Annotated in this window: 40 protein-coding genes and 1 rRNA gene (1 of these 41 only partly in view); 26 read left to right on the plus strand and 15 right to left on the minus strand. The window is 45.1% G+C overall.

The features are described 5' to 3' along the window. Together glnD and map are read right to left on the minus strand one after the other, a co-directional pair. Positions 1-1,073, minus strand: the beginning of a protein-coding gene (gene glnD, locus YWE_RS0110140; RefSeq protein WP_029094424.1) for a bifunctional uridylyltransferase/uridylyl-removing protein GlnD. It extends 1,609 nt beyond the left edge of the window; the window shows 1,073 of its 2,682 coding nt (coding positions 1-1,073); its start codon is at positions 1,071-1,073; its stop codon lies off the left edge, out of view. 161 nt (positions 1,074-1,234) lie between these two features. Continuing rightward, positions 1,235-2,029, minus strand: coding sequence for a type I methionyl aminopeptidase (gene map / locus YWE_RS0110145; RefSeq protein ID WP_029094425.1), 795 nt, complete (start codon positions 2,027-2,029; stop codon positions 1,235-1,237). A 417-nt stretch (positions 2,030-2,446) separates the two neighbouring features. Here map and YWE_RS0110150 point away from each other — a divergent pair, with 417 nt between their 5' ends. The 19 genes from YWE_RS0110150 (at position 2,447) to accA (ending at position 24,688) form a co-directional block, all read left to right on the plus strand. Continuing rightward, positions 2,447-3,370, plus strand: a complete 924-nt coding sequence (locus YWE_RS0110150; protein WP_036015673.1) for an aspartate carbamoyltransferase catalytic subunit — start codon at positions 2,447-2,449, stop codon at positions 3,368-3,370. Next, entirely contained in the window at positions 3,370-4,671 is a 1,302-nt protein-coding gene (locus YWE_RS0110155; RefSeq protein WP_029094427.1) for a dihydroorotase, read from the plus strand. The genes YWE_RS0110150 and YWE_RS0110155 overlap by 1 nt, the downstream gene beginning before the upstream one ends. Positions 4,672-5,006: 335 nt before the next feature. Further along, positions 5,007-5,732 carry a 30S ribosomal protein S2 gene (gene rpsB, locus YWE_RS0110160; RefSeq protein WP_029094428.1) on the plus strand — a complete coding sequence of 242 codons (726 nt, stop codon included), beginning with the start codon at positions 5,007-5,009 and terminating at the stop codon, positions 5,730-5,732. A gap of 117 nt (positions 5,733-5,849) precedes the next feature. Then, a complete protein-coding gene (gene tsf / locus YWE_RS0110165) occupies positions 5,850-6,704 on the plus strand; it encodes a translation elongation factor Ts (protein WP_029094429.1) in 855 nt (284 codons plus the stop codon). A 96-nt stretch (positions 6,705-6,800) separates the two neighbouring features. After that, positions 6,801-7,535, plus strand: a complete 735-nt coding sequence (gene pyrH, locus YWE_RS0110170; protein ID WP_029094430.1) for a UMP kinase — start codon at positions 6,801-6,803, stop codon at positions 7,533-7,535. Positions 7,536-7,666: 131 nt separating this feature from the next. Beyond that, positions 7,667-8,224 carry a ribosome recycling factor gene (frr, locus tag YWE_RS0110175; protein WP_029094431.1) on the plus strand — a complete coding sequence of 186 codons (558 nt, stop codon included), beginning with the start codon at positions 7,667-7,669 and terminating at the stop codon, positions 8,222-8,224. A 367-nt stretch (positions 8,225-8,591) separates the two neighbouring features. Next, on the plus strand, positions 8,592-9,788 hold the full coding sequence (gene ispC, locus YWE_RS0110180) for a 1-deoxy-D-xylulose-5-phosphate reductoisomerase (RefSeq protein WP_029094432.1): 1,197 nt from the start codon (positions 8,592-8,594) through the stop codon (positions 9,786-9,788). A 185-nt stretch (positions 9,789-9,973) separates the two neighbouring features. Continuing rightward, on the plus strand, positions 9,974-10,732 hold the full coding sequence (gene ispU, locus YWE_RS0110185; protein WP_029094433.1) for a (2E,6E)-farnesyl-diphosphate-specific ditrans,polycis-undecaprenyl-diphosphate synthase: 759 nt from the start codon (positions 9,974-9,976) through the stop codon (positions 10,730-10,732). Positions 10,733-10,741: 9 nt separating this feature from the next. Next, entirely contained in the window at positions 10,742-11,599 is an 858-nt protein-coding gene (gene cdsA, locus YWE_RS0110190) for a phosphatidate cytidylyltransferase (protein WP_029094434.1), read from the plus strand. A 19-nt stretch (positions 11,600-11,618) separates the two neighbouring features. After that, positions 11,619-12,977 (plus strand): sigma E protease regulator RseP, encoded by a 1,359-nt coding sequence (gene rseP, locus YWE_RS0110195; RefSeq protein ID WP_029094435.1) that lies wholly within the window; start codon positions 11,619-11,621, stop codon positions 12,975-12,977. A 30-nt stretch (positions 12,978-13,007) separates the two neighbouring features. Next, a complete protein-coding gene (bamA, locus tag YWE_RS0110200) occupies positions 13,008-15,383 on the plus strand; it encodes an outer membrane protein assembly factor BamA (RefSeq protein WP_029094436.1) in 2,376 nt (791 codons plus the stop codon). A gap of 67 nt (positions 15,384-15,450) precedes the next feature. Continuing rightward, on the plus strand, positions 15,451-15,936 hold the full coding sequence (locus YWE_RS0110205; protein ID WP_029094437.1) for an OmpH family outer membrane protein: 486 nt from the start codon (positions 15,451-15,453) through the stop codon (positions 15,934-15,936). A gap of 3 nt (positions 15,937-15,939) precedes the next feature. Beyond that, entirely contained in the window at positions 15,940-16,965 is a 1,026-nt protein-coding gene (gene lpxD, locus YWE_RS0110210; RefSeq protein ID WP_029094438.1) for a UDP-3-O-(3-hydroxymyristoyl)glucosamine N-acyltransferase, read from the plus strand. A 134-nt stretch (positions 16,966-17,099) separates the two neighbouring features. Beyond that, the gene (gene fabZ / locus YWE_RS0110215) at positions 17,100-17,564 is read left to right on the plus strand and encodes a 3-hydroxyacyl-ACP dehydratase FabZ (RefSeq protein WP_193759553.1); all 465 of its coding nucleotides are present in this window, start codon (positions 17,100-17,102) and stop codon (positions 17,562-17,564) included. A 4-nt stretch (positions 17,565-17,568) separates the two neighbouring features. Next, on the plus strand, positions 17,569-18,357 hold the full coding sequence (gene lpxA, locus YWE_RS0110220; RefSeq protein ID WP_029094440.1) for an acyl-ACP--UDP-N-acetylglucosamine O-acyltransferase: 789 nt from the start codon (positions 17,569-17,571) through the stop codon (positions 18,355-18,357). A gap of 3 nt (positions 18,358-18,360) precedes the next feature. Beyond that, on the plus strand, positions 18,361-19,527 hold the full coding sequence (lpxB, locus tag YWE_RS0110225; protein ID WP_029094441.1) for a lipid-A-disaccharide synthase: 1,167 nt from the start codon (positions 18,361-18,363) through the stop codon (positions 19,525-19,527). Beyond that, positions 19,524-20,159: a ribonuclease HII gene (rnhB, locus tag YWE_RS0110230; RefSeq protein ID WP_255324707.1), complete on the plus strand. Its 636-nt coding sequence runs from the start codon at positions 19,524-19,526 to the stop codon at positions 20,157-20,159. The genes lpxB and rnhB overlap by 4 nt, the downstream gene beginning before the upstream one ends. Positions 20,160-20,233: 74 nt before the next feature. Then, a complete protein-coding gene (gene dnaE, locus YWE_RS0110235) occupies positions 20,234-23,716 on the plus strand; it encodes a DNA polymerase III subunit alpha (RefSeq protein WP_029094443.1) in 3,483 nt (1,160 codons plus the stop codon). A 12-nt stretch (positions 23,717-23,728) separates the two neighbouring features. Beyond that, positions 23,729-24,688: an acetyl-CoA carboxylase carboxyl transferase subunit alpha gene (gene accA / locus YWE_RS0110240; protein ID WP_029094444.1), complete on the plus strand. Its 960-nt coding sequence runs from the start codon at positions 23,729-23,731 to the stop codon at positions 24,686-24,688. 108 nt (positions 24,689-24,796) lie between these two features. Here accA and YWE_RS0110245 read toward each other — a convergent pair whose 3' ends face one another. The 5 genes from YWE_RS0110245 to YWE_RS0110265 all read right to left on the minus strand — a co-directional run bounded on the left by YWE_RS0110245 (position 24,797) and on the right by YWE_RS0110265 (position 30,378). Continuing rightward, on the minus strand, positions 24,797-25,564 hold the full coding sequence (locus YWE_RS0110245) for a class I SAM-dependent methyltransferase (RefSeq protein WP_029094445.1): 768 nt from the start codon (positions 25,562-25,564) through the stop codon (positions 24,797-24,799). Between the two features lie 234 nt (positions 25,565-25,798). After that, positions 25,799-26,503 (minus strand): LutC/YkgG family protein, encoded by a 705-nt coding sequence (locus tag YWE_RS0110250; protein ID WP_051323280.1) that lies wholly within the window; start codon positions 26,501-26,503, stop codon positions 25,799-25,801. 1 nt (position 26,504) lies between these two features. After that, positions 26,505-27,926 (minus strand): LutB/LldF family L-lactate oxidation iron-sulfur protein, encoded by a 1,422-nt coding sequence (locus YWE_RS0110255; protein ID WP_029094447.1) that lies wholly within the window; start codon positions 27,924-27,926, stop codon positions 26,505-26,507. Between the two features lie 12 nt (positions 27,927-27,938). Next, a complete protein-coding gene (locus YWE_RS0110260; protein WP_029094448.1) occupies positions 27,939-28,658 on the minus strand; it encodes a (Fe-S)-binding protein in 720 nt (239 codons plus the stop codon). A 178-nt stretch (positions 28,659-28,836) separates the two neighbouring features. Further along, positions 28,837-30,378, minus strand: coding sequence for an L-lactate permease (locus YWE_RS0110265; RefSeq protein WP_029094449.1), 1,542 nt, complete (start codon positions 30,376-30,378; stop codon positions 28,837-28,839). 177 nt (positions 30,379-30,555) lie between these two features. Between YWE_RS0110265 and YWE_RS0110270 the strand changes: the two genes are divergently transcribed. Genes YWE_RS0110270 through YWE_RS0110280 form a run of 3 tightly spaced genes read left to right on the plus strand, consistent with a single transcriptional unit; the run spans position 30,556 to position 32,679 of the window. Further along, a complete protein-coding gene (locus YWE_RS0110270; protein ID WP_029094450.1) occupies positions 30,556-30,951 on the plus strand; it encodes a VOC family protein in 396 nt (131 codons plus the stop codon). Positions 30,952-30,975: 24 nt separating this feature from the next. Continuing rightward, positions 30,976-32,316, plus strand: a complete 1,341-nt coding sequence (tilS, locus tag YWE_RS0110275) for a tRNA lysidine(34) synthetase TilS (protein ID WP_029094451.1) — start codon at positions 30,976-30,978, stop codon at positions 32,314-32,316. Between the two features lie 42 nt (positions 32,317-32,358). Continuing rightward, positions 32,359-32,679: a c-type cytochrome gene (locus YWE_RS0110280; protein ID WP_029094452.1), complete on the plus strand. Its 321-nt coding sequence runs from the start codon at positions 32,359-32,361 to the stop codon at positions 32,677-32,679. Positions 32,680-32,755: 76 nt separating this feature from the next. On the opposite strand, the gene rof is transcribed toward YWE_RS0110280, so the two are convergent. Together rof and YWE_RS0110290 are read right to left on the minus strand one after the other, a co-directional pair. Continuing rightward, the gene (gene rof / locus YWE_RS0110285) at positions 32,756-33,022 is read right to left on the minus strand and encodes a Rho-binding antiterminator (RefSeq protein WP_029094453.1); all 267 of its coding nucleotides are present in this window, start codon (positions 33,020-33,022) and stop codon (positions 32,756-32,758) included. Then, complete coding sequence (locus tag YWE_RS0110290; protein ID WP_029094454.1) at positions 33,009-33,209, minus strand: YaeP family protein; 201 nt, start codon at positions 33,207-33,209, stop codon at positions 33,009-33,011. The genes rof and YWE_RS0110290 overlap by 14 nt, the downstream gene beginning before the upstream one ends. Positions 33,210-33,443: 234 nt before the next feature. On the opposite strand from YWE_RS0110290, the gene YWE_RS0110295 reads away from it, so the two are divergent. Both YWE_RS0110295 and arfB read left to right on the plus strand, forming a co-directional pair. Further along, on the plus strand, positions 33,444-33,992 hold the full coding sequence (locus tag YWE_RS0110295) for a YaeQ family protein (RefSeq protein WP_029094455.1): 549 nt from the start codon (positions 33,444-33,446) through the stop codon (positions 33,990-33,992). 6 nt (positions 33,993-33,998) lie between these two features. Then, on the plus strand, positions 33,999-34,412 hold the full coding sequence (gene arfB, locus YWE_RS0110300) for an alternative ribosome rescue aminoacyl-tRNA hydrolase ArfB (RefSeq protein ID WP_029094456.1): 414 nt from the start codon (positions 33,999-34,001) through the stop codon (positions 34,410-34,412). Positions 34,413-34,473: 61 nt separating this feature from the next. On the opposite strand, the gene proS is transcribed toward arfB, so the two are convergent. The 6 genes from proS to metN all read right to left on the minus strand — a co-directional run bounded on the left by proS (position 34,474) and on the right by metN (position 40,137). After that, complete coding sequence (gene proS / locus YWE_RS0110305) at positions 34,474-36,195, minus strand: proline--tRNA ligase (protein ID WP_029094457.1); 1,722 nt, start codon at positions 36,193-36,195, stop codon at positions 34,474-34,476. A 168-nt stretch (positions 36,196-36,363) separates the two neighbouring features. After that, positions 36,364-37,071 (minus strand): tRNA (N6-threonylcarbamoyladenosine(37)-N6)-methyltransferase TrmO, encoded by a 708-nt coding sequence (tsaA, locus tag YWE_RS0110310; RefSeq protein ID WP_029094458.1) that lies wholly within the window; start codon positions 37,069-37,071, stop codon positions 36,364-36,366. Further along, a complete protein-coding gene (gene rcsF / locus YWE_RS0110315) occupies positions 37,072-37,413 on the minus strand; it encodes an Rcs stress response system protein RcsF (RefSeq protein ID WP_029094459.1) in 342 nt (113 codons plus the stop codon). 170 nt (positions 37,414-37,583) lie between these two features. Next, entirely contained in the window at positions 37,584-38,399 is an 816-nt protein-coding gene (locus YWE_RS0110320; RefSeq protein ID WP_029094460.1) for a MetQ/NlpA family lipoprotein, read from the minus strand. A gap of 57 nt (positions 38,400-38,456) precedes the next feature. Next, positions 38,457-39,113, minus strand: a complete 657-nt coding sequence (locus YWE_RS0110325) for a methionine ABC transporter permease MetI (protein WP_029094461.1) — start codon at positions 39,111-39,113, stop codon at positions 38,457-38,459. Next, positions 39,106-40,137, minus strand: a complete 1,032-nt coding sequence (gene metN / locus YWE_RS0110330; RefSeq protein ID WP_029094462.1) for a methionine ABC transporter ATP-binding protein MetN — start codon at positions 40,135-40,137, stop codon at positions 39,106-39,108. The genes YWE_RS0110325 and metN overlap by 8 nt, the downstream gene beginning before the upstream one ends. Positions 40,138-40,350: 213 nt before the next feature. On the opposite strand from metN, the gene gmhB reads away from it, so the two are divergent. After that, complete coding sequence (gene gmhB / locus YWE_RS0110335; RefSeq protein ID WP_029094463.1) at positions 40,351-40,920, plus strand: D-glycero-beta-D-manno-heptose 1,7-bisphosphate 7-phosphatase; 570 nt, start codon at positions 40,351-40,353, stop codon at positions 40,918-40,920. 381 nt (positions 40,921-41,301) lie between these two features. Continuing rightward, positions 41,302-41,543, plus strand: a 16S ribosomal RNA gene (locus YWE_RS0110340); the annotation flags it as partial.

Below are 41,543 nucleotides of genomic sequence, written 5' to 3' on the forward strand. Positions count from 1 at the left end.
AGCTGGCCGCGAAGTTGAAAACGCTCATCAAGGACCTGAGGCTTATCAGAATGATCCAGCGCCAGAATAGCCTCATCGAACAGTTGGAGTAGCATATGGTTGAGTTCACTCACCCGGCGAGTCACCCGATAATAATCCTTCATCATGCGTTCTACCGGATGATTACCTTCCCCCTGATAGCCTAATAGTTCTGCTACGTTGAGTTGGCGATCGAATAATAGTCGATTGTCATAACGGCTTAATATCAGGTGAAGAGCAAAGCGGATACGCCACAAAAAGTCCTGGCACTCTTCCAGTTCGGCACACTCTGCTGAGGTCAGGAAGCCAAAACTGGCCATCTCTTTGAGCGAAGTAGAGCCAAAGTGGCGACGAGCAACCCAAAGTAAAGTATGAATATCTCTCAAACCGCCCGGGCTGGCTTTTATATCAGGTTCCAGATTGTAACTGGTCGCGTGATAACGCTGGTGGCGCTCTTCCTGCTCCTGGCATTTTGCATGGAAGAAAATATCTGATGGCCATATGTCCTGACTAAATATATGTTTTTGCAACGCGAGAAATAGCGCGACATCTCCACAAATCAGGCGGGATTCTATTAAGTTAGTCGCAACCGTCAAATCGGCAACCGCTTCTTCCAGACATTGCTCCAGCGTTCTTACGCTGTGCCCGACCTCAAGCTTGAGATCCCAAAGCAGGGTAATGATTTTGCTGACGCTTTCAGCCTGTGGTTCTGTCAGCGGTTGCTGACTAAGGACGAGAATATCAATATCAGATAACGGGTGGAGCTCTGCCCGGCCATAGCCGCCAACGGCGATCAAGGATAATCCGCTACTGTTGGCCAGGCCTTTGGGCGTGGGCTTAATAAAGCCATGAAATAGCCAAAGTCGCTGAAGCAAGTGGTCTATATAGTCAGAACGAGCCTGAATCAGTTCACTTACCTCAGCGCCCGCTTCGAAAGCCAGTTTGAGCCACTGCTGAAAATCATCCAGTGCCTGCTTTAGCTGAGGCAAATTAAGTTCGCTGTTACTAAAACAAGAGGGGTCGCAGGGTTTTCTCGGCAGAATAAGTTCAGACATAGTGACGGTTGCCTTTTAGCTTTGATAAGTGGGCACTGTTTAAGCTACCGTTAAATCAGCTAATTCGCCAGACCAAAACCGATCAGAAGAGAAATTAAAATGAGTAGAAATAAAAATGGCTAACCGAATTCGGTTAGCCATTTTTGTCTGGGGGTTATCAATTACATGTCGTGAGTAATAATCGCGTCAATAGTGTCGTCTTTGCGCAGAGTCAGGATCTCACATCCATTGTCGGTGACAACGATAGTATGTTCGTACTGGGCAGACAGGCTGCGGTCTTTAGTTTTTACCGTCCAGCCGTCTTTCATGGTGCGAATACGGTAATCACCAGCGTTGACCATCGGCTCTACGGTGAAAGTCATCCCTTTTTGGAGAACAACACCGCCATCATCAGCATCATAATGTAATACTTGAGGTTCTTCATGAAAGCCTTCACCAATGCCATGACCGCAATATTCACGGACAACCGAGAAGCCTTGGGCTTCAACATATTGTTGAATAGCCTTACCCAGAGTACGCAAACGAATTCCCGGCTTAATCATTTTTAGCGATAAGTAGAGGCTTTCCTGAGTAACGTGACACAGGCGCTCACCAAGAATTGTTGGCTTACCTACGATAAACATTTTAGAGGTATCACCGTGGAACCCGTCTTTAATCACGGTAACGTCAATATTAACGATATCGCCGTCTTTCAGCTTTTTATCATCGCTCGGAATACCGTGGCAGATGACTTCATTAACCGAAATACACACTGATTTAGGGAAGCCATGGTAGCCGAGGCAGGCTGAAATCGCATGCTGAACGTTAGTGATATGGTCGTGACAAAGACGGTCTAATTCACCGGTAGTTACGCCGGGTTTGACATGAGGCTCGATCATTTCCAGTACTTCAGCAGCCAGACGGCCGGCAACGCGCATTTTTTCAATATCTTCGGGAGTTTTGATTGATATAGCCATAACAAGAGTGTCCATTAATGATTGGAAGTCAGCGCAAAAGTACGAAATATAAAGCGACCGGGCTGAGCTAACTGACAATGATAATCAATTTATAATGCAAATATGGTATCAGTCCTGCAAAAGAGTGCCAAATTTATCATGCAGATTGTATTTAGGGTCTCAGCTTAACTTTCTGCCGGCTGCCATAGGTTAAAAATATTTATTGACTGGTATATAAAATCTGATATCTTAAGCCGGTTTGCACACAGTCTTTTAAAAGTAAGGCGTTTCTGATAATCCTTAGTACAAAATAGGTTAAAAGGATGAAAGTTCACATAGTCAGCAAGGTTGATATCAACCCCTAATCATAAGACCCACAGGTTTTTTGATTAGGGGTTTTTTTTAGGTCTAAATTTCAACTTGGGAGCAAAAAATATAATGCGAGGCCAGCATATTTTAGGGTTGGAACACATGGTGCCCGCCGACATCGAACGCGTATTGAACACCGCAGCAGAAATGAAAAAGGTGACTAAGCAAGACATAAAAAAATTGTCTACGCTGCGTGGAAAAGCAATCGTTAACGTCTTCTTTGAGAACAGTACCAGAACGCGTTCATCATTTGAGCTGGCAGGGAAATATTTAGGTGCAGACGTCATTAATATTGCGGCGTCTTCATCCAGCGTAGCCAAGGGTGAAAGCCTGAGAGATACGTTACTCACCGTTCAAGCTATGGGGGTCGATGCGATAGTGATGCGCCATAGCGCGGAGGGGGCTGCTCAGTATGCGACTCGCTATGTGAAAGCCGTTGTGATTAATGCGGGCGATGGCGCTCATGAACATCCAACTCAAGGGTTACTGGATTTATTAACCATACGTCAGCATCACGGCGAAATAGCCGGAAAAAAAGTCGCCATCGTAGGTGACATTCTTCATAGCCGGGTGGCTCGCTCTAATATTTGGGGTCTGTTAAAAATGGGGGCCGAAGTTCATCTTGGAGGGCCAAAAACGCTGATACCTAAAGAGATGTTGGATCTTGGCGTCACTATTCATCATCGGGTTGAAGATGCCATTGCTGATGCCGATGTGGTTAACGTGTTACGAATTCAGCTAGAACGCCAGAAGAAAGGGCTGTTTCCTACACCGCGTGAATATGCACGCATTTTTGGTATTAACGATGAACGCTTAAAGCTGGCCAAGAAAAATGTATTGGTCATGCATCCGGGTCCGATGAATCGCGGATTAGAAATTTCGCCTGACGTGGCCTATGGACACTATTCAGGCATTGAAGAACAAGTGAATAACGGCGTAGCAGTTCGTATGGCTCTTTTAACTTTAACTTTAGCTGACGGGGAACAAGCATAATGGCACAGTGGTTAATTCAGAATGGGCACCTTATCGATCCTGCTAACGGTTTAGATGACGTAATGGATATCCGGGTAGTTGACGGCAAAGTGGTTAACGTCGCTAAATCACTTAAGGCAGAAGACGCTGATGAAATCGTTGATGCAAATGGCTTAATTGTGAGTCCCGGATTTATTGATATTCACTGCCACTTACGTGAACCGGGGCAAGAAGCTAAAGAAGATTTGTTTACCGGTACTGCATCAGCAGCGGCCGGCGGTTTCACGACCATTCTGACGATGGCCAACACGCGCCCGGTCATTGATCAGGCGATTATCGTTGCCGGTATGAAGCATAAAATACAAACGGATTCGGTTGTGCGGGTTGAGATTACCGGGGCTGTCACTAAAGGCTTGGAAGGCAAAGAGCTGGCGGAAATTGGTGATATGGCTCAGGCCGGTATTCGTGCGATTTCTGACGATGGTAATTATGTTAGCGATGGCCGACTGATGCGTGCTGCTCTGGAATATGCCAGCATGTTCGACATCCCCGTGATTTCCCACTCAGAAGACTGTTGCTTAGTCGCAGACGGCGTTATGCATGAAGGATGTGTCTCGGCCAAATTAGGCTTACGCGGGCGCCCGGCTGAGGCAGAAAATATTGCGGTGGCTCGTGAACTGATGCTGGCAGAAATGACCGGTGCCCATATTCATATCGCTCATGTCAGCAGCAAAGGTGCAGTGGAACTGATTCGTGCCGCTAAAGCTAAAGGAATTAAAGTCACCGCGGAAGTGACACCTCATCATCTCTGTCTGGTAGACAAAACCATCGAATCCTTTGATTCTGCTTTTAAAGTGAATCCTCCTTTACGTACAAACGAACACATTGTTGCGTTATTAGAAGGTTTAAAAGACGGTACTTTAGACGCGATTGCCACTGACCATGCTCCCCATGCATACGAAGAAAAAGACTGTGAGTTTAATGAGGCCCCTTGTGGATTCGCCGGTTTTGAAACGGCTTTTAGCGTGTTACATAGCCGATTTGTTCAAAGCGGTGAGTGGAGCCTGCAAGAACTGATTCAAAAAATGACCGCCGGCCCGGCAGCAGCATTTAACTGGCAGGATCGCGGGCATTTGAGCGAAGGGGGATTGGCTGATTTAGTACTGATTGATCCGAAAAAAGAGTGGATTGTTGACCCAAGCACAATGTTAACTCGCGGCAAATCATGTCCGTTCACTGGAATGGAGATGGTTGGGCAAGTGGTTCGAACTATGGTTAACGGTAAATGGGTTTATCAGAACGGAAAAATTTTTCGCGACTGAGCTTGAGGCAATTTAACCTTAAGTGATTTAGTCTGAATAAGTTCTCCTACGCCATCGGGCCAATTAGCGCTTGATGGCGTATATTTTTTTACGTTTAAATTCGAGTATTAGTGGCGTTTACCCCTGTTTCTATGGTATAAAGCGCGCCGACAATCCGCTATCTAAAGCTTAAGTCTTTAAGGGTTAGAAGCATTAAGATTGTCCTAACATTAATCAACGTTATAACACACACGTATCGACACATACGGCGGGGTGCCCTGATGTCTTAGCACTTAGGGGTCGGCGTTATGGGATACGTGGAGGCATAACCCCGAACTTTACTCATAGAGGTAATAATGGCAACTGTTTCAATGCGCGATATGCTTAAGGCTGGCGTACACTTTGGTCACCAGACCCGTTACTGGAACCCGAAAATGAAACCTTTCATCTTCGGCGCTCGTAACAAAGTTCACATCATCAACCTTGAGAAAACTGTACCTATGTTCAACGAAGCATTAGCTGAGTTGGGTAAGATCGCGTCTCATAAAGGCAAAATCTTATTTGTTGGTACTAAGCGCGCAGCATGCGAGCCAGTGAAAGAAGCTGCAAAGGGCTGTAATCAATTCTACGTAAATCACCGTTGGTTAGGTGGTATGTTGACTAACTGGAAAACAGTTCGCCAGTCAATCAAGCGTTTAAAAGAATTAGAAATCCAGGCTCAAGATGGTACTTTCGAAAAGCTGACCAAGAAAGAAGCGCTGATGCGTACTCGTGAAATGGCTAAGCTTGAGAATAGCCTGGGTGGTATCAAAGACATGGGCGGCTTGCCTGACGCGTTATTTGTCATCGACGCAGATCACGAGCACATCGCTATTAAAGAAGCAAACAACTTGGGTATCCCTGTATTTGCTATCGTTGATACTAACTCTGATCCGGACGGTGTTAACTACGTTATCCCAGGTAACGATGATGCTATCCGTGCAATTCAACTGTACCTTGGTGCTGTTGCTGCAACTGTTCACGAAGGTCGTGCAGACCAAGGTGTTCAGGCTGTAGAAGAAAGCTTCATCGAAGCAGAGTAATAAGGTGTGCTCCATTGAGAGCCCTTATTAACCAGGTATTAGATATGTTGGTTAGGGGGCCTTTACAGGCTCCCTTTTTGCTTATATCCAACGAAATATAACCCGAGGATAAAGAGAATGGCTGTGATTACCGCTGCTCTGGTAAAAGAACTTCGCGAGCGTACTGCCGCTGGCATGATGGAATGTAAAAAAGCGCTGGTTGAGGCTGATGGCGACATCGAATTAGCGATCGACAATATGCGTAAATCTGGTCAGGCAAAAGCCGCTAAGAAAGCAGGCCGTGTTGCTGCTGAAGGCGTTATCCTGACTAAGATTGCTGCTGACGGTAAGTTCGGCATCATCATGGAAGTTAACTGTGAAACTGACTTCGTTGCTAAAGATGCTGGCTTCCTGGCATTTGCTAACGTTGCTGCAGAAGCTGCATTGGCTGACCGCACTAGCGACATCGAAGCTTTACAGGCTAAATTTGAAGAACAACGTACTACTCTGGTAGCTAAAATCGGCGAGAATATCAATATTCGTCGTGTTGCTACCGTAGAAGGCGAGAAGTTAGGCGCTTATATGCACGGTGCTCGCATTGGTGTTCTGGTTGCTGCAACCGGCGCTGCTGATGATGAACTGGTTAAGCATATTGCTATGCACATCGCTGCAAGCAAGCCTGACTTTATCAACCCAGGCGACGTTCCTGCGGAAGTCGTTGCTCGTGAGCATCAAATCCAGATCGATATTGCTATGCAATCTGGTAAGCCACGTGAAATTGCTGAGAAGATGGTTGAAGGCCGTATGCGTAAGTTCACCGGTGAGATCTCTCTGACTGGTCAGGCTTTCGTTATGGACCCAAGCAAAACTGTTGATGCCCTGCTGAAAGAACACAAAGCTGGCGTTGCAGAATTCATCCGCTTCGAAGTTGGTGAAGGTATTGAGAAAGTTGAAGTAGATTTCGCGGCTGAAGTTGCTGCAATGTCTAAATAAGCTTAGCTTAATATGTGAAGGCGGATCGATCTTAACATCGGTCCGTTTTTTTAAACTAAACCCCCCTTTATTGACTGCCCATTAGGAAACAATACCATGGCAACCAACGCAAAACCCGTATACCAAAGAATTCTGCTTAAATTGAGTGGCGAAGCCTTACAAGGCTCCGAAGGTTTTGGCATCGATGCGAGTGTATTAGACCGCATGGCGCAAGAAATTAAGGAATTGGTTGAGTTAGGAATTCAGGTCGGTGTGGTTATTGGCGGCGGCAATTTATTCCGGGGTGCTGGTCTGGCTAAAGCGGGTATGAACCGCGTAGTGGGCGACCACATGGGAATGTTGGCTACCGTAATGAACGGTTTGGCTATGCGTGATGCGCTACATCGTGCCTATGTGAACGCCCGTCTGATGTCAGCTATCCCACTGAATGGCGTATGTGATGATTATAGCTGGGCGGAAGCCATTAGCTTATTACGCCATGGGCGTGTTGTGATTTTTTCAGCAGGTACAGGAAATCCGTTCTTTACTACAGATTCTGCAGCCTGTTTGCGTGGTATTGAGATCGAAGCCGATGTGGTACTGAAAGCAACTAAAGTTGATGGCGTTTTCTCTGATGATCCGGTGAAGAACCCTGAAGCGACCCTGTATGAAACGTTAGACTACCAAGATGTATTAGAACGTGAACTAAAAGTGATGGATCTGGCGGCATTTACCCTGGCCCGAGACCATAACTTACCGATCCGTGTATTCAATATGAATAAGCCGGGAGCTTTGCGCCGCGTTGTTATGGGCGAGAACGAAGGGACCTTAATTTCCCGTCCGGCAGAATAATCGAGGCCTTATAGCCTGATAAAGGTTTATTGCGGGTAATTCTGCTGTCAGAATTTTCCTCAGGGCTAAATTTGACGGGTTATGCAATATGGCGTAGCCCTCCATATTACTTGTTTTTAAAGGTTAGCAACGTGATTAACGAAATCAGACAAGATGCTCAGGTACGCATGGAAAAATGCGTAGAGATGTTTAAAACACACATTAGTAAAATTCGGACAGGTCGTGCACATCCAAGCCTGCTTGAAGGTATTCAGGTTGAATATTATGGTTCAGCTACGCCTTTACGCCAGTTAGCCAGTATCGTTGCTGAAGACTCTCGTACTCTGGCGATTACCGTTTTTGACCGCAGCATTAGCCCGGCAGTTGAGAAGGCGATTATGTCTGCAGACTTAGGGTTAAATCCTTCATCTGCGGGGACTGTTATTCGTGTTCCGCTGCCAGCGCTGACTGAAGAACGTCGTAAAGACTTAATTAAAGTGGTGCGTGCAGAAGCTGAAAACGGCCGTATTTCAGTACGTAACGTTCGTCGTGATGCCAATGAAAAAGTTAAAGCTCTGCTGAAAGATAAAGAGATTAGCGAAGATGACGATCGTAAATCTCAGGAAGATATTCAGAAGCTGACCGATATGTTTATTAAAAAAGTAGACACGGCTTTAGCTGAGAAAGAAGCTGAACTGATGGATTTCTAATCCTGACTACTTTGTTCTAGTCATGCTGACCCGGGTAGGTAACTATTCCGGGTTTTTTACTATATATACCCGCCATCTTTCAAGTTGTAGGGGGGATGGCTGCGTTCATTGGCCCGAATCACGTCCCTGAGTAAGCTCATCGGTATGCACTCACTTGCCGCCTATCTGCAACTCGAATGATTTTGGGTATAGAAGCTAATGTTTTATAGAAAAGATAGGTTCCAGAAAGCTAAGTCAGTTGAGTGATTCAGGGTAGGGGAGTTATTTTTCTGTTGTGAAAAGAGTAATATGGACAAAATTTTTCTGACCACAATGATTTTCGGTCAGAATATCAATGAATTTCTCAGTATTCGCAAAGATTAACCTAATGAAAAAAATAACAATTCTTGGTTCAACTGGTTCGATTGGCCACAGCACATTAGCCGTAGTTCGGGAAAATCCTGAACTATTTAGCGTCTATGCTCTGGTTGCTGGCTGCAATGTGGCAATTATGGCGCAACAGTGCCGAGAGTTCAGGCCACTGTTTGTCTCTATGGCCGATGAAGCATCGGCCAACTCTCTGCGACAAATTTTGCAGTCAGAAGGCGTGCCGACAGAAGTATTCTGTGGTGTACAGGCTGCCTGTGATTTGGCCGCTGCACCAGAAGTTGATCAGGTTATGGCTGCTATTGTCGGCGCTGTAGGGCTATCTCCTACGCTTGCCGCTATTCGTGCCGGTAAACAGGTATTGTTAGCAAATAAAGAGTCTCTGGTCACCTGTGGCAAGTTATTTATGGATGCGGTTAAGCAGAGTGGTACACAGCTGCTGCCGATTGATAGCGAACACAATGCGATTTACCAGAGTATGCCGGAGTCTGTGCAGCGCCAACTGGGATACGCATCATTAGAAGATAATGGTATTTCCCGAATAATATTGACGGGTTCAGGCGGTCCTTTCCGTACGACTGAGGTGGAACAATTAAAGACGGTGACGCCCGATCAGGCCTGTGCTCATCCAAACTGGTCAATGGGGCGTAAAATCTCCGTTGATTCAGCAACCATGATGAATAAAGGGCTTGAATATATTGAAGCCCGTTGGTTATTTAATGCTTCGCCACAGCAGATGGAAGTTTTAATACATCCCCAGTCAATGATCCACTCTATGGTGCGTTATCATGATGGGAGCGTGATTGCACAGTTGGGTTCTCCAGATATGAGAACGCCAATTGCTCAGGCAATGGCATATCCGTACCGGGTTAAATCAGGCGCTGAGCATTTAGATTTTTGCCGTATCGGAGCGCTAACTTTCGAACAGCCTGATTTTGAGCGTTATCCTTGCCTGAAGCTTGCCATAGCCGCAAGTGATGCCGGACAAGCCGCCACAACGGCGTTAAATGCGGCAAATGAGGTTAACGTGGAAGCATTCCTGCAAAATAAAATAGGCTTTATGGATATAGCAGTATTAAATAGCCGTGTAATGGACAAATTAGTTCATACTGAACCTCAGTGCATTGATGAAGTCTTAATAATAGATGCATGGGCCAGATCCCATGCTGAACAACTTATCGCCACTCAGAAACAATAATTATGGCAAATTTGTTACAGTACCGGCTAAATGATATAGTTTGCGCGATTAAGCCGTCTGGTCGATGGATATTGGCGGTAGACAGCGTATTAACGAGCTGATTTGAGTAGGCCGTGCGAGTTCACGGCTTTTTTACGCGAGAAAAACAGCGGTTTTTATTTATAGCTGAGGAATCTTAATAGGTTATGTCGCCAGCGAAACAGCAAGTGAATAACATCAAAACGTCAATACCGCGCCATGTGGCTATCATTATGGATGGCAATGGTCGCTGGGCTAAACAGTTAGGCAAATTAAGGATTTTTGGACACCAGGAAGGTGCAAAAGCTGTTCGACGTGCTGTTAGTTTTGCCATCAACAATGGTATCGAAGCGCTAACACTTTATGCCTTCAGCAGTGAAAACTGGAATCGACCCGCTCAGGAAGTATCTGCTTTGATGGATCTTTTTATCAGAGCGTTAGATAAAGAAGCAAAAAGTTTGCACAAACATAACGTACGCTTAAAGATTATTGGTAATACTCAACGCTTTAGTGAAAAATTACAGGCCAGAATTAACCGAGCGGAAGTGTTAACCGAGAAAAATACAGGCCTTACGTTAAATATTGCTGCAAATTATGGCGGTCGTTGGGATATTATTCAGGCCGTTCAGCAGGTCGCTCAGCAGGTAAAAGACGGTGTGATAACGTCTGAGATGATAGATGAGCAGAGGTTAGGGCAATATATTAACCTTTGTGATTTAGCCCCGGTAGATTTAGTGATCAGGACGGGCGGTGAACACCGCATTAGTAATTTTCTGCTGTGGCAAATTGCCTACGCAGAACTCTATTTTACTGAGGTTCTTTGGCCTGATTTCGATGAACTTGTTTTTGAAGGTGCGCTCAATGCATTTGCACAACGCGAACGCCGTTTTGGTGGGACTGAACCCGCGAGTATTAAAGAACTTTAGGAGGCTCTCGTGTTGAAGTCACGCATCATTACTGCTCTGATTCTTATACCTATTGTTATAGCTGCGTTGTTTATGCTGCCACCTCTGCCTTTCGCAATTATGATTATTGCGGTAAGCATGCTGGCTGCGTGGGAATGGGGGCAATTTGCCGGTCTTAGTACTCCAACTCAACGTGTTGTTCTGGCTATTCTCTGCGGTGTCGGTTTGGCGGCCTTATACTGGCCCACTTATCAATCCTCTTTACCTTTACTTGCCCACCCGGTGGTGGAAGGCTTTTTATTAGCCTCTTTGGGCTGGTGGGGACTTGCACTTATCATGGTGCTGTTTTATCCAAAATCGGCACAGATATGGAATAAATCTTATATCCTGCGTCTATTATTCGGCATTTTGACTATTGTTCCGTTTTTTTGGGGAATGATTACTCTGCGCCAATATGGTTTTGAACAAAATAGCTATACTGGAGCCTGGTGGCTGCTTTATGTGATGTTTTTAGTTTGGGGTGCCGATTCTGGTGCCTATGCCTTTGGTAAAATGTTCGGTAAGCATAAGCTGGCACCGAAGGTTTCTCCGGGGAAAACGCTTGAAGGCCTGGTCGGTGGATTAGTGACCTCTGCATTATTAGCCTGGCTATTTAGCCTGTATGCGCCACTGAATATTTCTTTGAATACCTTGCTGATCTGCTCTGTGATTGCGGTTATTGCTTCAGTACTGGGTGATTTAACCGAGAGTATGTTCAAACGCGAAGCCGGTATTAAAGATAGTGGTAATCTGATTCCCGGTCATGGTGGTATCCTTGACCGAATTGACAGCTTAACGGCCGCTGTTCCCGTGTTTGCCTGTTTGATTCTTCTCGTTTTTAAAGGTTAGTCCGGAACATCTATAGCCTATGAATATATTTGGAACTGTAGCAGCGTTTATTGTTGCCCTTGGGATTTTAGTCACCGTACATGAGTTCGGCCATTTTTGGGTCGCCCGTCGCTGTGGCGTTAAGGTTATTCGTTTTTCCATTGGTTTTGGCAAGGCGCTGTGGCGGCGTACCGATAAAAAAGGTACTGAATATGTTATCGCGATGATTCCGCTAGGCGGTTATGTAAAAATGCTGGATGAGCGCGTTGAGGAAGTGAACCCTCAAGAAAGCCATCAAGCGTTTAATAATAAAACGGTATGTCAGCGCGCTGCTATTATTGCTGCAGGGCCAATCGCTAACTTTATTTTTGCTATATTTGCCTATTGGTTGGTTTTTCTCATTGGTGTTCCTAGCCTGCGGCCAGTGGTCGGAGAGGTTGAGCCGCAGTCGATTGCAGCACAGGCCAATATTTCATCGGGAATGGAACTAAAATCAATTGCCGGTATCGAAACGCCTGATTGGGATTCTGTTCGTTTAGCGATGGTAGGGCAGATCGGTGAGAAGGAAATGGAGGTTACCGTTGCTCCATTTGGTTCTTCAGTTGTTCAAACTAAAATACTTAATCTGACTAACTGGTCCTTTGAGCCGGATAAACAAGATCCTATAAGATCGTTAGGTTTTATTCCTAAGCTGCCACAGATTGAGCCTATACTTGAAGTGGTTCAAAAAGGTTCTGCTGCAGAAAAAGCGGGCTTACAGGCTCAGGACCGATTAATTAGCGTTAACGGAAAAGACTATCAACAATGGGCCGATCTTGTTCGTCTAATTAATGATAGCCCGGGTAAGCAAATAGAATTAGTCATAGAGAGAAATGGAATTACCCACTCTTTGATTATGACGCCCGATGTGAAAGTGTTGAATGATGGAACACAAAAAGGTTTTGCTGGAATATCTCCAAAGGTCATTCCGCTATCTGACGAGTATAAAATAGATCGTCAGTATGGTGTGTTTCAGTCGATATATCAGGCAACTGATAAAACATGGCAATTGACTAAATTAACAGTCAAAATGCTAGGCAAATTGGTAACGGGTGACGTTAAGTTAAATAACCTGAGTGGCCCGATATCAATCGCGCAAGGCGCTGGTGTTTCTGCTGGTTATGGGTTGGTTTATTACTTAATGTTTTTAGCGCTAATTAGCGTTAACTTAGGCATAATCAATCTGTTCCCTCTTCCTGTATTAGACGGGGGGCATCTTGTGTTCTTGGCGATAGAAAAAATAACAGGTAAGCCGGTTTCTGAGAGAGTTCAAGACTACAGTTATCGCTTTGGGGCAATCTTATTGGTACTGTTGATGGGACTTGCACTTTTCAATGATTTCTCACGCTTTTACGGCTAGAGAATAGGTTAGGAAGAACAGATTACAACGATGGCGATGAAAAAGTTGCTTCTAGCGTCGCTGCTGTTTGGCAGCGCCACCGCATACGGTGCCGATGGATTTGTCGTAAAAGACATCCAATTCGAAGGATTACAGCGCGTTGCCACAGGGGCTGCATTATTGAATATGCCTGTCCGTGTTGGTGATACTATTGACGATGGTGACATCGGCAATACTATTCGCGCCTTATTCGCCTCTGGAAACTTTGAAGATGTAAGGGTTATGCGTGATGGAAATACCCTTATTGTTCAAGTGAAAGAGAGACCAACTATAGCAAGCGTCACCTTTTCCGGTAATAAAGCGGTTAAGGACGAGATGCTAAAACAGAACCTTGAGTCTTCAGGCGTTCGGGTAGGTGAAGCCCTTGATAGAACGACGTTAAGTTCTATGGAGAAAGGCTTAGAAGATTTTTACTATAGCGTTGGTAAATATAGCGCCTCAGTAAAAGCTGTTGTCACACCTCTCCCGCGTAATCGTGTTGACCTGAAATTAGTTTTCGCTGAAGGCGTTTCTGCCACTATTCAGCAAATTAATATCGTGGGTAACAATGCGTTTTCTACTGAAGAGTTAGTGAGCCGCTTCCAGTTACGTGATGATGTTCCTTGGTGGAACGTTATGGGCGATCGTAATTATCAAAAGCAGAAATTATCCGGAGACCTTGAGGCTCTGCGTAGTTTCTATTTGGATCGAGGCTATGCCCGATTCAATATTGATTCTACTAACGTGAGCCTGACGCCAGATAAGAAAAGCATCTATATCACGATCAACCTGACGGAAGGCCAGCAGTACAAGATTTCAGGCGTTGAGGTCAAAGGTAATTTAGCCGGCCGTGCTGCCGAGATTGAAGAACTGGCGAAAGTAACCCCGGGTGAGCTATATAGTGGCAGTAAGGTAACGCGTATTGAAGACAGCATTAAAAAGCTGTTAGGTAAATACGGCTATGCTTATCCGCGAGTGGCCACTCAGCCTGAAATTAACGATCAAGACCAGACCGTCAAGCTGCATATCAGCGTGGACTCAGGTAACCGTTACTACGTTCGTCGCATTCGATTTGAGGGTAATGATGTCAGTAAAGACTCAGTACTTCGTCGTGAAATGCGTCAGATGGAAGGTTCTTGGCTGGGCAATGATTTAGTTGAAAAAGGCAAAGAACGCCTTAGTCGTTTAGGCTATTTTGAAACGGTAGACGTTGAGACTGAACGCATTCCTGGCATGCCGGATCAGGTTGACGTTGTCTATAAAGTTAAAGAGCGTAATACCGGTACCTTTAACTTTGGTATCGGTTACGGTACCGAAAGTGGTGTCAGCTTCCAGGTCGGTCTGCAACAGGACAACTGGATGGGTACCGGTAAGAGCGTTGGCATCAGCGGTACTAAGAATGACTATCGTACCTATGTTGAACTCTCTATGACCGAACCATACTTCACCGTCGATGGTGTGAGTTTAAGCGGCCGAATTTTCTACGATAAGTTTAATGCTGATAATGCAGACCTGTCTGACTATAGTAAAAGCAGCTACGGTTTAGGTTCAACATTAGGCTTCCCAATCAACGAAAATAACTCGCTGCGGCTTGGTTTAGACTTTGTAAGCAACGACCTTTCTGATATGCGTCCGCAGGTTGCTATGTGGCGTTATCTTGAATCCGTTGGCGAAAGCCCGGGTAGTGCCAATCGTGGTGATTATAAAGCTAACGATTTCTTCCTGACCGGTGGCTGGAGCTATAATAGTCTGAATAGAGGTTACTTCCCTACCTCGGGTTCTCGTGCCGGCCTGAATGGTAAAGTGACAGTTCCTGGTTCAGATAACGAATATTATAAAATCACATTTGATAGTGCCAGCTATTACCCGATAAATACTGATGAAACTTGGGTATTGTTGGGGCGTGTTCGTGCAGGCTATGGCGATGGCTTAGGCGGTAAAGAGATGCCGTTCTATGACAACTTCTATGCCGGCGGCTCGGGTACAGTACGTGGTTTCCGTTCCAATAACATTGGACCTAAAGCGGTATACTTCTCTGATTGTGGTAATAATTCATGTAGTCCGTCGACAGATGCCGTCGGTGGTAATGCCATGGGCGTTGCCAGCGCAGAGTTGATTTTACCTACGCCATTTGTTGATGATAAGTACGCCAATTCTTTACGGACATCAGTGTTCTTTGATGCAGGTACCGTTTGGGATACGAACTGGCAGAATATTAATGGTGTGCCAGACTATGGTGATCCAAGCAATATTCGTACATCAGCCGGTGTTGCGTTGCAGTGGATGTCTCCGCTGGGGCCATTGGTATTCTCTTATGCTAACCCGTTAGAGAAGTATGAAGGTGATAAGTCAGAGCAGTTCCAGTTTAACATCGGTACAACCTGGTAACTGTTGTGAGTTAGTAGTGAAAAAACAAAGTGTTTTACTCAATAGCAATTATAGTAAGGAGTTCAAATTGAAAAAGTGGTTATGTGCTGCAGGTTTAGGTTTAGCTATGGTTGCTTCAGCGGGCGTTCAGGCTGCTGATAAAGTCGCCGTTGTTGACGTCATGAGTATTCTGCAAAAAATGCCTGAGCGTGAAACTATCGCTAAGCAACTGGACACTGAGTTTAAAGCTCGTGCTACAGCTCTACAGAAAGACGAAAAATCAGTTCAAGATAAAGTGAAAAAGCTACAAACCACCGGTGCTTCAATGAAAGCTGCTGACCGTACTAAGCTGGAAGGCGAAATTAAAGCTTTCCAAGAGAAAGCTAATGCTTTCACTCAAGACAGCCGTCGTCGCGAAGCTGAAGAGATGAATAAGTTAGTTGCTAAAGTACAGGCCGCAGTGAAAACTGTAGCGGACAAAGAAGGTTATTCAGTTGTTATTAAAGCTGATGCCGCATTCTATGCTGCAGATGAAAACAACATTACTGAAAAAGTACTGGCGCAGGTTAAATAAGTTATGCACTCCATTCGTTTAGCTGATTTAGCAGAACATTTGGGTGCAGAAGTACACGGTGATGGCAATATTGCCATCACCGGTCTTGCCTCTATGAGTACTGCAAGAAAAGGGCAAATTACCTTTTTGTCTAATAGTCATTACAACGAACAGCTTTTAGCCTGTCAAGCTAGTGCAGTGGTGCTAACCGAAGAGAATCTTCCCTTCTGCCAGCATTTACCCGCGCTAGTCGTGAAAGATCCTTATATTAGCTATGCGCGCATGGCTCAGCTTTTGGATTCAACACCTCAGCCAGCTCAAGGCATTGCGCCAAGTGCTGTGATTGCTGATGATGCTAAATTGGGACAAAATGTTTCAATTGGTGCTAATGCGGTGATCGAAACCGGCGTTGAGCTGGGCGATAATGTTATTATTGGCGCTGGATGTTTTGTTGGCAAAAATGCTCGTATAGGGGCCGGTAGCCGCTTGTGGGCTAACGTCACTGTCTATCACCGAGTTGTAATTGGTACTGAGTGTCTTATTCAGTCAGGTACCGTTATTGGTTCTGATGGCTTTGGCTATGCCAATGAGCGTGGCAACTGGATTAAAATTCCTCAGTTGGGAACGGTAATAATTGGCGATAAAGTAGAGATCGGTGCCAGTACCACAATAGATCGTGGCGCACTTGATGATACTATTATCGGCAATGGTGTGATCATTGATAACCAATGCCAGATTGCGCATAACGTAATAATTGGCGACAATACAGCAATCGCCGGCGGTGTTGTTATGGCCGGTAGCCTGAAGGTCGGTAAATATTGCCAGATAGGCGGCGCTAGCGTTATTAATGGTCATATGGAAATATGCGATAAAGCCGTTATAACTGGAATGGGAATGGTGATGAGACCGATCACTGAGCCGGGAATCTATTCTTCAGGTATTCCTCTTCAGTCGAATAAAGACTGGCGCAAGACAGCCGCTCTCGTGTTGAATATTAATGACATGAGTAAACGACTTAAAGCCGTTGAACGGAAAGTTAATGGGAAATAGTTTGACAAAATTGTATAACAAATAGTCATTAATCCATTGATTTTTATTATTTTATTCGCGGCCTGCCTTCATAGTCTGTAGAGATTTGGAGCAGGCCGCGTTGTTGCTATCATCAGTTTAGTTTAGAAGACAGGATGAGTATTTTGACTACTGACAATCGTACTCTGGATATTGAAGAGATACTGAGTTTATTACCTCATCGTTATCCATTTTTGCTCGTGGATCGGGTTTTGGATTTTGATAAAGGAAAATTTTTACGGGCGGTTAAAAACGTTTCGTTTAATGAGCCTTTCTTTCAGGGACATTTCCCAGGTAAACCAATTTTTCCAGGCGTGTTAATTCTGGAAGCGATGGCGCAGGCTACGGGAATTCTAGCGTTTAAAAGCTTGGGTCAATTAGAGCCGGGTGAGCTGTATTATTTTGCTGCTGTTGATAATGCACGCTTTAAGCGACCTGTTTTACCTGGGGATCAGCTGATTCTTGAGGTTGAATTTATTAAAGAGCGTCGTGGTGTTGCTCGCTTCCGTGGCGTTGCCAAAGTTGATGGTGAAATCGCATGTGAAGCCGATATGATGTGTGCACGACGCCGGGAGTCTTAATATTGTGATTGATAACACCGCCGTTATTCACCCTACAGCCATTGTTGAAGAGGGTGCGATTATTGGAGCCAATGTACATATTGGCCCGTTTTGCTGGATTGGGTCTCAAGTTGAGATTGGTTCAGGCTCAGTACTTAAATCTCATATTGTCGTTAACGGCATTACCAAGATTGGTGCTGATAATCAGATTTATCAGTTTGCCTCGATTGGCGAAGTGAATCAGGATTTGAAATATGCCGGTGAACCCACTCGCGTTGAGATTGGTGATCGCAATCGCATTCGCGAAAGTGTCACTATCCATCGAGGTACAGCACAAGGCGGTGGCTTAACAAAGATCGGCAATGACAATTTGCTGATGATCAATGCGCATATTGCCCATGACTGCAAAATTGGTAACCGTTGTATTCTTGCTAATAATGCGACTCTGGCTGGGCACGTTGAAGCTGATGATTTTGTAATTATCGGCGGTATGACTGCCGTTCATCAGTTCTGCATTATTGGTGCTCACGTGATGGTAGGTGGGTGCTCCGGCGTTGCTCAAGACGTGCCGCCTTATGTTATTGCTCAAGGTAACCATGCAACGCCATTTGGTATTAATATTGAAGGGCTAAAGCGTCGTGGCTTTGAGAAAGAGGCTCTGCACGCTATTCGTAACGCGTATAAATTACTTTATCGCAGTGGTAAAACGTTGGATGAAGCTAAACCAGAAATTGAAGCTCTAGCTAAAGAACATCCGGCTGTTCAGCTATTTGTCGATTTCTTTAATCGCTCCACGCGTGGCATTATCCGTTAAATTATGCAACAGCGCCCCCTTACCATTGGATTAGTCGCCGGAGAAACCTCCGGCGATATTCTAGGAGCCGGACTTATCCGTGCTTTAAAGGCCCAGTATCCTGATGCCCGATTTGTGGGTGTTGCAGGCCCGCTAATGCAGGCTGAAGGCTGTGAAGCCTGGTTTGAAATGGAAGAGCTTGCCGTTATGGGGGTAGTTGAGGTTCTTGGCCGACTATCTCGTTTACTGAAGGTTCGTAGTGAGCTTACCCGCCGCTTTAGTGAATTGAAGCCGGACGTTTTTGTCGGAATAGATGCACCTGACTTCAATATCACCCTTGAAGGGAAGCTCAAGGCCCGTGGTATTAAGACCATTCATTATGTCAGCCCTTCAGTTTGGGCATGGCGTCAGAAACGCGTATTTAAGATTGGCCGTTCAACTAATCTGGTTTTAGCATTCCTACCTTTTGAAAAAGCCTTTTACGATCGGTTTGATGTACCGTGCCGATTTATCGGCCACACCATGGCGGATTCAATGCCATTGAATCCGGATCGTTCTGCGGCCAGAAAAACCTTAGGTATTGCTGATGATGTACACTGCTTGGCTTTATTACCCGGCAGCCGTCATTCAGAAGTAGAAATGCTAAGTGCAGATTTTTTAAAGACAGCGATGTTGCTGCGCCAAACGTATCCTGAGCTTGAAGTGTTAGTCCCTTTGGTTAACGCCAAACGACGCGAACAGTTTGAAAGAATTAAAGCTGAGATCGCGCCGGATTTACATATTCATATGCTTGATGGTCAGGCTCGAAATGCGATGATTGCCAGCGATGCCGCGTTGCTGGCTTCCGGGACTGCAGCGCTTGAATGTATGTTGGCAAAGTGTCCGATGGTCGTAGGCTATCGCATGAAGCCCTTTACTTTTTGGTTGGCCAAACGTCTGATCAAAACGCCGTATGTTTCTTTACCTAACCTGCTGGCAGGCCGTGAGTTAGTCACTGAACTGCTTCAGGATGATTGCACGCCTGATAAGCTTGCAGATGCTTTAAAACCTTTGCTGAATAATGAAAACGATCGTACAAAGGAATTAAAGCAAACCTTCAATCAGTTACACCTCAGCATTCGTTGTGATGCAGATAGACAGGCCGCACAGGCAGTGCTTGAACTGGCCGGATATCCGTATCAGTCGGAATAAATAACCGTAGCAGGTATCGTGTAATGAAAAGTACCGAGATGGAACCTTTTGTGTACCCCATTGCAAGCTGTATTGCTGGCGTTGATGAAGTGGGGCGTGGCCCGTTAGTTGGGGCGGTAGTTACAGCCGCTGTTATTTTGGACCCCGCAAACGTGATTGTCGGGCTGGCTGATTCAAAAAAGCTCAGTGAAAAAAAACGGCTTGCCCTTTACGACGAAATAAAAGAAAAAGCACTTTGCTGGAGTCTGGGCCGGGCTGAGCCGGAAGAGATTGATCAACTGAATATATTACATGCCACGATGCTAGCGATGCAGCGGGCAGTGGCTGGATTAAGCATTCAACCTGATTTAGTTTTAATTGATGGCAATCGCTGCCCTAAGCTACCGATGAAATCCTTAGCGGTAGTGAAAGGCGATAACCGGGTAGCAGAAATTAGCGCGGCATCTATTTTAGCTAAAGTCACTCGGGATCGTGAAATGGAAGAGCTTGACCTGCTGTTTCCTCAATATGGCTTTGCCCAGCATAAAGGCTATCCTACGGCTTTCCATTTAGATAAATTATCACAATTCGGAGCTACTGAGCATTACCGTAAAAGTTTTGCTCCGGTACGTCGGGCCTTGGGGCTAGAATAAGAGCCTGTCAGATATTTACTGCGCAGGCGTTTGCTTGAATCACAAATTTTATAACCTGATTGCTGGTGTTTTATATGGCTGAACCTCGTTTTATTCATCTGCGTATCCATAGTGACTATTCCATGATTGATGGACTGGCCAAAACGGGTGCATTGGTGAAAAAAGTGGCTGCACTGGGTATGCCGGCAATGGCAATCACTGATTTTACCAATCTATGTGGCTTGGTTAAATTTTATGGTTCCGCTCACGGTGCCGGCGTTAAGCCGATTATTGGTGCAGATTTTCGCATGCAGAGTGAAACTCTGGGTGATGAGCTGACTGAAATTACCGTGCTGGCGGCCAATAACGAAGGCTATCAAAACCTGACGCTGCTTATTTCTCGGGCCTATCAACGAGGATATGTACAAGGCGGGCCTGTTATCGATCGTGACTGGCTGGTCGAACATAAGAATGGCATTATTTTATTATCCGGCGGTAGATTTGGTGATTTAGGTCAATCATTGATGCGCGGCAACCAACCTATCGTTGAGGAATGCCTGCAGTTTTACCGCGAACATTTTCCTGATAATTATTATCTGGAGCTGGTCAGAACAGGGCGGGATGAGGAAGAGATCTATCTTCATGCTGCGGTAGAGTTTTCAACCCGTGAAAACCTGCCGGTTGTTGCCACTAATGATGTGAAATTTATTAGTGAATCAGATTTTGATGCCCATGAGATTCGGGTGGCAATACATGACGGCTTTACCCTGGACGACCCTAAACGACCTAAAAAATACAGTGCTCAGCAATACATGCGCAGTGAAGAGGAGATGTGTGAGCTATTTGCTGACATTCCTGAGGCGCTGATTAATAGCGTAGAGATTGCTAAACGTTGTAATGTTACTATCCGTTTGGGTGAGTATTTCCTGCCTCAGTTCCCTACCGGTGATATGACCACCGAAGATTTCTTGGTTGCCTGCTCTAAAGAGGGGCTGGAAAAGCGCCTCGAGTTTTTATTTCCGGATCCTGACGTCAGGCTTAAAAAACGCTCGGAATATGATGAGCGTCTGGATATTGAGCTTGGGGTTATCAACCAGATGGGGTTCCCCGGCTACTTCCTGATCGTTATGGAATTTATTCAATGGTCGAAAGATAACGACGTGCCCGTGGGGCCGGGGCGAGGTTCCGGTGCAGGTTCTCTGGTTGCCTATGCTTTGGGTATTACCGACCTTGACCCGTTAGAATTTGACCTGCTGTTCGAACGCTTCTTAAATCCTGAACGCGTATCTATGCCCGACTTCGACGTTGACTTCTGTATGGAGAAACGCGATCGGGTTATTGAACATGTCTCTGAAATGTACGGGCGTGATGCGGTATCTCAGATTATTACCTTTGGTACCATGGCGGCTAAGGCGGTTATTCGCGATGTTGGTCGGGTCCTTGGTCATCCGTACGGGTTCGTTGACCGCATATCTAAATTAATCCCTATGGATCCCGGTATGACGCTGGAAAAAGCGTTTGCCGCAGAGCCTCAACTACCCGAGCTTTATGAAGCTGATGAAGAAGTCAGAGCGCTGATTGATATGGCTCGCCAGTTGGAAGGCGTCACCCGCAATGCCGGTAAACACGCCGGTGGTGTGGTGATCTCCCCGACTAAGATTACTGACTTTGCGCCACTTTATTGTGACCCGGAAGGTCAGTTCCCTGTTACCCAGTTTGATAAAAATGACGTTGAATATGCCGGGCTGGTGAAGTTTGACTTCCTCGGTTTGCGGACATTAACCATTATTGACTGGGCATTGGGCATGATTAATGCTCGCCGGGCTAAGACTGGTCTGGAACCGATCGATATTGCCGCTATTCCGCTGGAAGATAAAAAGAGCTTTGATATGCTCCAGCGGTCCGAAACCACCGCCGTATTCCAGCTTGAATCCCGTGGTATGAAGGATCTGATTAAGCGTCTAAAACCTGACTGCTTTGAAGATATGATCGCTCTGGTGGCTCTCTTCCGCCCGGGGCCGCTGCAGTCGGGCATGGTAGATAACTTCATCGACCGTAAACACGGTCGGGAAGAACTTTCATATCCGGATATCCAATGGCAGCACGAATCGCTGAAGCCGGTCCTTGAACCTACTTATGGCATTATCCTGTACCAAGAACAGGTTATGCAGATAGCTCAGGTTCTTGCCGGTTATACCTTGGGCGGTGCAGATATGCTGCGTCGCGCCATGGGTAAGAAAAAGCCAGAAGAGATGGCTAAACAGCGATCTGTGTTTAAAGAGGGCGCTGAACGCATGGGCATCGACGGAGAACTGTCGATGAAAATCTTTGACCTGGTGGAAAAATTTGCCGGTTATGGTTTTAACAAATCCCACTCAGCGGCCTATGCTTTAGTTTCATATCAAACTTTATGGTTGAAGGCACATTATCCGGCCGAGTTTATGGCAGCGGTAATGACCGCCGATATGGACAATACTGAGAAAGTGGTCGGCCTGGTCGATGAATGCCTGCGCATGGGGCTAAAAGTATTACCACCAGACATTAATAGCGGACTGTACCATTTCCACGTCAACGATGACGGTGAAATTGTTTACGGCATCGGTGCAATTAAAGGCGTTGGCGAAGGCCCGATAGAAGCTATAATTGAAGCACGTAATCAGGGCGGCTATTTTAGAGAGCTGTTCGACCTGTGTGCCCGTTCTGATACTAAACGCTTGAATAAACGGGTATTAGAAAAACTAATTATGGCCGGTGCTTTTGACCGGTTAGGTCCGCATCGGGCCGCGCTAATGAGCACATTGCCTGAAGCTCTGAAGGCTGCCGATCAGCATGCGAAGGCAGAAGCCCTTGGTCAGGCCGATATGTTTGGCGTATTAGCAGAAGAACCTGAGCATGTTGAGAAAGCCTATGCTAATGTAGCGCCGTGGCCAGAACAGGTAATTTTAGACGGTGAGCGTGAAACGCTGGGACTCTATCTTACCGGTCACCCGATTACTCAATATTTAAAAGAGCTGGAACGCTATACTGGCGGTCTGCGTCTTAAAGATATGCACCCGACAGAGCGCGGAAAAACCATTATCGCAGTAGGTTTAGTGGTAGCCGCCAAAATAATGACCACCAAACGTGGTAACAGAATTGGGATCTGTACGCTGGATGACCGTTCCGGTCGCCTTGAAGTCATGTTATTCTCTGAGGCACTTGATAAGTATCAGCACCTGTTGGAAAAAGATCGGATCCTGATAGCGACAGGACAGGTCAGCTTTGATGATTTTACCGGCGGACTTAAAATGATGGTCCGCGAATTAATGGACATCAGTGAAGCGCGGGAAAAATATGCCCGTGGGCTTGCTATATCATTAACTGATAGGCAAATTGATGACCAGCTTTTAAACCGTCTTCGTGAATCGTTGGAACCCCATCGTTCGGGGACGATTCCAGTGCACTTGTATTACCAGCGTGAAGATGCCCGGGCAAGGCTTAGATTCGGCGCAGCATGGCGTGTAACGCCTGCCGATAGCTTGCTGATTGAACTGCGTAAGATTGTTGGTAATACCCAGGTTGAATTGGAATTTGACTAAAATAGGAATGCTATGAGTCTGAATTTTCTTGATTTTGAACAGCCGATTGCTGAATTAGAAGCGAAGATTGATTCGCTAACCGCAATCAGTCTTCAAGACGAAAAATTGGATATTAACCTCGATGAAGAGGTTAAGCGTCTACGTGAGAAAAGTCTTGAACTGACCAACAAAATCTTCTCTGAACTAGGGGCTTGGCAAATTGCACAGCTTGCGCGTCATCCCCGTAGACCGTATACCCTGGACTACATTGAGCATATCTTCACCGATTTCAATGAATTAGCAGGTGACCGTGCCTATGCTGATGATAAAGCGATCGTTGGTGGTATTGCCCGCCTCGATGGCCGCCCGGTTATGATTATTGGCCATCAAAAAGGCCGTGAGACCAAAGAAAAGGTCCGCCGCAATTTTGGTATGCCAGCACCTGAAGGCTATCGTAAAGCTTTACGTCTGATGGAAATGGCTGAGCGTTTTAATATGCCAATCATTACCTTTATTGATACTCCGGGAGCTTATCCTGGCGTTGGCGCTGAAGAACGCGGTCAGTCAGAGGCTATCGCGCGTAACCTGCGTGAAATGTCACGTCTTAAAGTTCCGACTATTTGTACTGTCGTGGGCGAAGGCGGTTCCGGTGGTGCTTTAGCCATTGGCGTTGGTGATAAAGTTAATATGCTGCAATACAGTACTTATTCGGTCATCTCTCCGGAAGGCTGTGCTTCTATTCTTTGGAAGAGTGCAGACAAAGCCCCGCTGGCAGCAGAAGCGATGGGCATTATTGCCCCTAGGCTGAAAGAGCTGAAGCTGATTGATTCTGTGATTCCTGAACCATTGGGGGGCGCTCACCGTAATCCGGTTGAAATGGCAGCCTCATTAAAGGCCAGACTGATTGCCGATCTTAATGAGCTGGATGAGTTAGAATTATCATCATTATTAGACCGTCGTTACCAGCGACTAATGAATTACGGCTACTGTTAATCGATCTACTTTTGTTTGATAAAAACGCCCGAGCTAGCATGCTGCGGGCGTTTTGTTTTTGGTGATATTAAGAATATCCGGCAATGGCGACCGCTCTAAATTGACGATCTATTTGTGTCCAACCAACATCGCAATATCCGTTGAGAATGTGCCATCGGAGCCAATACGGAAATACTCTTTCACTTCTGAAGAAACCTCTTGTTGGTATGCCCGAATTGCATCGATGTAATGTTGAGGTGTACGCATTCTCTGAGTCCAGCTGACAAATTCTAACTGTAAATGGTCAGTGGTTATTTCATCAATTTTTAAGCCAGCCTCATTACAAAAACGGCTCCATTCGGAAATACTGTAATCTCTGACGTGTGAACGGTCTCTCAAAGCCTCAACGGTTTGAAGATAAATATCTAATACCGGATTTCCCGGTGAAACGACATCCATTAACACGATTTTTCCGCCCGGTTTTAACACTCTGCTGGCTTCGCATATGGCTAAACTGACGTTATGCCAGTGGTGGGCTGAATAACGACTGATAACAATGTCAAAGCTGGCTGAACCAAACGGGAGCGATTCGGCAATACCACAAGTGGTCTGGATATTGGTCAGGTTACGATCTTTGGCCCCTTGCTGTACGGCATTGAGCATTTCTGTACTCAGATCGTAAGATGTGACGCTGCTGACAGATGATGCGACGGCAAAACTGGCGTGTCCTGCCCCGCATCCTATATCCAGAACGTGAGCACTCGATTGATTGCTCATCAGGCGGGCTAGCTTTTGCAGGTCGGATCCCTGAGAGTGGACGGTACTGGTTAAATAAGCATTAGCCTGTTCACCAAATTGTTGTTCAACCAGCGAGTGATGAGTGTTTTTCTCTGACATTGCCGTTTATCCATTTGTGATTGTGAGACAGGTAATCAGTATGTTTGAGCAAAATAAAAATGTATATACCCGCTAATGCTTCAAAGATATAGATATCTCTACCTTTGGCGGTTATTTGCTCTCAATGCTGCCCGAATTATTGGGGATATAGGCAGATGATAAAATGATTAGATGAAATGATTATGAAATGATAGCAGGGCAACTAAGCCCCGCTTGATACCACAATAATATCGATTAGCAGTCTTCCAGCACCACGTATGCGGCATGGACCGGACCATGAACACCAAACACTTTGATTAGCTCAATATCAGCCGTCGAACTCGGGCCGCCGATCAGGTTAATACAGGATGGCATACGTTCGCCGGCTTCAGCCATTTGATGCAGGCGCTGTGCTATTTGTGCGACCCGCGGCAGAATCGTACTTTTGCGCAGAATAAAGATTGAGGTTTCAGGTAACAGGCTTACCGAACGTCCCCGTTCTGGCGCAGAAAACAGCACTACGCCACCAGACTCAGTCAGGCCTGCTTCAGCATAAACAATACCCACCTTGGCTTTTTCCGCCATAAGGATATTGTGTTTGCCCTGTGCAGGATCCCATTCATAAGCATCATATTGTTCTTTCAGAGCCTGATTCACACCCAGCTCTTTTAAGCGTTGATCTCCGCTGGTCACAACCGGGGCACCGCCGTAATCTTCGCATAGAGCGATGATATCGGTAAGCAGCGTCTCAGGACGACTAATCACGCACTTCACTTTCTGAGTGCTGGCGAAATCAAGAAACTCCTGACAGAGCTCATCCAGACTTTTTTCCGTCAGACGAGTTTGCGGATAGGTGTTAACTGGTTTTGAATCAGCGGCAGGAACCTTACGCATTTCACGGCCTAACTGACTGGCAATCTCATTGAGAAATGAGGTGCGGTTTTGTTCATTCATCAACATATTATTTTTTTCCTTCCGCTTTATGATGTTTAAACCAACTGCGAAAACCTTCTCCATCCGGTGCTGGTAAATCACGGGCTTCGGTCCAGTCTTCAAGAACGCTAATTTTTAGCGGAACTTTGCCATCTTTGATCATCCAGTTCGCCATTTTTGCTCCCATAGTCATACCGACTTTCCATAAGGCAGGGTGAGCATTAGCGTAGTTGAATAAGCGGGTAAACCGCTGCTCAGCTTTTGGTGTCAGACCGGTTTCAGCCATAACCTGACGATGTTTTAGAATGAGCTGTGCCAGCGGGATCTTCACCGGACAAACGACATTACAGGCGTTACACAGTGAGCAAGCATAAGGAAGATCGTGGAAGTCTTGGTAGCCACCCAGTAATGGAGAAATTACCGCGCCAATTGGGCCCGGATATATTGAGCCATAGCCATGTCCGCCGATTTGACGATACGCCGGGCAAGTATTCAGACAGGCTCCACAGCGAATGCAGCGTAATACATCGCTAAATTCAGAACCTAAGATCTTTGAACGACCGTTATCAACGATGACTAAGTGGAACTCTTCCGGCCCGTCAACGTGACCTTCTTCTCTTGGACCTGTTAACCAAGTATTGTAACTGGTTAAACGGGTACCAACAGCGCTACGGCAAAGTAAGGTAATCAGTACATCAACCTCTTCGAAGGTTGGAGCTATACGCTCCATGCCCATTACGGCGATATGGGTTTTTGGCAGTGTAGTGGCCATTCTGAGGTTACCCTCGTTAGTTACCAGACAGATACTGCCTGTTTCAGCTACGGCAAAGTTACATCCGCTAATGCCAATATCGGCTTCAAGAAAATCTTTACGAATTCTCTCGCGGATAAACAATGTCATGGCTTCAGGTGTTTCAGAACCTTCATAGCCAAGCTTCTCTTTGAGTACCTTTTGAATCTGATAACGATCTTTATGGATTGCCGGCACGACAATGTGCGAAGGTGGATCGTTGTCGACTTGAAGAATGTACTCTCCAAGATCGGTTTCAACCACTTCGATACCTTCCGCCTGAAGTACGTGGTTTAAACCGATTTCTTCTGTCACCATCGATTTAGACTTAACGATCTTTTTTGCCTGCTTCTGTTTTGCAATATCGCGAATGTAGTCAGTCGCATCTTCTTTTGTGCGGGCAAAATAGACGTGTCCGCCATTTTGAGTCACTTTTTCAGATAATTGATATAAGTAGGCGTCTAAGTTTTCAAGTACGTGATTACGAATTTGTTCAGCACGATCGCGCCAGTCTTCCCAATTACCTAGTTCATTTACCATTATTTGACGATTGGCCCCGATTCGCTCCTGAGCCATGGCAACCGCTTTGCGCATTATGGTATCTTCCATTTCGGCTTTAATGCGCGGTTTAAAATCGATATTGCTGGTTTTCATCGACATGTGAATATCTCCTTAGCGGCTCATTAATACTTCAGCAATATGCATCACCTTGACCGGGCGCTTTTCTCGCGTCAGGCGTCCGCTGATATTAATCAGGCAACTGGTATCAGCACCAATAACGAAATCAGGAACGACATCCATAATGTGTTCAACTTTTTCTTTGACCATCTCTCCTGATATTTCAGACATTTTGACGGAGAATGTTCCGCCAAATCCGCAGCAGGTTTCTTGGTTGACAATAGGCAGCAGTTCTAATCCTTCGACGTTGCGCAGCAATGTTAAGGGCTCTTCGACCACGCCCAGTTTGCGAGACAGGCTGCATGAGGGGTGGTAAACCGCTTTACCCGGTAATCGGGCTCCAACGTTAACAATCCCCATGGTATGAACAATAAAAGTAGTGAGATCCTGCATCCGGTCAGCTACGGCTTTTGCTCTGGCGGCCCACTCGGGTTCATCGGCCAGATAAGCGGGATAACTTTTAATCGCATAGGTACAGGAACCCGCAGGGGAGACTATCGGGTAGTCGTTTTCTTCGAAGGTGGTGATGAGTGACTTCATTGCCGGTTTGGCATCTTTTACATAGCCACTATTGATTGCCGGTTGTCCGCAACATCCCTGACGTTCAAGAAAAATGACGTCGCAGCCCAATTTCTCTAGTAGTAACACGCTATCTCGTGCCATGTTAGCCTTCAGTGCATCACCGATACAGGTGACGTAGAAATTTACTTTCATCGTTTGCTCCAGAATGTCGTTAATGCATCTGTTTAATGTTCTGATGACCTGAAACAGATAACTTATCTACTTCATTAAATAAGTTATTACCCACATTATTGCTATTGTTTTCATGGATAATCGGAATTATCAGGCCATGACAAAAGCGCGTGGCCTGATAGAATCCGATTGATTTGTATTATGAATAAAATAAGTAGTAAATTGTACCGATTTTTAGGCCAAGAATAATAATATAAATCGCACAATATTTGAGTGTGCCGGACATAATGGCACTACCCTGACCATCCATTTTGGTGGCTGATACTGCAATGGCGATACTCTGAGGTGAAATCATCTTGCCGCCGGTAGCACCTGCAGTATTGGCCGCAGCCAGTAAGATAGGATCAATATTCAACTGTGCGGCAGCGCTGGTCTGTAGCTTGCCAAAAAGTACGTTGGAGTTAGTATCACTGCCGGTTACAAAGGTACCCAAAGCGCCGATAACCGGTGCGATGAAAATGTATCCTGTACCGGTCATATTCACCAAGGTATTGGCGATATCACCGATCATGCCGCTAGTATCCATTACGGTCGCCATGGCAACGATAGCCGTAATGGCAATAATGGAATTTTTAAGCTGAACGACCGTGCTCCAGAGCACAGAAACCATATTTGAGAAGCGGGCTCCCTGAATGAATCCGCCAATAAATGTCGCAATAATGATAAGTACGCCCGGCGTACTGAGCCATTCAACCTTAAGCTTCAGAATTTGACTATCGTTTAAAGCAAAGGGAATAACGCTAGAGAATTGACCTGCTGCGTTTTTAAGCGCAGGAAACAGCGGTGAACACAGCAGAATGAACAGGAATGTCAGCAGATAAATAGCACCCGCGCGAAACAGTTCTGCGCCTGAATAATTGTGCTGTACTTGCTCTTTATTCTCGCTTCCTTGAGCAGATTTAGTCAGGCGTTTAGCCAAAAATATAGTGACTAATAAACTCACCAGGCTACCCGCAAAGGCGGGTAATTCAGCACCTAAATAAGTAGCAACAAAGTATTGAGGAATTAAGGTACTGATACCACACATTAAAGTGATAAAGAATACCCCTTTAATCGCTTTGATGCCGTTACCGGCAATGGCGACGATAACAAACGGTAGTATGATGTTAAACAGAGATAGCTGGATGATAATCATACTGCTGAGTTCACGCACCGGCAGACCAGTTTGCTCCGCCAGGATGGAAACAGGAATACCCACAGCACCAAATGCAGTCGGTACCGTATTCGCGACTAATGATGCTATTGCCGCTTTTAACGGGTTAAATCCAAGGGCAATCAGAATACCGATTGGAATTGCTACAGCTGTACCGTAACCTGCGGCCGCCTCAAGGAAACCACCAAAACACCAAGATATCAGCAGAACCTGAATACGCTTATCATCACTGATGCTGGCTAGGACGTTTTTTAGCACTTCCATACTGCCGGTTTTTAACATCAGGTTGTAGCTATAAATGGCGCCTAAGATAACGATGATGATAGGCCATAAGCCTTTAGAAGCACCGTAAAGCGTCGACATTGAGAGGTTTTGTAGCGGTGTTTCCCAGAAGATGCCGGCAATTAATAAAGTTATAATCAGAGAGATTATAACTGCATAATGTATAGGCGTTTTAATCTTAAGAATCATAATAATTAGGGCTATAAGTGGAATAATCCCTAAAAGAAAGGAAACATACTCTGACATGGCTCGTCCTTTTTGGCTTCGTGTATTAATTTAGCCGCAGATTCTAGGTGCTACTCCTTTATTATTCAGTGAGCTGAATCGAGTTAACTAGAAATATACCGATAATTGATTATTGTATGATGAATTGTTAATTCTTTGATTTAACTTATTATAGTTATATTTTTAGGTGGGTTCCAAATGCTAAATATTGATAAAATGCATCATATAGCCGTGATTTGCTCTGATTATTCAAAAAGTAAGGACTTTTATTGTCATACATTAGGCTTTTCTTTAATGGCTGAATACTATCGAGCAGAGCGTGGATCCTGGAAGGCTGACTTAGCGCTAAACGGGCAGTACATGATTGAGTTGTTTTCATTTCCATCACCGCCGGAGAGAGTTAGCCGACCTGAAGCCTGTGGATTAAGACATTTGGCATTCAGCGTTCAGGACTTAGAGCTCGCAATCACTCAGCTAAATAAAGATGGCGTTGAGTGCGAGGACATCCGGATAGATCCTTACACTGGAAAACGGTTTACTTTTTTTAGCGATCCTGATGGACTACCGCTAGAACTTTATGAGCAGAGCTTGTAATCAGTATTCTGTGGAAAAATGACAATGGCTGGTGATGTGATAATAGATCAGGTAGCAGAAAAGTTAAGATACGATTCCCGTATTTTAGTCGCTTTTAGCGGTGGTGTTGATTCCTCCGTACTTTTACATGCTTTGGTAAGCCTTCGTCACCACTCTCGACCTGACCTGCTGGTGCGGGCGGTTTATGTGCATCATGGTTTAAGTCACTATGCTGACCAGTGGGCAGAACACTGCCAGACTCAATGTAAACTCTGGCAAATTGATTTACAAATTGTGTATGTTCAGGTTGATGCTTCGGTTACCGGAATAGAAGCCGCGGCCAGAGAAGCGCGCTATCAGGCTATTCACTCTTTATTATCCGATGATGAAATATTAGTCACCGCCCAACATCAGGATGACCAGTGTGAAACTTTCTTTCTGGCTCTCAAGCGGGGTAGCGGCCCTGCCGGATTGTCTGCTATGCCTGAACGAATGTCTTTTTTTGACCATCAACAGGTTCGTCCGCTGCTTAATATTACCCGTGCTGAGATAGAGCACTATGCTGAATCAAATAGTCTGAGCTGGATTGAAGATGACAGCAATCAGGATGACCGGTTCGATCGTAATTTTTTGCGATTACGCGTGCTGCCTGAAATTTCACGCCGCTGGCCTCAGTTCCCACAAATGGTTTCTCGCAGTGCGGAATTGTGTGCAGAACAGGAAGCTTTGCTGGATGAGTTACTTACGCCGGTACTGGAAGGTATGATTAAGCCTGATGGGGCGATTAATATCTCAGCTTTAGCTCAAGTATCCGTTATTCAGCGCCGGGCTTTATTACGTCGCTGGTTTCGTTATCACCAGGTTATGATGCCTTCGCGCAGTCAGCTAGATAAGATATGGCTTGACGTTGCACTCAGTAAACCGGACGCTGAACCTCAGTTTCAATTGGGCAGTAGTCAAATTCGCCGTTATCGGGAAAACCTTTATTTATTACCATCGATGCAAAATATTGGGTCGATAAACCTGTCATGGGATGGCTGCGAGCCTTTAGAACTACCCGATAATCTTGGCCAATTAATTATTTCACATGATAAAGGTGTGGCTATAGTGTCACCTGAAAACAATCAATGTGTTAGCATTCGCTTTACTGCGCCGGGTGCAGACATCATTCGCATTGTTGGGCGTGAACATTCCAGAACGTTAAAAAAATTATGGCAAGAATTATCCGTTCCGCCGTGGCAACGGCAGCGGATTCCTTTGGTTTATTACGGGCAAACGTTGATTGCCGCCATTGGTTTTTTTGTTACTGCTGAAGGAAGTCCTAAAGAAGAACGACCAGTTTGGCGTATTTGTTGGACGGATTCTCAAGGCAACGCATTAAATTAACTTATTGAACAATAAACAATGTCGTTACAGGAGTAAAAAACAATGAAAAAAACACTACTACTATTATCCGCATCATTACTGATTAACTTTTCTGTTTATGCAGCCGGCGATATTGACGCTGGTAAAAGTAAATCGGCTAAATGCGTAGCTTGTCATGGTATGAACGGGAAAGTATCAATTCCTACATATCCGCACCTTGCCGGGCAGAATGAGGTCTATTTAGATTACTCAATGCACGCGTATAAAAAAGGGGAGCGTACCGGAAATATGGCTAATATTNTGAGCGTTTATGTGCAAAAACTATCCGATCAAGATATTGCTGACTTAGCGGCTTACTACGCAAGTTTAGGCGATAAGCAATAAGTTAGCAGAATAGGGTTGGTAGGGGCTTTGCAGGGAATAAAGTATACGGGCAGAGAATCTGCCCGTATCAAAAGGCTTAGTCGGCAAGACTAATCTCAATTTTGCCGATTGTCGGATGGCTGAAATAGGCAATGTTATCAAGCCGTAGCTCTTGTTGCGCGCCATCGATTTCAACAATCAGATACTCAACCTGTTTTCTTAATAATAAGTCACAAGCTTTAGCCTCTAACTTCTCACCACCCCTAAGCTTAATGGCCAGAACTAAATGGTGTTGGCAAGCGAGCTCTAAATTATCATAGTCATCACAGTTTATGGGTTGGTACTCTTTTTCAGTCATCACCATAATCACTCACCAATAAATTAGCAGCAGCATAAGCCGCTTGTTCCCTAACTGCAGATGAGAGCGTTTCATTAGCCGCAATCTCATCTAATGTTTTTAATACACACCCTAATGCATCGGATACATATCCAAGATCGCCGCTGGCTATTTCCGCATATTTACGCCGAACAAGTTCGCTGTATTTTTGCACTCAGTCCTCCTTTGCAGCCAATCTCATATTACGGAGCTTTATCAAGCAACGTTTTCATTAATGCCTGAGCTACTCTACATTAATTACAGCGCTGACTATAGCATAGTTGTTATTTTTTATATCAGCTACTTGGCCTCATTTATAGAAAGCGGTTGCTCGGGTTATCGTCGCGCTAGCCCGCTGAATTCTGTACACTATCGTTCATTCAAATTCCTTCATTTTGGCAAACTCTTTATGGCGTTAAAAGCAACAATACTTAAAGCAACGGTAAATGTTGCCGATATGGACCGGCAGGTATTTCTGGATACGGTGCTGACTGTCGCGCAACACCCGTCAGAAACGGAACAACGTATGATGTTGCGCTTGCTGGCATGGATTTGCCATGCTGATGAACGTTTGATTTTCACTAAAGGTTTAAGTGCAGATGATGAACCTGAAATTTGGCGGCACAACGATCATAATGGTATTGAACTGTGGGTTGAAATGGGATTACCCGATGAAAAGCGATTAAGAAAAGCGTGTCATCAGTCTAAGCAAGTTGTTTTGTATGCATACAATGACCGTGCTGGCAGAGTGTGGTGGCAGCAGAATAAAGAAAAGCTCAGTGGCCATAAAAACCTGACGGTACTATTTTTAGATGACGTTCAGTTAAAACAGTTGGCTTCAATGAGCGCACGAAATATGCAGTTACAGGCGACTATTCAGGACGGAATTATTTGGCTTTCTGATAATCAGACCAATTTTGAACTGCAGTTTGAGCCGTGGCAAACCGTTGGTGAGTAATTAATTATGTTAGTTGTTTCTGCCGGAGTCTCAATTCCGGATGACGAAATTATTTTGACGGCTATCCGTGCTCAGGGGGCGGGTGGTCAGCACGTAAATAAATCATCAACGGCAATTCATCTGCGTTTTGATATTCGAGGTTCTAGCCTGCCTGAATTTTATCAACAACGGCTATTGGCTTTTACTCATCATCTGATTACCAGCGATGGCGTTGTTATCATCAAGGCTCAGGAATATCGCAGTCAGGAACTAAATCGTGAAGCCGCATTGGCTCGCCTGGTGGCGTTAATTCAAGACGCGACTCGTTTCCAAAAGGCCCGAAAAGCAACGGCGCCGAGTAAAAATGCCAAAAGAAAACGCTTGGACAGTAAAAACAGGCGGGGTGAAACAAAAACGTTGCGTGGCAAAGTTAGTTATTAAGTTCCAAATAGAAAACCCCGCCGTTGCGGGGTTTTTGCTATCAAGCTAAGCCAATTTGCTATTAGCTGCGACCTAATTGAGATAGTAAGAAAGAGACGATCTCGTCGGCTTTAATCATCTCTTTATCCGTACTACGGCGATGCTTATATTCCATCTCATCGTTATCCAGATTACGGTCACCGATAACAACGGTATGTGGAATACCGATCAGTTCCATATCGGCAAACATCACACCCGGGCGCTCTTTACGGTCGTCAAATAATACATCAACGCCTTTTGAACGCAGTGTCTGATAAAGCTGCTCGGCAACCTCTTGCACGCGGAAAGATTTATGCATGTTCATTGGTACGATAACCACTTCAAACGGTGCAATAGCGTCAGGCCAGATGATTCCGCGATCGTCATGATTCTGTTCAATAGATGCGGCAACCACGCGAGTGACCCCGATACCATAACAGCCCATAGTCATCAGTTGGTTACGTCCGTCCTCACCTTGAACGGTTGCTTTCATTGCTTCCGAATACTTAGTGCCTAGCTGGAATATATGGCCAACTTCAATACCGCGTTTGATGAGTAGGGTACCTTTACCATCAGGGCTTGGGTCGCCTTTTACAACATTGCGAATATCAGCAATGGTTGGAATTGCAAGATCGCGCTCCCAGTTGATACCGAAGTAGTGCTTTCCATCAATGTTTGCACCAGCACCAAAATCACTCATTGCCGCCACAGAACGGTCAATCACTAATGGGATGGATAAATTTACCGGACCTAATGACCCCGGTCCCGCACCGACGGCCGCCCGAATTTCGTCTTCAGTAGCGAAGGTTAATGGGCTCGCCACCTGCGGTAAATTCTGAGCTTTAACTTCATTTAGTTCATGATCGCCACGAACTAACAGGGCAATCAGCTTATGCCCGGTTTCTTCAGCCGCGTGAACCATCAGTGTTTTAACCGTTTTTTCAACGGATAAATTGAACTGTTCAACCAGTTCAGCAATAGTTTTTGCATTTGGTGTGTCAACCAGTCGTAGCTCTTCAGTACCTGCGGCACGAGAACCTGCTGGCGCAATGGCCTCTGCCAACTCGATATTAGCGGCATAGCCTGAATCAGTAGAAAATACGATATCGTCTTCACCGCTTTCTGCTAAAACCTGAAACTCATGGGAAGAACTTCCGCCAATAGAGCCGGTATCAGCCAGCACCGGACGGAAATCCAGACCTATGCGGGTGAAAATCTTACTGTAGGCATCATACATTTTGTCGTAAGTCTGCTGCAGAGACTCTTGTGTAGTATGAAATGAATAAGCATCTTTCATGATGAATTCACGTGAACGCATTACGCCAAAACGCGGGCGAACTTCATCCCGGAATTTGGTCTGAATTTGATAAAAGTTTAACGGTAACTGCTTGTAGGAGTTAATTTCGTTACGCACTAAATCAGTAATAACTTCTTCATGCGTCGGGCCTAAAACAAACGGGCGTTCACCGCGGTCAACAAAGCGTAACAGTTCAGGGCCATATTGTTCCCAACGGCCGCTTTCCTGCCATAAGTCTGCAGGCTGAACGACCGGCATTGACACTTCAATTGCTCCGGCATCGTTCATCTCTTCACGAACGATTTTAGCGACTTTATTCAGAACTCGCAGGCCGGTTGGCAGCCAAGTGTATAGGCCTGAGGCCAGCTTGCGAATCATACCAGCGCGTAGCATTAGCTGGTGGCTAATGACTTCAGCATCTGCGGGTGTCTCTTTTAATGTTGAGAGCAAGTATTGACTAGTACGCATGATATAGAGCTTCCAATTAAACTGCTGATAACAGTGGCTTCGCACTATTGGTGAATCAGCGAGATACAATCAACGCTAACAAAACCAAAAGGGGTATATGCCTAATTTTATTAAAGTGGCTTAGTGTATCAGCGACGACACTTAGCCAAAAGAGAGGATCGGGAATTTCTAACGTTTATCTATAGCAATAACGTCAGTTTGGCCATTCTCAACCCGCCAGCGAACGTTGAATTCGGATAGGTGTACGGCAAATTCTCTGCTTTGTTGTTCGCCTTTTCGATATGCCGGGCGTGGATCCTGAGCTAAAACTTGTGTAATAAAGCGACGCAAATTAGGGTGATTGCGAACTTCCTGTAGTAACCTTTGTTCTGCCTCAATGGTGAAATTGACAGGCATGTCGGCCAAAGGGATATCCTGTGCAAATCCGGCCCGTGCATCTGGAATATTTTCTACAAAAGGCAGATAGGGTTTGATATCCACAACGGGAGTGCCATCCACTAGATCCAGACTTCCCAGTTCTAAAACTATTTCTGAACCTTGTTGCCGAATACCTTTCAATTCAATCAGAGACATGCCGATTGGATTCGGCCGAAATGTAGAACGGGTTGCAAATACGCCAACTCTGGCATTTCCACCTAACCTTGGCGGTCGTACCGTCGGGTGCCAGCCACCATTTTGAGTCTGATGAAAAATAAACAGTACCCAGATATGGCTGAATTGCTCAAGACCGCGAACGGCTTCAGCCTGATTGTAGGGGGGTAATAAGCGTAATTCCCCGCAGCCGTCGGCAACAAGCCCCGGCTGACGGGGTACGGCAAACTTCTCTTTATAAGGAGAATGGATAATACCGATAGGCTCGATACTTAATGCAGTCATTTAGAACGCAACGCTTAATGCGGTACCTTCACATATGGCCGCTCGGTGACAGCCAGGTACGCTGGTCATCAGTTCACAGCGGTTAAGTAATACGGCATTAGCGCCCTGAAATGCTGCTCTTCTTTGCATGTTTAAGGTGGCAGCTGGAATGCTAGGAGGGGCATCCTGTGAAGTAAACTGACAAGAGTCACCTGAAACCTGACCTAATTCTTTAAATTTTACGCCAGAGAGCTCCGCGTCAGTTCTATATAACATCACGGATTCTAATTCAGAATTTGAAGTGCCTGATTGAGCGCAACCACCAAGAAGAAGGGCAAACAGACAGAGGCTGAGGATTCGCATTGATATATCCTTTAATAAAAATAATATTGCACGTGGAAACGTGTTTTTTGGGAAGTTCAAAATAAGTAGTAAGTATAAGTTAACTATAAACGGACTCATAGAAAAAGGCAGATAATAATTATCTGCCTTTTTAGCTAAGTTGGAATAATCACGACTTATTAGAAGGACTATTACCAGCCTTTAATTGCGCCACCTTTAAATTCTTGGTCTGCGGCTTTGAATACTTCGTCAGACTGAAACGCCTGAAGAAATTTCTTCACGTTTTCTGAGTCTTTGTTGTCTTCACGAGAAACAATGATGTTTACATAAGGAGAATCTTTATCTTCAACAAAAATGCCATCTTTAGTTGGCGTTAAGCCAATCTGACTTGAATAAGCCGTGTTAATAATGGCTAAAGTTATCTGATTGTCATCTAAAGCACGAGGTAGTTGTGGTGCCTCTAACTCAACGATTTTGAAGTTTCTTGGATTCTCAATAATATCCAGCGGTGTTGGCATCAAGCCCACGCCTTCTTTTAACTTAATTAGGCCTTGTTTTTGCAGTAACAGCAGTGAGCGACCAAGGTTAGTTGGATCGTTTGGTACTGCAATCTGTGCACCGTCTTTTAACTCATCCAGAGATTTGATTTTCTTTGAATAAGCAGCAATAGGATAAACAAAGGTATTACCCACAACGGCTAGTTTATAGCCACGTTCTTTGATCTGTTGATCTAAATATGGCTTATGTTGGAAGGCGTTTAAATCGATATCGCCCTTATTTAAGGCTTCGTTAGGTAATACATAATCGTTGAAAGAGACTAGCTCAACGTCCAATCCATATTTATCTTTGGCGATTTGTTTAGCCACTTCGGCAACTTTTAGTTCAGCGCCGACGATAACGCCAACTTTAATTTGGTTAGCGCTTTTTTCTTCCTGCCCGCATCCTGCCAGCGCGAGAGAACCAATAAGAGCACTAACCGCGGCAAAGGTTTTAAACTTAATTAACATATTTTTCTCTCTATTATCAGTACGCTGCAAGCAGCACAATTATCTTTATCAAAACAGTTATTTATGAGTAACGGCTTTGACCAAACGATCCCCACAGAACTGAATTAAATAAACCAGTATAATTAATAGCACAAGTACTGTGTTCATGACGGTTGCATCATATCGAACGTAACCATATTGGTAGCCGAGTTGGCCTAAGCCGCCGGCACTTACTGTACTTCCTACGATTGCCGAATAGCCAACAAGTGTAATCAAGGTAATTGACGCACTGTTGATTAAGCCGGGCAATGATTCAGGTAATAATACCTTATAGATAATCTGTAATGGCGTTGCTCCCATAGAGCGGGCAGCCTCAATAAGGCCAGTAGAGATTTCTAAAAGGGTATTTTCTACCATTCGGGCAATAAAAGGCGCGGCACCAATACTTAGCGGTACTAACGCGGCTTTTAATCCGATAAATGTGCCCATAATAAGATCGGTAAATGGGATCATCCACACTATTAAAATAATAAATGGTAAAGAACGGAACACGTTAACCACCGCAGACATTGAGCGATAAATAGTCGGGTTATCTAATATTTGTCCCGGCCTTGTGACATATAGCAGCACGCCCGCAGGTAAGCCAATAAGAAAACCAAAAAAGCCAGAAGCAAAAGCCATGACAATGGTTTCCCACGTTGATTTAGCCATCAACAGCATCATTGCTTCAGACATAACCTAATACCTCAACTTTTACATGGTGTTCTTGGAGAAACTGAATAGCCGCGATGGTTTCTTCATGGGTTCCGTGGATTTCAGTCAACATAACACCAAATTTTACGCCGCCGGCATAATCCATCTGGGCACTGATGATGTTGTTATTAATGTTATAGCGACGGGACACTTCAGATAGCAATGGTGCATCAACCGATTGGCCGGTAAATTCTAAGCGTAAAAGTGGATGAGTATTCTCTTTTTGTTCCGGATTGAGCCTATTGGAATAATCCTCTGGAATATCCAGATGCAGCGTCGCTTGAATAAATTGTTGGGCCAGCGGGGTTTTGGGGTGCGAGAACATTGCACTCACGCTGTCTTGTTCAATTAATCGACCATCGCTGATAACCGCCACCTGATCGCAAATGCGTTTTACCACGTCCATCTCGTGGGTAATTAATAAAATAGTCAGGCCTAAGCGGCGATTAATATCTTTAAGTAATTCTAATATTGAACGTGTAGTTGCCGGATCTAAAGCACTGGTAGCTTCGTCACATAATAAAACTTTAGGGTTATTCGCCAGCGCTCGGGCAATTGCAACCCGTTGTTTTTGGCCGCCGGATAGATTGGCCGGATAGGCGTCATGCTTATCACTTAAGCCAACTAAATCGAGTAATTCTTTAACCCGCTGTTGTCTGTCTGCAGCAGGAACCCCACCTAATTCTAGAGGTAAAGCAACATTACCAAATACGGTGCGACAAGATAATAGATTAAAATGTTGGAATATCATGCCCATCTGACGGCGTGCTTTGGTTAATTCATTTGAAGAAAGCGCGGTTAAATCTTTATTGTCGACTAAAACTTGGCCTGAAGTTGGGCGTTCAAGCAGATTTACGCAACGAATAAGCGTACTCTTTCCTGCACCGGAAGCACCGATGACGCCGTATATTTGTCCGGCAGGAACATGCAGAGACACGTCAGAAAGAGCCGTGATGGTCTGGTTCTTTTGCTGGAATATTTTTGTAATATTCTGAAGTTTAATCATTATTTTCTTATGCTATGCGTTTGCAGTGGCTATCTTTTATTGCAAAGAGTCACTGATATCAATAAACAGAACTTAGCTAAAGCCAAGTGATTAGATGGATGCTAAGGCGTCTAGACGTCTAAGTCAATCGGATTTTGGATCTATCGAAACGTTCTTTCTATGAGTAGAATAGTGCGATACTAGGAATCACCCGCAGCCATCAGGAGTATATTTGTGGCGAATCTTGTACCAGCGATCTTTCTTGACCGCGACGGCACCATTAATGTTGATCATGGTTATGTTCATGAGATCGACCAATTTCAGTTTATTGACGGCGTAATCGATGCCTGTATTGAGTTAAAGGCAATGGGTTTCGCATTAGTGCTTGTGACCAACCAGTCAGGAATTGCCAGAGGTAAATTTACTGAAAAACAATTCATGATATTAACTGAGTGGATGGACTGGTCTTTAGCCGATCGTAATGTTGATCTCGACGGTATCTATTATTGTCCTCATCACCCTGAAGGTGAAGTTGAACCGTTTAATCAAGTATGTGATTGCCGTAAGCCTCAGCCCGGAATGTTTTTATCGGCAAAAGAAGAATTGAACATCGATATGGCCGCCTCTTATATGGTTGGTGATAAAGTTGAAGATATGCAAGCAGCTATTAATGCAGGTGTTGGCTATAAAGTTTTAGTTAAAACCGGAAAGCCGATTACTGCTGAAGGTGAAGCGTTGGCAGATAAGGTACTCGATAGTCTGGCCGCATTGCCAAAAGCGATAAAATCCGGCGAGTTCAACTGATGATTTTTCTTGAATATTAAATATTGAGAAAAAATTTCATTTAAACCTTGCTATCCAGTTGAATATCCCTATAATGCGCCTCCACTGACACGGCAAACAGCCGCGCAGACCGAGATGTGGGTGAATAAATCTGAGATTTAACACTTGACTCTCTAACGGGTTAGCGTATTATTCGCAGCCCGTGTTGCAGGAAGTTTTCTCCCTACAACACCGCTCTTTAACAATTTATCAGACAATCTGTGTGGGCACTCACAAGACGGTATCATAGCCACCTCGGTGGCAAAAAATATACTAAGTCTTAAAAGAGTGACCAAGCAGTAATTCATTTGTAATTTATTACAGAAGTGTTATTACGAAAGTAATCTTTGAGCATCAAGCTTTTAATTGAAGAGTTTGATCATGGCTCAGATTGAACGCTGGCGGCAGGCCTAACACATGCAAGTCGAGCGGCAGCGGAAAGTAGCTTGCTACTTTGCCGGCGAGCGGCGGACGGGTGAGTAATGTCTGGGGATCTGCCTGATGGAGGGGGATAACTACTGGAAACGGTAGCTAATACCGCGTAACGTCGAAAGACCAAAGCGGGGGACCTTCGGGCCTCGCGCCATCAGATGAACCCAGATGGG

Source organism: Budvicia aquatica DSM 5075 = ATCC 35567 (genome assembly GCF_000427805.1).
Lineage (GTDB): Bacteria > Pseudomonadota > Gammaproteobacteria > Enterobacterales > Enterobacteriaceae > Budvicia > Budvicia aquatica.

What these genes read in the sequence shown, in the direction of transcription:
- map (WP_029094425.1), bottom strand. Translation starts at nt 2,029, where the DNA reads ATGGCTATATCAATCAAAACTCCCGAAGATATTGAAAAAATGCGCGTT.
- YWE_RS0110150 (WP_036015673.1), top strand. Translation starts at nt 2,447, where the DNA reads ATGCGAGGCCAGCATATTTTAGGGTTGGAACACATGGTGCCCGCCGAC.
- YWE_RS0110155 (WP_029094427.1), top strand. Translation starts at nt 3,370, where the DNA reads ATGGCACAGTGGTTAATTCAGAATGGGCACCTTATCGATCCTGCTAAC.
- rpsB (WP_029094428.1), top strand. Translation starts at nt 5,007, where the DNA reads ATGGCAACTGTTTCAATGCGCGATATGCTTAAGGCTGGCGTACACTTT.
- tsf (WP_029094429.1), top strand. Translation starts at nt 5,850, where the DNA reads ATGGCTGTGATTACCGCTGCTCTGGTAAAAGAACTTCGCGAGCGTACT.
- pyrH (WP_029094430.1), top strand. Translation starts at nt 6,801, where the DNA reads ATGGCAACCAACGCAAAACCCGTATACCAAAGAATTCTGCTTAAATTG.
- ispC (WP_029094432.1), top strand. Translation starts at nt 8,592, where the DNA reads ATGAAAAAAATAACAATTCTTGGTTCAACTGGTTCGATTGGCCACAGC.
- ispU (WP_029094433.1), top strand. Translation starts at nt 9,974, where the DNA reads ATGTCGCCAGCGAAACAGCAAGTGAATAACATCAAAACGTCAATACCG.
- rseP (WP_029094435.1), top strand. Translation starts at nt 11,619, where the DNA reads ATGAATATATTTGGAACTGTAGCAGCGTTTATTGTTGCCCTTGGGATT.
- bamA (WP_029094436.1), top strand. Translation starts at nt 13,008, where the DNA reads ATGGCGATGAAAAAGTTGCTTCTAGCGTCGCTGCTGTTTGGCAGCGCC.
- lpxD (WP_029094438.1), top strand. Translation starts at nt 15,940, where the DNA reads ATGCACTCCATTCGTTTAGCTGATTTAGCAGAACATTTGGGTGCAGAA.
- fabZ (WP_193759553.1), top strand. Translation starts at nt 17,100, where the DNA reads ATGAGTATTTTGACTACTGACAATCGTACTCTGGATATTGAAGAGATA.
- lpxB (WP_029094441.1), top strand. Translation starts at nt 18,361, where the DNA reads ATGCAACAGCGCCCCCTTACCATTGGATTAGTCGCCGGAGAAACCTCC.
- dnaE (WP_029094443.1), top strand. Translation starts at nt 20,234, where the DNA reads ATGGCTGAACCTCGTTTTATTCATCTGCGTATCCATAGTGACTATTCC.
- accA (WP_029094444.1), top strand. Translation starts at nt 23,729, where the DNA reads ATGAGTCTGAATTTTCTTGATTTTGAACAGCCGATTGCTGAATTAGAA.
- YWE_RS0110245 (WP_029094445.1), bottom strand. Translation starts at nt 25,564, where the DNA reads ATGTCAGAGAAAAACACTCATCACTCGCTGGTTGAACAACAATTTGGT.
- YWE_RS0110250 (WP_051323280.1), bottom strand. Translation starts at nt 26,503, where the DNA reads ATGTTGATGAATGAACAAAACCGCACCTCATTTCTCAATGAGATTGCC.
- YWE_RS0110255 (WP_029094447.1), bottom strand. Translation starts at nt 27,926, where the DNA reads ATGTCGATGAAAACCAGCAATATCGATTTTAAACCGCGCATTAAAGCC.
- YWE_RS0110260 (WP_029094448.1), bottom strand. Translation starts at nt 28,658, where the DNA reads ATGAAAGTAAATTTCTACGTCACCTGTATCGGTGATGCACTGAAGGCT.
- YWE_RS0110265 (WP_029094449.1), bottom strand. Translation starts at nt 30,378, where the DNA reads ATGTCAGAGTATGTTTCCTTTCTTTTAGGGATTATTCCACTTATAGCC.
- YWE_RS0110270 (WP_029094450.1), top strand. Translation starts at nt 30,556, where the DNA reads ATGCTAAATATTGATAAAATGCATCATATAGCCGTGATTTGCTCTGAT.
- tilS (WP_029094451.1), top strand. Translation starts at nt 30,976, where the DNA reads ATGGCTGGTGATGTGATAATAGATCAGGTAGCAGAAAAGTTAAGATAC.
- rof (WP_029094453.1), bottom strand. Translation starts at nt 33,022, where the DNA reads ATGGTGATGACTGAAAAAGAGTACCAACCCATAAACTGTGATGACTAT.
- YWE_RS0110295 (WP_029094455.1), top strand. Translation starts at nt 33,444, where the DNA reads ATGGCGTTAAAAGCAACAATACTTAAAGCAACGGTAAATGTTGCCGAT.
- arfB (WP_029094456.1), top strand. Translation starts at nt 33,999, where the DNA reads ATGTTAGTTGTTTCTGCCGGAGTCTCAATTCCGGATGACGAAATTATT.
- proS (WP_029094457.1), bottom strand. Translation starts at nt 36,195, where the DNA reads ATGCGTACTAGTCAATACTTGCTCTCAACATTAAAAGAGACACCCGCA.
- tsaA (WP_029094458.1), bottom strand. Translation starts at nt 37,071, where the DNA reads ATGACTGCATTAAGTATCGAGCCTATCGGTATTATCCATTCTCCTTAT.
- rcsF (WP_029094459.1), bottom strand. Translation starts at nt 37,413, where the DNA reads ATGCGAATCCTCAGCCTCTGTCTGTTTGCCCTTCTTCTTGGTGGTTGC.
- YWE_RS0110320 (WP_029094460.1), bottom strand. Translation starts at nt 38,399, where the DNA reads ATGTTAATTAAGTTTAAAACCTTTGCCGCGGTTAGTGCTCTTATTGGT.
- YWE_RS0110325 (WP_029094461.1), bottom strand. Translation starts at nt 39,113, where the DNA reads ATGTCTGAAGCAATGATGCTGTTGATGGCTAAATCAACGTGGGAAACC.
- metN (WP_029094462.1), bottom strand. Translation starts at nt 40,137, where the DNA reads ATGATTAAACTTCAGAATATTACAAAAATATTCCAGCAAAAGAACCAG.